The organism is Aeromonas sp. CU5 (assembly GCF_002586745.1).
Classification (GTDB): domain Bacteria; phylum Pseudomonadota; class Gammaproteobacteria; order Enterobacterales; family Aeromonadaceae; genus Aeromonas; species Aeromonas sobria.
The window spans coordinates 2,644,710-2,702,199 of the sequence record NZ_CP023817.1 but is presented as its reverse complement, the minus strand read 5'-3'; the positions used below and the strand labels follow the sequence as shown (position 1 = coordinate 2,702,199).

46 protein-coding genes, 1 tRNA gene and 2 pseudogenes (2 of these 49 only partly in view) are annotated in these 57,490 nt (G+C 60.1%); 22 read left to right on the top strand and 27 right to left on the bottom strand.

Annotated features, from left to right (window positions below; all coding sequences use genetic code 11):
- Window positions 1-645, top strand: the 3' portion of a protein-coding gene (gene tyrS, locus CK911_RS11815) for a tyrosine--tRNA ligase (protein WP_042020460.1). The gene continues 555 nt to the left of window position 1, outside the view; 645 of the gene's 1,200 nt are visible here — the last part of the coding sequence; its start codon lies beyond the left edge, outside the window; its stop codon occupies window positions 643-645.
- A gap of 51 nt (window positions 646-696) precedes the next feature.
- Here the strand turns inward: tyrS and CK911_RS11810 are convergent, their stop codons facing one another.
- Window positions 697-1,623 carry a LysR substrate-binding domain-containing protein gene (locus tag CK911_RS11810; protein WP_098970149.1) on the bottom strand — a complete coding sequence of 309 codons (927 nt, stop codon included), beginning with the start codon at window positions 1,621-1,623 and terminating at the stop codon, window positions 697-699.
- A gap of 108 nt (window positions 1,624-1,731) precedes the next feature.
- Here CK911_RS11810 and budA point away from each other — a divergent pair, with 108 nt between their 5' ends.
- Window positions 1,732-2,526 carry an acetolactate decarboxylase gene (budA, locus tag CK911_RS11805; protein ID WP_098970148.1) on the top strand — a complete coding sequence of 265 codons (795 nt, stop codon included), beginning with the start codon at window positions 1,732-1,734 and terminating at the stop codon, window positions 2,524-2,526.
- 18 nt (window positions 2,527-2,544) lie between these two features.
- A complete protein-coding gene (gene alsS, locus CK911_RS11800) occupies window positions 2,545-4,227 on the top strand; it encodes an acetolactate synthase AlsS (RefSeq protein ID WP_098970147.1) in 1,683 nt (560 codons plus the stop codon).
- Window positions 4,228-4,317: 90 nt separating this feature from the next.
- On the opposite strand, the gene CK911_RS11795 is transcribed toward alsS, so the two are convergent.
- Together CK911_RS11795 and CK911_RS11790 are read right to left on the bottom strand one after the other, a co-directional pair.
- A complete protein-coding gene (locus CK911_RS11795) occupies window positions 4,318-5,730 on the bottom strand; it encodes an MATE family efflux transporter (protein WP_098970146.1) in 1,413 nt (470 codons plus the stop codon).
- 73 nt (window positions 5,731-5,803) lie between these two features.
- Window positions 5,804-6,742, bottom strand: a complete 939-nt coding sequence (locus CK911_RS11790) for a LysR family transcriptional regulator (protein WP_098970145.1) — start codon at window positions 6,740-6,742, stop codon at window positions 5,804-5,806.
- 500 nt (window positions 6,743-7,242) lie between these two features.
- Between CK911_RS11790 and CK911_RS11785 the strand changes: the two genes are divergently transcribed.
- On the top strand, window positions 7,243-8,535 hold the full coding sequence (locus CK911_RS11785; protein WP_068978773.1) for an HAAAP family serine/threonine permease: 1,293 nt from the start codon (window positions 7,243-7,245) through the stop codon (window positions 8,533-8,535).
- 67 nt (window positions 8,536-8,602) lie between these two features.
- Here CK911_RS11785 and CK911_RS11780 read toward each other — a convergent pair whose 3' ends face one another.
- Window positions 8,603-9,643: an MBL fold metallo-hydrolase gene (locus CK911_RS11780; RefSeq protein ID WP_098970142.1), complete on the bottom strand. Its 1,041-nt coding sequence runs from the start codon at window positions 9,641-9,643 to the stop codon at window positions 8,603-8,605.
- Between the two features lie 156 nt (window positions 9,644-9,799).
- On the opposite strand from CK911_RS11780, the gene CK911_RS11775 reads away from it, so the two are divergent.
- The 6 genes from CK911_RS11775 to pdxY all read left to right on the top strand — a co-directional run bounded on the left by CK911_RS11775 (window position 9,800) and on the right by pdxY (window position 19,289).
- Window positions 9,800-10,699 (top strand): LysR family transcriptional regulator, encoded by a 900-nt coding sequence (locus tag CK911_RS11775; protein WP_098970140.1) that lies wholly within the window; start codon window positions 9,800-9,802, stop codon window positions 10,697-10,699.
- Between the two features lie 101 nt (window positions 10,700-10,800).
- The gene (gene yjeH / locus CK911_RS11770; RefSeq protein ID WP_098970137.1) at window positions 10,801-12,081 is read left to right on the top strand and encodes an L-methionine/branched-chain amino acid transporter; all 1,281 of its coding nucleotides are present in this window, start codon (window positions 10,801-10,803) and stop codon (window positions 12,079-12,081) included.
- Between the two features lie 393 nt (window positions 12,082-12,474).
- Window positions 12,475-14,028 carry a lysine decarboxylation/transport transcriptional activator CadC gene (gene cadC / locus CK911_RS11765; protein WP_098970135.1) on the top strand — a complete coding sequence of 518 codons (1,554 nt, stop codon included), beginning with the start codon at window positions 12,475-12,477 and terminating at the stop codon, window positions 14,026-14,028.
- Window positions 14,029-14,775: 747 nt separating this feature from the next.
- Window positions 14,776-16,110 (top strand): cadaverine/lysine antiporter, encoded by a 1,335-nt coding sequence (gene cadB, locus CK911_RS11760; RefSeq protein WP_042020473.1) that lies wholly within the window; start codon window positions 14,776-14,778, stop codon window positions 16,108-16,110.
- A gap of 76 nt (window positions 16,111-16,186) precedes the next feature.
- Entirely contained in the window at window positions 16,187-18,319 is a 2,133-nt protein-coding gene (locus CK911_RS11755; RefSeq protein WP_098970133.1) for a lysine decarboxylase CadA, read from the top strand.
- A gap of 109 nt (window positions 18,320-18,428) precedes the next feature.
- Entirely contained in the window at window positions 18,429-19,289 is an 861-nt protein-coding gene (gene pdxY, locus CK911_RS11750) for a pyridoxal kinase PdxY (protein WP_098970131.1), read from the top strand.
- 74 nt (window positions 19,290-19,363) lie between these two features.
- Here pdxY and CK911_RS11745 read toward each other — a convergent pair whose 3' ends face one another.
- Window positions 19,364-19,813 carry a PliI family lysozyme inhibitor of I-type lysozyme gene (locus CK911_RS11745; RefSeq protein ID WP_098970129.1) on the bottom strand — a complete coding sequence of 150 codons (450 nt, stop codon included), beginning with the start codon at window positions 19,811-19,813 and terminating at the stop codon, window positions 19,364-19,366.
- A 59-nt stretch (window positions 19,814-19,872) separates the two neighbouring features.
- Window positions 19,873-21,906: a M13 family metallopeptidase gene (locus CK911_RS11740; RefSeq protein WP_172954012.1), complete on the bottom strand. Its 2,034-nt coding sequence runs from the start codon at window positions 21,904-21,906 to the stop codon at window positions 19,873-19,875.
- Window positions 21,907-22,112: 206 nt separating this feature from the next.
- Here CK911_RS11740 and tilS point away from each other — a divergent pair, with 206 nt between their 5' ends.
- Complete coding sequence (tilS, locus tag CK911_RS11735; protein WP_098970125.1) at window positions 22,113-23,471, top strand: tRNA lysidine(34) synthetase TilS; 1,359 nt, start codon at window positions 22,113-22,115, stop codon at window positions 23,469-23,471.
- 89 nt (window positions 23,472-23,560) lie between these two features.
- Here tilS and CK911_RS11730 read toward each other — a convergent pair whose 3' ends face one another.
- Window positions 23,561-24,463 carry a GGDEF domain-containing protein gene (locus tag CK911_RS11730; protein ID WP_042020479.1) on the bottom strand — a complete coding sequence of 301 codons (903 nt, stop codon included), beginning with the start codon at window positions 24,461-24,463 and terminating at the stop codon, window positions 23,561-23,563.
- Window positions 24,464-24,586: 123 nt separating this feature from the next.
- On the opposite strand from CK911_RS11730, the gene CK911_RS11725 reads away from it, so the two are divergent.
- The gene (locus tag CK911_RS11725; protein WP_172954011.1) at window positions 24,587-26,539 is read left to right on the top strand and encodes a monovalent cation:proton antiporter family protein; all 1,953 of its coding nucleotides are present in this window, start codon (window positions 24,587-24,589) and stop codon (window positions 26,537-26,539) included.
- 27 nt (window positions 26,540-26,566) lie between these two features.
- On the opposite strand, the gene CK911_RS11720 is transcribed toward CK911_RS11725, so the two are convergent.
- The 4 genes from CK911_RS11720 to CK911_RS11705 all read right to left on the bottom strand — a co-directional run bounded on the left by CK911_RS11720 (window position 26,567) and on the right by CK911_RS11705 (window position 30,247).
- Entirely contained in the window at window positions 26,567-27,712 is a 1,146-nt protein-coding gene (locus tag CK911_RS11720) for a patatin-like phospholipase family protein (RefSeq protein WP_098970122.1), read from the bottom strand.
- Window positions 27,713-27,825: 113 nt separating this feature from the next.
- A complete protein-coding gene (locus CK911_RS11715; RefSeq protein WP_098970120.1) occupies window positions 27,826-28,704 on the bottom strand; it encodes an alpha/beta hydrolase in 879 nt (292 codons plus the stop codon).
- 82 nt (window positions 28,705-28,786) lie between these two features.
- A complete protein-coding gene (locus tag CK911_RS11710; protein WP_098970118.1) occupies window positions 28,787-29,383 on the bottom strand; it encodes a TetR/AcrR family transcriptional regulator in 597 nt (198 codons plus the stop codon).
- A gap of 219 nt (window positions 29,384-29,602) precedes the next feature.
- A complete protein-coding gene (locus CK911_RS11705; RefSeq protein ID WP_098970116.1) occupies window positions 29,603-30,247 on the bottom strand; it encodes a response regulator transcription factor in 645 nt (214 codons plus the stop codon).
- 170 nt (window positions 30,248-30,417) lie between these two features.
- Here CK911_RS11705 and CK911_RS11700 point away from each other — a divergent pair, with 170 nt between their 5' ends.
- Window positions 30,418-31,044, top strand: a complete 627-nt coding sequence (locus tag CK911_RS11700) for a glutathione S-transferase (protein ID WP_098970113.1) — start codon at window positions 30,418-30,420, stop codon at window positions 31,042-31,044.
- Window positions 31,045-31,122: 78 nt separating this feature from the next.
- On the opposite strand, the gene CK911_RS11695 is transcribed toward CK911_RS11700, so the two are convergent.
- The 5 genes from CK911_RS11695 to CK911_RS11675 all read right to left on the bottom strand — a co-directional run bounded on the left by CK911_RS11695 (window position 31,123) and on the right by CK911_RS11675 (window position 36,604).
- On the bottom strand, window positions 31,123-33,234 hold the full coding sequence (locus CK911_RS11695; RefSeq protein ID WP_098970111.1) for an alpha-amylase: 2,112 nt from the start codon (window positions 33,232-33,234) through the stop codon (window positions 31,123-31,125).
- Between the two features lie 215 nt (window positions 33,235-33,449).
- Window positions 33,450-34,616: a hypothetical protein gene (locus CK911_RS11690; RefSeq protein WP_098970109.1), complete on the bottom strand. Its 1,167-nt coding sequence runs from the start codon at window positions 34,614-34,616 to the stop codon at window positions 33,450-33,452.
- A complete protein-coding gene (locus CK911_RS11685) occupies window positions 34,616-34,987 on the bottom strand; it encodes a GtrA family protein (protein WP_098970106.1) in 372 nt (123 codons plus the stop codon). The genes CK911_RS11690 and CK911_RS11685 overlap by 1 nt, the downstream gene beginning before the upstream one ends.
- Complete coding sequence (locus tag CK911_RS11680) at window positions 34,984-36,003, bottom strand: glycosyltransferase family 2 protein (protein ID WP_098970104.1); 1,020 nt, start codon at window positions 36,001-36,003, stop codon at window positions 34,984-34,986. Before CK911_RS11680 ends, CK911_RS11685 begins: the two co-directional genes overlap by 4 nt.
- Before the next feature lie 55 nt (window positions 36,004-36,058).
- The gene (locus tag CK911_RS11675; protein ID WP_068978754.1) at window positions 36,059-36,604 is read right to left on the bottom strand and encodes a hypothetical protein; all 546 of its coding nucleotides are present in this window, start codon (window positions 36,602-36,604) and stop codon (window positions 36,059-36,061) included.
- Between the two features lie 323 nt (window positions 36,605-36,927).
- Between CK911_RS11675 and CK911_RS11670 the strand changes: the two genes are divergently transcribed.
- From CK911_RS11670 to CK911_RS11660, 3 genes are all read left to right on the top strand, one after another.
- Window positions 36,928-37,692, top strand: coding sequence for an ABC transporter substrate-binding protein (locus CK911_RS11670; protein ID WP_098970102.1), 765 nt, complete (start codon window positions 36,928-36,930; stop codon window positions 37,690-37,692).
- A gap of 80 nt (window positions 37,693-37,772) precedes the next feature.
- Entirely contained in the window at window positions 37,773-39,257 is a 1,485-nt protein-coding gene (locus tag CK911_RS11665) for a murein L,D-transpeptidase (RefSeq protein WP_098970100.1), read from the top strand.
- Between the two features lie 164 nt (window positions 39,258-39,421).
- Window positions 39,422-39,967 carry a DUF882 domain-containing protein gene (locus CK911_RS11660; protein WP_042020774.1) on the top strand — a complete coding sequence of 182 codons (546 nt, stop codon included), beginning with the start codon at window positions 39,422-39,424 and terminating at the stop codon, window positions 39,965-39,967.
- Between the two features lie 124 nt (window positions 39,968-40,091).
- Here CK911_RS11660 and CK911_RS11655 read toward each other — a convergent pair whose 3' ends face one another.
- Genes CK911_RS11655 through CK911_RS11645 form a run of 3 tightly spaced genes read right to left on the bottom strand, consistent with a single transcriptional unit; the run spans window position 40,092 to window position 43,997 of the window.
- Window positions 40,092-42,095 carry a DUF3488 and transglutaminase-like domain-containing protein gene (locus tag CK911_RS11655; protein ID WP_098970098.1) on the bottom strand — a complete coding sequence of 668 codons (2,004 nt, stop codon included), beginning with the start codon at window positions 42,093-42,095 and terminating at the stop codon, window positions 40,092-40,094.
- Window positions 42,082-43,077: a DUF58 domain-containing protein gene (locus CK911_RS11650; protein WP_098970096.1), complete on the bottom strand. Its 996-nt coding sequence runs from the start codon at window positions 43,075-43,077 to the stop codon at window positions 42,082-42,084. The genes CK911_RS11655 and CK911_RS11650 overlap by 14 nt, the downstream gene beginning before the upstream one ends.
- A complete protein-coding gene (locus CK911_RS11645) occupies window positions 43,077-43,997 on the bottom strand; it encodes a MoxR family ATPase (protein ID WP_098970094.1) in 921 nt (306 codons plus the stop codon). Before CK911_RS11645 ends, CK911_RS11650 begins: the two co-directional genes overlap by 1 nt.
- A gap of 224 nt (window positions 43,998-44,221) precedes the next feature.
- On the opposite strand from CK911_RS11645, the pseudogene ampC reads away from it, so the two are divergent.
- The 6 genes and pseudogenes from ampC (at window position 44,222) to yidZ (CK911_RS11610) (ending at window position 50,809) form a co-directional block, all read left to right on the top strand.
- Window positions 44,222-45,369: pseudogene (ampC, locus tag CK911_RS11640) on the top strand (FOX/MOX family class C beta-lactamase).
- 299 nt (window positions 45,370-45,668) lie between these two features.
- A complete protein-coding gene (locus tag CK911_RS11635; protein ID WP_098970091.1) occupies window positions 45,669-46,841 on the top strand; it encodes an MFS transporter in 1,173 nt (390 codons plus the stop codon).
- An 18-nt stretch (window positions 46,842-46,859) separates the two neighbouring features.
- Complete coding sequence (gene yidZ / locus CK911_RS11630) at window positions 46,860-47,822, top strand: HTH-type transcriptional regulator YidZ (RefSeq protein WP_042020521.1); 963 nt, start codon at window positions 46,860-46,862, stop codon at window positions 47,820-47,822.
- Between the two features lie 535 nt (window positions 47,823-48,357).
- Window positions 48,358-48,642 (top strand): Bor family protein, encoded by a 285-nt coding sequence (locus CK911_RS11625; protein ID WP_253860420.1) that lies wholly within the window; start codon window positions 48,358-48,360, stop codon window positions 48,640-48,642.
- 19 nt (window positions 48,643-48,661) lie between these two features.
- Window positions 48,662-49,627 (top strand): hypothetical protein, encoded by a 966-nt coding sequence (locus tag CK911_RS11620; RefSeq protein WP_172954010.1) that lies wholly within the window; start codon window positions 48,662-48,664, stop codon window positions 49,625-49,627.
- A 213-nt stretch (window positions 49,628-49,840) separates the two neighbouring features.
- Window positions 49,841-50,809, top strand: coding sequence for an HTH-type transcriptional regulator YidZ (gene yidZ / locus CK911_RS11610; RefSeq protein ID WP_098970086.1), 969 nt, complete (start codon window positions 49,841-49,843; stop codon window positions 50,807-50,809).
- 244 nt (window positions 50,810-51,053) lie between these two features.
- On the opposite strand, the gene ychF is transcribed toward yidZ (CK911_RS11610), so the two are convergent.
- From ychF to lolB, 8 genes and pseudogenes are all read right to left on the bottom strand, one after another.
- A complete protein-coding gene (gene ychF, locus CK911_RS11605; protein ID WP_042020530.1) occupies window positions 51,054-52,145 on the bottom strand; it encodes a redox-regulated ATPase YchF in 1,092 nt (363 codons plus the stop codon).
- A gap of 115 nt (window positions 52,146-52,260) precedes the next feature.
- Window positions 52,261-52,347: pseudogene (locus tag CK911_RS21210) on the bottom strand (aminoacyl-tRNA hydrolase); the annotation flags it as partial.
- 33 nt (window positions 52,348-52,380) lie between these two features.
- Window positions 52,381-52,977 carry an aminoacyl-tRNA hydrolase gene (gene pth / locus CK911_RS11600; RefSeq protein WP_098970084.1) on the bottom strand — a complete coding sequence of 199 codons (597 nt, stop codon included), beginning with the start codon at window positions 52,975-52,977 and terminating at the stop codon, window positions 52,381-52,383.
- A gap of 200 nt (window positions 52,978-53,177) precedes the next feature.
- Window positions 53,178-55,166 carry a bifunctional UDP-sugar hydrolase/5'-nucleotidase gene (locus tag CK911_RS11595; RefSeq protein WP_098970081.1) on the bottom strand — a complete coding sequence of 663 codons (1,989 nt, stop codon included), beginning with the start codon at window positions 55,164-55,166 and terminating at the stop codon, window positions 53,178-53,180.
- Window positions 55,167-55,282: 116 nt separating this feature from the next.
- Window positions 55,283-56,230, bottom strand: coding sequence for a ribose-phosphate pyrophosphokinase (locus CK911_RS11590; RefSeq protein WP_042020535.1), 948 nt, complete (start codon window positions 56,228-56,230; stop codon window positions 55,283-55,285).
- A gap of 115 nt (window positions 56,231-56,345) precedes the next feature.
- Window positions 56,346-56,420, bottom strand: a tRNA-Gln gene (locus tag CK911_RS11585).
- A gap of 1 nt (window position 56,421) precedes the next feature.
- On the bottom strand, window positions 56,422-57,270 hold the full coding sequence (gene ispE / locus CK911_RS11580; protein WP_157774556.1) for a 4-(cytidine 5'-diphospho)-2-C-methyl-D-erythritol kinase: 849 nt from the start codon (window positions 57,268-57,270) through the stop codon (window positions 56,422-56,424).
- Window positions 57,270-57,490, bottom strand: the end of a protein-coding gene (lolB, locus tag CK911_RS11575) for a lipoprotein insertase outer membrane protein LolB (RefSeq protein ID WP_172954009.1). It continues 358 nt past the right edge of the window; only the last 221 of its 579 coding nucleotides appear in the window; its start codon lies off the right edge, out of view; the stop codon is at window positions 57,270-57,272. Before lolB ends, ispE begins: the two co-directional genes overlap by 1 nt.

Genomic DNA, 57,490 nt, shown 5'->3' with positions numbered 1-57,490 from the left:
CTGGGCGGTACCGATCAGAAGTTCAACCTGCTGATGGGCCGCGAGCTGCAAAAAGATGCCGGCATGGCCGCCCAGTGCGTGCTGATGATGCCGCTGCTGGTGGGTCTGGATGGCGTCAAGAAGATGTCCAAGTCCGCTGCCAACTACATTGGCGTACACGATGCCCCGGGCGAGATGTTCGGCAAGATCATGTCCATCACCGACGTGCTGATGTGGAACTACTACGAGCTGCTCTCCTTCCGCCCGCTGGCTGAAATCGAAGAGTTCAAGGCAGGCATCGCCGCTGGCACCCTCAACCCTCGCGACGTGAAGATCTGGCTGGCCAAAGAGATCATCACCCGCTACCACGACGCAGCGGCAGCCGAAGCGGCCCACGAAGATTTCACCCAGCGCTTCTCCAAGAACGCCATGCCGGACGAAATGCCGGAAGTCGAGCTGGCGCTGGAAGGGGAAGGGCTGGCTATTGCCAACTTGCTCAAGGATGCCGATCTGGTGGCCACCACCTCCGAAGCACTGCGGATGATCAAGCAGGGCGCGGTCAAGGTTGACGGCGAGAAGCTGGAAGATGGCAAGGCACTGGTTGGTGCCGGTACTGCCGTCTATCAGGTTGGCAAACGCAAGTTTGCCCGGATTACTGTCAAATAAGCAGTACCGTCAAGTAAACAGTACCGCCAGGCAAGTCGGCCATCAGGCCGGTTAAAGCTTGTTTAACAGGGCCTCCTTCGGGAGGCCTTGTTGTATCTGGGCGACACGGATCTGGGAGATAAAGTGCCGGAGGACGGCGCTGCCGGGATGCGGCCGTGTCGCCAGACTGATGCTGGTCATCATGCCGTTGCCTGCAATGGGGTGATAACTGACCCCGAGCGGGCGCAGCGCCGCCACCGAGCGTGGCACCAGAGTCACCCCAAAGCCCGCCTGCACCATGCCGACGGTGGAGATCACCAGCGGGCATTCGGGCCCCAGTATCGGCTCGAATCCGGCCTCCCGGCAGAGGGCCACGATGCCGTCATAGAGCCCGGGCCCGATGGCATGGGGGAACAGAATGAAACTCTCGTCCTTCAGGCTGGCCAGTGGCAAGGGGCCCGGTCTGGCCTTGGGATGGCTGGTCGGCAGCGCAATCAGCAGCGGCTCCTGATCGATAAGGTGATGGGTAAACCCCTCGCTGCCACGGCAGGGCAGCCGCAAGATGGCGGCATCCAGTCGATCGTTGCGCAGCGCCTCCACCAGCGCTGGCATGGTGTCCTCCTGCGGACTGAGGGCCACCTCGGGGTAGCGCTCCCGATAGTCGTGCAGCAGGGTCAGTACCGCGGGGTGGAGCACGGTTGAACCGGCAAAGCCGATCCGCAGCGCCCCCTGCTCGCCCCGGGCAATCCGCTTTACCTTCTGTTTCGCCCCATCGGCCAGCGCCAGGATCTGCGCCGCATCCCGATAGAGGCTCTCACCCGCCTCGGTCAGCTCGATACTGCGGGTCAAACGGCGCAGCAGCGGGGTGCCGAGGGTCTCCTCCAGCTTGCGGATCTGCTGGCTCAGCGGCGGTTGGGCCATGTTGAGTGATTCGGCGGCGCGGGTGAAATTCTGCTTTTCAACAACGGCCATGAAGTAGCGGAGCGTACGAAGTTCCATATCGATTGAGTCTCAAAGTCATGGGGTCAGCGTATTGGTGTTGAAATGTGAACCAAGTCACCATTGGATCCGAACGCTAACAGGATTCACGGTGGAGGTGAAACCCGAATGGAACATATTGCAACATCTGACAGTGCCGGGTGCAGCTGTGCCCTCGAAGTGAGCCAGCAGTTTTCCCGCTGGCGCAGGCAGCATGACGGTGGCGAGATCTACCAGAGTTCCCTGATGAGCGCCCTGCTGGCGGGGGTCTACGAAGGGGAGACCACCATGAGCGAGCTATTGCGCCACGGTGACTTTGGCCTTGGCACCTTCAACCACCTCGATGGCGAGCTGATCGCCTTCGAGCGCCAGATCCACCAGCTGCGCTCCGATGGCTCGGCCCGTCCCGCCCGCGCCGATCAGAAGACCCCCTTCGCGGTGATGACCCATTTTCGCCCCTGTCTGGAGCGCCGCTTCGACCATCCCCTGAGCCGCGACGAGATCCACCAGTGGGTGGATCGGCTGGTGGGCTCCGACAACGTCTTTGTCGCCCTGCGCCTCGACGGCCAGTTTGAAACAGCCAAGGTACGCACCGTGCCGCGTCAGGAGCCCCCCTATCGCCCGATGCTGGAAGCCATCGAACAGCAACCGCTGTTCCGCTTTGCCGCGGTGGCGGGCACCCTGGTGGGCTTTCGCTGCCCGCCGTTCGTGCAGGGGGTCAATGTGGCGGGATTTCACGAGCACATGATCACCGCTGATCGCCAGGGGGGCGGCCATCTGCTCGACTACACCATGGCCCACGGCACCCTGCGACTCTCGGTGGTGCGTCACCTCAATCTGGCCCTGCCAGCGGATCCGGCTTTTCGTCAGGCCGATCTCAATCCGGCCGATCTCGATCGCGCCATTCAGGCCGCCGAAGGCTGATACACAAGGAGCAATATCATGGAAAACAGACAGTGGAAGTGTGGTGCCGAGCTGGTGGTGCGCCATCTGGAGGCGCAAGGGGTCAAGCAGGTGTTCGGGATCCCGGGTGCCAAGATTGACCGGGTGTTCGATGCGCTGGTGGACTCCCCCATCAAGACCATAGTGGTCCGCCACGAGGCGAACGCCGCCTTTATGGCCGCTGCCGTGGGGCGCCTCACCGGCAAGGCGGGGGTGGTGCTGGTCACCTCGGGCCCCGGTTGCTCGAACCTGATCACCGGGCTGGCGACCGCCACCTCGGAAGGGGACCCCATGGTGGCGCTGGGCGGTGCGGTGCGCCGCGCCGACGGCCTCAAGCTCACTCACCAGAGCATGGATACGGTCAACCTCTGCCGTCCGGTCACCAAGTTCAGCGCCCAGGTCAACAGCGGGGCGGCAATCTCGGAAGTGATGGCCAACGCCTTTCGCGCCGCCGAGCTGGGACGGCCGGGGGCGGCGTTCGTCAGCTTGCCGATGGACATCATCAACAAGCCGGTGCAGGGAAGTGTGCTGGTGCCCCATGAGGTGCCGGAGCCGGGCTGTGCCGATGAACAGAATATGGAGCAGGCATTGACCCTGCTGCGCAACGCCCAGAATCCGGTGGTGCTGCTCGGCCTGATGGCGAGCCGGCCTTCGACCGCCGAGGCGGTGCGCGCCTTCCTCGACAAGGCGCGGCTGCCGGTGACCGGTACCTATCAGGCCGCCGGGGTGGTGGACAGCTGCCACTTCGATGACTTTGCCGGGCGGGTGGGGCTCTTTAACAACCAGCCGGGGGATCAGCTGCTGGCGGGGGCCGATCTGGTGATATGCATCGGCTACAGCCCCATCGAGTACGACCCCGAGCTGTGGAATGGCGACCGGGAGCGGCGCATCCTCCATATCGACGTGCTGCCTGCCGATATCGACAGCAGCTACTGCCCGACCGCCGAGCTGGTGGGGTCGATCCGCGCCAACCTGTTGCAGCTGACCCGCATCATGGGCAATCCGAAAATCCGTCCCCCCGAGGTGGATCGGCTGCTGCAAGGGGTTCGCCAGCAGCGGTTGCGACTGGCGATGCGGGCCGACGATCTGCACGGCAATCCGGTTCACCCCTTGCGCATCGTGCGCGAGCTGCAGGATCTGGTGCGCGATGACATGACCCTCTGCGTCGACATGGGCAGCTTCCATATCTGGATTGCCCGCTACCTCTACAGTTTCCGCGCCCGTCAGGTGCTTATCTCCAACGGTCAGCAGACCATGGGAGTGGCGCTGCCGTGGGCCATCGGTGCGGCGCTGGTGCGGCCGGGGGAGAAGGTGATCTCGGTATCGGGGGATGGCAGCTTTATGCAGTCGAGCATGGAGCTGGAGACGGCGGTGCGGCTCAAGAGCAATATCGTCCACATCATCTGGGTCGATAACGGCTACAACATGGTAGCGATGCAGGAGCAGCAGAAGTATTGCCGCACCTCCGGCGTCTCCTTTGGCCCTATCGATTTCAAACGCTATGCCGAATCGTTCGGGGCGGCCGGTTTCGCGGTGCGCTCGGCTGACGAGCTGCGCGCCACCCTGCGGGCTGCGCTGGCGGTGGAAGGGCCAGCGGTGGTGGCGATCCCGGTGGATTATTCCGACAACCCTGGGCTGATGGCCCAGCTCAGGCCAGAAGTATTGGCATCAGTGCTGGCCTGAGTAGATAAGCGCAGGCAGACAGGTCGGCCCACATAGCAAAAACCGGCATCAGGGATGCCGGTTTTTTATTGCTACGCGGGATTGGCGGCCTTAACGGGCCAGCTGGACGGCGGCGCGCGCACGGGCCGGTTGCGGGTGGCGCCTGGCTTTTGGCGCGCAGGCCACTTTCAGGCGCAGCCACTCGCGCCACAGCAGCCAGCAGAGCGGCAGGGTCAGCAGCAGCACGGTGGCGGGCTGGGCCATCAACACCCCATCACGGCCCCACAGTTGCGGCAGCAGGAAAATAAGCGGCAGCAGCAGCAGGGTTTTAGCGAGGGAGATGACCAGCGCTTGCCGAGTACGGGCCATGGATTGCAGCAGCACTATGCCAAATACGATGACCCCCTCCAGTGGAATGGCGCCGAGGTTAAGGGTCAGGCTGCTGATGGCGGCGGCCAGCAGTTCGGGATCGTTATTGCCGGTATAGAGCATGGCGACCTGTCTTGGCAGCAGTTGGATGGTGAGCCACACCAGCATGCCGTAGATAAAGGTGATCTTGAGCCCCATCTCCATCAGGAATTTGAGGTCGCGGTGGCGCTTGGCCCCTGCCGCCTTGCTGATCAGCGGTTGAATGCCGAAGGCCAGCCCTTGCAGGATGACGATAAAGACCGCTTCGGTGTAACCGGCCACGGTAAAGCCCGCCAGATCCTTCACATTGCCGTACACCATCAGCTGGCTGTTGTGCAGCATCAGCAACAGGCCGAGGTTGAACTGGGCGATCAGGCTTGGCAGCCCGGTAAAGAGCAGGTTCGGCATGGCCGGGAGGTTGGGCACCAGATCCCGCCATGCGAGTTGCAGCCGTGCCCAGGGGGTAAAGAAGTAGCCAAGGCCGATCAGGCTAACGATACCTTCTGCCATCAGGGTGGCCTGGGCGGTGCCGATCAATCCCAGCCCCAGCCGACCCACCATGATGTAGTTGAGGATGATGTTGAGCACGGCGCCGCTGCTCACCAGCACCATCGCCAGCTTCGGGCGGCCATCGTTGCGCAGCAGATAGGGCACCGCCAGATTGCTGGCCAGCAGCAGGGTACCGCCGCCAATCCAGGTGAGGTAGTCGCTCGCCTGTTTCCAGGTGTCGGTGCCCTGCTCGATCCCCAGTCCCAGCAAGATATCGGTGTGGGTGTAATAGAGCAGCGCGGGTGCAAGCACCCCGAGTCCTGCCAGCAGCCAGAGGGCATTGACCAGCGCCTGACGGGCCAGCTTGTCGTTTTTCGCCCCTTGCTGGAAGGAGATGGCGGTAGCCGCCCCCATGCTGATCATGGCGGCCAGACCGATCAGCACCATGATGACCGGATAGACCAGATTGATCCCGGCGAGGCCAGCGGCACCAACGTAGTGGCCGACGAAGATGCCATCGATGAGGTAGTAGGCCCCCGAGACCAGCATGGCAAGAATGGAGGGGAGGGCGTAAGCCCAGAAGCGGCGGGTCATGGCCCGTTGCCGCAGTGTTAAATAGGCAGACATATCTGTTCTCTTGGGGAGCTCAATTATCGAACAGCTAGTCTAGATTAATACTTATTTGGTGATAATCATGGTTTCACTTGATGAATTGCTGAGTATTACTCACTAATCCGGGGTTTTGGTAGTGAGCCTTGAGCATGTCGATCAGGATGCGCAGGCCGCTGCCCAGCTGGTGCCGACTGGGATAGAAGAGGTAGAAACCGGCAAAGATGGGGCACCAGGGCTCCAGCACGGTGAGCAGTTTCCCCTCTGCCACCTTTTGGCTCACCTCCTCTTCCAGACAGTAGGCCAGCCCAAGCCCCGCCTCGGCGGCACCCAGATAGAGGGCCGGGGTGCTGGTGGTGAGTGGCCCGGTCACCTCGATCTCCAGCATGTTGCCATCGGCGGCAAAGGCCCAGCGATAGTGATGGTGCGGGGTGAGGCGATAGCCGATGCAGGCGTGGCGACTCAGCTCGCTCGGGTGCTGCGGTGCGCCATGTTCCGCCAGATAGGCGGGGGAGCCCACCACCAGATAGCGCTGGGGCGAGCCGAGGGGGATGCCGATCATCTCTTTGGGCAGCAGATCGCCATAAAAGAGCGCCGCATCATACCCATCTTCAATCAGCCGGGGCATCAGCTCCTGCTCCACCACCTCCACCTGCATTCTGGGATAGCGGCGCAGATAGTCGATAAGCACCGGTGCCAGCAGGCTGTCGATGGCACCGCGCGGGGCGCAGAGCTTGATCCGGCCCACCGGCTCGTCGCTGTTGCGAGCCAGCTCGCTGAGCGCCTCTTCCAGAGTGTTAAGGGTTGGCAACAACTGCTTGAGCAGCCGCTGGCCCGCGTCGGTCGGCACCACGGCGCGGGTGCTGCGGTTGAGTAGACGGACACCTAATCTGGCCTCCAGTCCCTTCAGGCTGTGGCTAATGGCGGAGGCGGAGACCCCGAGTTCGAGGGCGGCCTTGCTGAAGCTGCGGTGGCGGGCGACGGCGGCGAATACCGCCAGTTCGGCGAGATCGGTACGGGTAATGGTCATCATCAATCAACAAAAAGGCGTGAGCCACAAGGGTACGCCAAGGCTGTGCTGCACACAATCCGCGCGCAATGAGTGGTTTGTTGCAAAAATGTAGCCGCTCGCAGGCCATTGATTCCAGTGAAACTAAGTTGAATTGTTAAAAAAAACTCACAACAAGGCATTCGCAATGTGATCTTGGTCGTCCGAAAGGCGACACGAATCAAACTTTGGTTGATTAATTCAAAAAAACGCTGTGATTAATAGGGGTATTTAATTAGAGTCAACCCATCAAGAGTGGTGCACGTTAAGCAGTTGTTAAGCGAGACGGGCACTGACCCTCAGGGTCAAAATTTCGCACTGTTGTTTGTTGCGGTCTTGTTGTCACAAGGAGTGATGGCCAGGTTGCCGGGGTGCGAGAGGTTAATGAGAGGGATGAACAGCAGGCGTTCCAGGGAGATGGAACCGGGCCGAGAGCCCGAACAAACAAGAATCCCATTTTTCCTAGATGACAGGAACAACGTATGTCTGACATGAATATTGCAGCTGATGGTCGTTTAGCCAGCAACACTTCCCGCGGCATCAACAAGGCCGATGTGGTCTGGATGCTGGGTCTGTACGGTACCGCGATCGGTGCCGGTGTGCTCTTCCTGCCAATCAACGCCGGTGTAGGTGGTCTGTGGCCGCTGGTTGCCATGTTGATCCTGGCCCTGCCGCTGACTTTCTTCGCTCACCGTGGTCTGGCCCGCTTCGTGCTGTCCGGCTCTACCCGTGATGGCGACATCACTGAAGTAGTAGAAGAGCACTTCGGCAAGACCGCAGGCAAGTTCATCACCCTGCTCTACTTCTTTGCCATCTACCCGATCGTACTGATGTATTCGGTTGCTATCACCAACACCGTCGAGAGCGTGATTGTTCACCAGCTGGGCATGTCTGCACCTCCCCGTGCCGTCCTGTCACTGGCGCTGATCCTCGGTCTGATGGCGGTTGTTCGTCTGGGCGGCCAGGTTATCGTCAAAGCGATGAGCGTGCTGGTATTCCCGTTCGTGATCACCCTGATGGGCCTGGCGTTCTACCTGATCCCGCACTGGAACGGTACCATCATCACTGAAGCTCCAGCGCTGGCTGACGCCTTCAACGGTGACTTCCTCAAGACCCTGTGGCTGGCTATCCCGGTAATGGTGTTCTCCTTCAACCACTCCCCGATCATCTCCTCCTTCGCGGTGGACAACAAAGGTCGTTACGGTGAAGGTGCCGAGAAGAAGTGCAGCAACATCCTGCTGGGCGCCCACGTCATGATGGTCATGACCGTTATGTTCTTCGTATTCAGCTGCGTACTGAGCCTCTCCCCGGCTGACCTGGCTGCTGCCAAAGAACAGAACATCTCCATCCTGTCCTACCTGGCCAACCACTTCGACAACCCGGTTATCGCCACTGTGGCTCCGTTGATTGCCATGGTTGCCATCAGCAAATCCTTCCTGGGTCACTACCTGGGTGCGCAAGAAGGCATGAACGGCCTGATGGCCAAGGCGCTGCGCGAGAAGGGCAAGAATGTTGACATCAAGCAGCTGAACAAAGTGACTGCGGTGTTCATGATTCTGACCACCTGGGCTATCGCCACCATCAACCCGAGCATCCTCGGCATGATTGAAGACCTGGGCGGCCCGATCATCGCAATGCTGCTGTTCCTGATGCCGATGTACGCCATCACCAAGGTTCCGGCCATGCGCAAATACGCTGGCAACATCAGCAACGGCTTTGTGACCCTGATTGGCCTGATCGCCATGTCCGGTATCATCTACAAGCTGATTGCCTGATAACTCCGGTTACCGAGTTGAATGAAGAAGCCGCCTCGCAAGAGGCGGCTTTTTTTATGGCCGGGATTCAGGGCTGGGCGTTGTCGATGTTCTCCGACTGCCAGAGGGCATAGCCCTTGCCGGAGGCCGTAGTGGGCAGATCAATTTGCATCAGGTCGTTGCCGATGACGAACGGCCCCGTGTAGCGGGCACGCAGATCCTGCGCCAAATCTTTCACCGAGATCTGGCCGTTGAGGCCGATATGGCTGAACACCGTCAGCGCCGGTTTGGCTTCGTTCATCACTCTTGCCGCCTGCTCGGGGGAGGCGAGGTGACCGGCGATCGCTTTGTAACCGGGGTTGGCCTTCATCCGGGCGGCAGAGGTCATGGAGACGCAGTGCACCAGCAGATCGGCCCCTTTGGCCTGCTTCACCACCTCCGGGCTGTAGCGGGTATCGCCGGAGAGCACCACGCTGTGGCCGTGGTAGTCGATGCGATAGCCGAGCGACGGCTTGATGTTGACCCCGTGATCGTTGTCAAAGGCGGTTACCTTGACTCCGTCCTGGTCGTAGACCACCCCGGCGGTGACCTCGTGGCTGTTGATCTCCACCCCGTCCAGCGGCGTTCCCTCATCCTTGACCCGGGTGGCGATGTCGGTGGCGTAGGCCTGTTGCAAGCCACGGGCGAGGGCTGTGGTGCCCTTGGGGCCGTAAAGTGCCATCGGCGCGTGGCGTTGGCCATAGGCCGGTTGTAGCCAGCCGGTCAGCCAGAGATCCGCCAGCCCGTTGGTGTGGTCTGAGTGAAAGTGGGTGAGGAAGAAGGCGTTGACCCGGCCGATGGGGATATGCAGCTGCCACAGGCGAGTGGTGGAGTTGCGGCCAAAATCGAACACCAGCTTCTGGTTGCCCGCCTCGACCAGGGTGCTGTAACCGCCGCGACTGATCTGGGGCACCGGGGTGCCGGTGCCGAGCAGGCTGACCCGGAAGATATCGGGCTGGGCCTGGGTTGCGGTTAGGGGGGCGGCGACGGGGGCATTCTGTTGTGTATTGATAAAGCGGCTCTCGGCAGCCTGGCTGGTGCCGGTGGCAAGCAGACCGACCAGTAGTGCGGCCAGATAGGTACTTTTCATGGGGATTTATCCTGTGGGGAGAGGTACTGCATCACTCTATTGGTAACTAAAGGATGGATAAATTGGCTAAAATCCATTTCTTACTAAACTGGTAGTTGTGAATCAGGGGCCCGACAGTGGGTCGCATTGCCCTGAAAAGCGGGCAAAGGAGGGGTTTTGGACCGATTGACCAGCATGCGCATCTTCACCCGGGTGGTGGAGCTGGGTTCATATAGCGCGGTGGCAAGTGAGCAGGGGATCAGCGCCCAGATGGTGGGCAAACATATGCTGGGGCTGGAGCAGTGGCTGGGGGGGAAGCTGTTTCACAAGACCACCCGCCAGCAGACCCTCACCGAGCTGGGTCAGCTCTTTTTGGCCCGCTGCCAGCGGGTGCTGGAGGAGCTGGCGCTGACCGAATCGCTCACTCAGAACCTGCTGGCCGAGCCCGCCGGTCGGCTGCGCATCGCCGCCCCCCTCAGCTTTGGCCACCACCGGCTGGTGCCGCTGCTGCCCGCCTTCCTTGAACGTTACCCCAAGCTGGATCTGGATCTGCAACTCACTCCCCGCTGGGTCGATCTGGTGGAGGAGGGATTCGATGCCGCAATCCGCACCCTGCGCCCGCAGGATGAGGCGCTGATTGCCCGTCCGTTGTTGACCCAGCACTACCACCTCTGCGCCGCCCCCGACTACCTAGCCCGGCACGGCGTGCCCCGCCAGCCAGCCGATCTCGCTCACCACCAGTGCCTGCACGGCAACTGGGGTGAGCACGAACGCTGGCAGTTTGTCGGCGAGGATGGTCAAAACGAAGAGGTGCGGGTGGCCTCGCGCCTGCGCATCAACCACTGGCCAGCCTTGTTAATGGCGGCACTGGCTGGCGCTGGCATCACCTTGCAGCCCGCCGAACAGGTGCAAGGCCATATCGCAGCGGGGCGTCTGCTCCCGCTGCTTGGCCACTATCAGCCCCCTGCCAAGACCCTCTACTTTATCTATCCGGCGGCGCGCCGGCAGGTGCTCAAGATCACCCTGTTGGGGGATTTTCTGGCCGAGTCCCTGCAAGCTAAGCCCGAGCCTGAATAAAAGGCTGCATATTTTCGCCACCGCGCTTAACCATCGTACTTAACAAAGGGGCGTGGCAGGCCTAACATGGCGGGATGTTTTTTTAGTCAGGACAAAAGGATATGTCTGCGTTGAAAAAGGATCTCGGGCTCTGGCAGGGGATGGGGCTGCTTGCCACCTCGCTGCTCGGTACCGGGATCTTCGTGGTGCCGGCGACCGCCGCCTCGTTGGCGGGTGGGGCGTCGCTGTGGGCCTGGCTGTTGCTGATTGCGCTGGTGCTGCCCATCGCCTTTACCTTCGCCCGCCTCGGCCGCCGTTATCCTCATGCGGGCGGTGCGCCGCACCTGATTGGCCTCGCTTTTGGCAACGGCGCCGAGCGCTTCTCTGCCTTTCTCTTTCTGGCGGTGCTGCCGGTGGGCCTGCCCGCTGCGTTGATGATCGCCGCCGGTTTCTGGCACGCCCTGTTCGAGATGGGGGAGTGGGCCCTGTGGGGTATCCAGCTGCTCACCCTGCTCGGGGTATTTCTGCTGGGGCTGCGGGGGGCGCGATCCTCCGGCAACCTGCAACTGCTGATCGCGCTCGCCATTCTGGGGCTCACCCTGCTTATCTGGTTCAAGGGGGAGGTGAGCTGGCGCGATGCAGCGCGGCCCTTGCCGAGCGCGGACGAGTGGCCTGCCATGGCCACCGCGCTGGCGGTGATGTTCTGGTGTTTCGTCGGGCTCGAGGCCTTCGCCCATATGGGGGAGGAGTTCAAGCGGCCGGAGCGGGACTACCCCATCGCCCTGCTCGGCGGAGTGCTGTTGGCGGGGCTTATCTACTGGGTGCACTCGCTGGTGGTGCTCAAATATGGTCTCTACGGCGATGAGGCGAAAAACGCCACCGCCATCCCCTCCCTGCTGGCGCTGCTGTTTGGTCCCACCGCCAAGTGGCTGGTGGCGGTGCTCGGCTACCTCTCCTGTTTTGCCAGCATCAACATCTACCTGCAGGGCTTTGCCCGGCTGATCTGGAGCATGGCGCGAGAAGGCAAGCTGCCTCCCTCGCTGGCGCAGCTCACTGCTCGCGGCGCGCCGCTGCGGGCGCTCACTCTGGTGCTCGCCATCTGCCTGCTCTGCATCACCCTGATCATCTGGCTGCGACTGCCGCTGGATGAGCTGATCCGCTACGCCAACGGCAACTTCGTGCTGGTCTACCTGCTCTGTATGGCGGCGGGCTGGCGCCTGCTCGGCGGGGTCGGCAAGGGGCTGGCGGGGGTGAGTGTGTTGCTCTGCGCCCTGGTGCTGGTGGCCCTCGCCACTCAGGTGCTCTATGCGGTGGTGCTGAGTCTTGGCTACGGCTGCTTCTCGTTGTGGCGGCGTTATCTGCGCCGCAGTCGTCAGCAGGATGCGTTCCCGGTGGCGAAGTAACGTCTCCCCGATTGCCGGAAAAATGAGAAAGCCCTGATGTTCAGGGCTTTTTTGATTCCGACATATGGGATGTTCATATGAATACTAGCTGGCACGCTATTTGCCGAAAAGTGCGGGGTCGGATCAACTCAACGGCGATTTATAGCCAAAAAAAGTGGGATCCAGCTCCCGTTTTGCTTAAAGTGCTCCTTTCCGATCCCGATGGTCGGAATGCCCGCAAGGATGCCCTTCTGACGTAAACAGGATGGCCTGGCCAGACAGACTCACAGCGATATTCACTGTTCCGGTTCCCTTTTCTGCCGCTTCCCTGCTGGCAGCGCCCTGTTCCGTTCAGTCAGTCCGGGTTTTGCGTCACTCTCATCGTGCATTGTCACCATCTGCAGCGAGTGAATCATGAGCGAATCGGTTTTTGAGATCCACGACTGGACCCTGAGCGTTGACGACAACATGCTGTGTCGCCCCGACCGCGAGGTCTACCTCGAACCCAGACTGGTCAATCTGTTGCGGTTTCTGGCCCACAATGCCGGTACCGTGTTTGGCCGCGATGCCCTGATCAACGAGGTGTGGGATGGCGCCGAGGTGACCGATCAGGTGGTGACCCAGTCCATCTTCGAACTGCGCAAGATCCTCAAAGATGGTCGCACCGATGCGACCGACTATATCGTCACCGTGCCCAAGCGCGGCTACAAGCTGGTGGCGCCGGTGCGGCCGCAGCAGGTGGTTGCTGTGGTGATGGCGGATGAGCAGCCCGCGCCTGCGGTCAATACCGCTATCTCCGACAACCCGACTCTCTCTGACCTGAGCCCGCCCGCGGCTGATCAGGATGATGATGCACTGCCCAATGTCGCCCCTTTTCCCGCCGGGCCCCTGACCCGCGCCATCTCCACCCATGCCAAGGATGCTCGCAGCCGTTGGAAGATGGTGAGTTTCGATATCTTCGTTGCCATCGTGTTGATCGCCATTGTCAGCATGCTCAGCTACCAGCACACCAGTCCCCAGGTGCACGCCATGCTGGATCCCAATCTGCTGGTGTTCCGTTTCCACTCCGGCATGGATGACAACAACGAGAACGTGCGTCTGGCCGATGGCATCACCCGCGCTCTGATGGGGGAGGTGGCGGTGGCCACGCCGCTGCGGGTGCAGTATGGCGCCACCAACCTGATGGGGGGCATCATGCCCGGCAAGGAGCTGAGCGTGCGGGTCACCCGCCAGCCCCGGGGCACCTATCTCGATCTGGAGTACCGCAATATCAACACCAACCGGGTGCTGTTCAGCCATCAATACCAGCTCAGCCGCCACAATGTGCACGGGGTGTTGCAGGCGAGCAGTCAGGATCTGCTGCGCGCCCTCGACCAGCCGGATGCCGAGCCGGGGATGGGTTGGCCCACCGACGATGCCTCGCTGATGGCACTGATGGAGGCCCACTACTACACCAACAGCCGGGATCCGGTGGCCCTCAAGCGGGGCATCGATCTGCTGGAGCAGGCGCTGATTGCCCATCCTGATCAGCCGCTGCTGCTGGCGGAGCGCTATCTGGCTGGCGAGGCGCTGGCGACCCTGGCGGGCAAATCCGAGAGCGAGCGGCTGCAGGGGATCGGCACCCATCTTGCCAGCGTGGTGCAAAACAGCGGCGCCCTGCCTGCCAGGGTGTGGGAGGCTTTGACCCTGCAGGCGATCCTCAACAGCCAGCAACAGCAGGCCGACTATCTGCTGGAGCAGGCGGCGAGTCGTGGCCGCTCGGTGCTCTACTACATACTGCAGGGCAAGCTGGCGGAGCTGGGCGGTCGCCCCGAGGCGGCGGGGGATGCCTACAGTCAGGCCTTCCTGATGGAGGCGACCGAGCAGACCTATCTGCTCTGCCAGCAGCTCGGTTTCTACAGCAATATGGAGAGCCTCACTCCGGCCCTGTTCAATGCGCTGGGCCAGAGCAAGGTGAAGCTCTTCTAACACTGCGGCTCTTGTTTTCCCTCGGCCAGCCCCGTTGCTGGCTCCATCCACAGGCTGCCTTCTGGCGGCCTGTGTTGTTTCTGCCTGTATCAATCCTGCTGCCTGCCATTGGGATGGCCGTTTTGGTGCTGCCCGATTTATCTCCTGCTATTCCACCACTATCCCCATTTGCCTTATCGCGGCATTTGCTGCATTCGCGCTTGACCGGCTTTGTGCCACGCGACTGCCCGTGCCGTCATCCCATAGTTGGCGGCGGGATAAGATGTCCGTCACTGCTCACTGCTCACTGCTTACCAGTTATCGCCACTTAGCTTTGCCTCTTCATCTGGATGGCGATGAGACGAGCGGAGGGTCAAACAGGAGGTGAGCGGCCACTCAGGGCAATGGCCCGCAGGGCGTTCGGATGGCTACAAGGGGAGTGGGCGCAATGGGAGCCTCGTTATCCCGGGTTTATCTGGCCAAAAATATCAAGGCGGCGAGATAAAGGGGTTATCAAGGGGCAAAAACGGGTTGGCCGGATATCAAGGTTTTATCAAGGTGGCGGCGCGCCTTGATTTCAAGCTACTGTTTTTAAATGGTTTTTATAGAAAGCGATGAGGCGATGAAAAAAGTTGCCTCATATTTTTATCCGTTAGCTGGTCTTTATGTTTTACGGGGATGAGAGGCCTAGTCTGTGCCCATTCGTTGGCGGGGCGTTCCGCCAAATGTGTATGTGACGACCCGACCTTTTATAGAACCGGAGATCTTATGTCCCTCGATACGAGCAAGAAGATTGGCCTTATCGCCTGTACAGGTGTGGTGGCCGGCAACATGATGGGGAGTGGCATCGCGCTGCTGCCTTCGGCACTGGCCACCATCGGCTCCATCTCTGTCTTTAGCTGGGCAATCTGTCTGGTAGGCGCCATGGGCCTCGCTTTCGTCTTCGCCCGCCTTGCTACCAAGAACCCGCAAGAGGGTGGCCCCATTGCTTACGCTGGCGAGATCTCTCCGGTGTTCGGTTTCCAGACCGGTGTGCTCTATTACCACGCCAACTGGATCGGTAACCTGGCCATCGCCATTACCGGCGTCTCCTACCTCTCGGTGTTCTTCCCCATTCTCAACAGCCCGATCCCTGCCGCCGCAGCCACCATCGCTGCCGTATGGATCTTCACCTTCGTCAACCTGCTTGGCGGTAGTTGGGTGAGCCGACTCTGTACTCTGGGTCTGGTGCTGATCCTGCTGCCAGTTGTCGGTACTGCGGTGATGGGTTGGGGCCATTTTGATACCAGCGTCTACAGCCAGAACTGGAACACTACCAGCGGCAGTGACCTGCATGCGGTCATCAGCGCCGTGCTGATCTGCCTCTGGTCTTTCGTGGGTGTCGAGTCTGCCGCCGTCTCCTCCGGCATGGTGAAGAACCCCAAGCGCACCGTACCGCTCGCCACCATGCTGGGTACCGGTATCGCGGGTGTTATCTACATCCTCTCTACCCAAGTGATCAGCGGCATGTTCCCGGCCGGTGAAGTGGCTGCCTCCGGCGCCCCGTTTGCCATGGCCTCTTCCGCCATCTTCGGTAGCTGGTCTGCGCCGTTTGTCTCTGCCTTCACCGCGCTGGCCTGCTTCACCTCGCTGGGCTCCTGGATGATGCTGGTGGGCGAGGCGGGCAAGCGTGCCGCCAACGATGGCAACTTCCCGAAAATCTACGGCGAACTGGACAAGAACGGCGTCGCCAAGAAGGGTCTGATCCTCGGCTCCCTGAAGATGACTGCCCTGATGATCGGCCTGACCGCCTTCACCTCCCAGTCCGCTCACGCTGCAGATCTCTTCAACGTGCTGACCACAGATGCGGTGCTGCTGACCATGCTGCCCTACTTCTACTCCAGCATTAACCTCATTCGCTTCGAGGGCATGACCTCCCGCAGTATCGGCACCATGATCTTCTCCGGCGTTGCCTGTGTCTTCTGTCTGGTGGCCCTGATGGGCGCCCAGGGTTCCAACCTCACTGCCACCTTCGTGGTGTCGCTCATCATCCTGATGTTCTACGCCAAAAAACAGGGGCTGCGTCAGCACGACGCCCTGCTCAAAGAGCAAGCCAGCCACTAATTCCATTTTCCTTTTCCGAGCGCTCTTCACTCACCATCCCTGATGGAGAGCGCCCCTCTACGTGTGGAGCATCAAGATGAATATCATTGCCATCCTCAACCACCTGGGCGTGTTCTTTAAAGAAGAACCCATTCGCCAGCTGCAAGCCTCCCTCGAACGCAAGGGTTTCGAGGTTGTTTATCCGGTCGATGTGGCCGATCTGCTGAAACTGATCGAGAAGAACCCCCGCGTCTGCGGCGCCATCTTCGACTGGGACAAATACTCCCTGGGCCTGTGCAAGGAGATCCACGATCGCAACGAGAAGCTGCCGATCTTCGCCTTTGCCAACGACCAGTCCACTCTGGATATTCACCTGACCGACCTGCGTCTGAACGTGCACTTCTTCGAGTACCGTCTCGGCATGGCCGACGACATCGCCCTCAAGATGGGTCAGGCCACTCAGGAGTATCAGGACGCCATCCTGCCGCCGTTCACCAAGGCGCTGTTCAAGTACGTGGAAGAGGGTAAATACACCTTCTGTACCCCGGGTCACATGGGCGGTACCGCCTTCCAGATGAGCCCGGCCGGCAGTATCTTCTATGACTTCTACGGCCCGAACGCGTTCAAGGCTGACGTCTCCATCTCCATGCCGGAGCTGGGCTCCCTGCTGGATCACTCAGGTCCGCACAAGGAAGCCGAAGAGTACATCGCCCGTACCTTCAACGCTGATCGCTCCTATATCGTCACCAACGGCACCTCCACCGCCAACAAGATCGTCGGCATGTTCTCCGCCCCGGCAGGCAGCACTGTGCTGGTTGACCGCAACTGCCACAAGTCGCTCACTCACCTGATGATGATGAACGACGTGACCCCGATCTACTTCCGTCCGACCCGCAACGCCTACGGCATTCTGGGCGGTATCCCGCAGAGCGAATTCAGCCGCGAGACCATAGCGGCCAAGGTCGCCGCCACCCCGGGTGCCCAGGCACCGCGTTACGCGGTGATCACCAACTCTACCTATGATGGCCTGCTCTACAACACCGGCTTCATCAAGCAGAGTCTGGATACCCCGTACATTCACTTCGACAGTGCCTGGGTGCCTTACACCAACTTCAGCCCGATCTATGAGGGCAAGTGCGGCATGAGCGGCGAAGCCATGCCGGGCAAGGTGTTCTACGAAACCCAGTCCACCCACAAGCTGCTGGCAGCCTTCTCCCAGGCCTCGATGATCCACATCAAGGGTGACGTGGAGGAAGAGACCTTCAACGAAGCCTTCATGATGCACACCTCCACCTCGCCGCAGTACGGCATAGTGGCCTCTACCGAAATCTCCGCCGCCATGATGCGGGGCAACACCGGCAAGCGTCTGATCAAGGACTCCATCGATCGCGCCGTCTCCTTCCGCAAAGAGATCAAGCGTCTGCGTGATCAGAGCGAAGGCTGGTTCTTCGACGTATGGCAGCCGGACAACATCGACACCGTCGAGTGCTGGAAGCTGGATCCGAAAGATGACTGGCACGGTTTCAACGGCATCGACGATGACCACATGTACCTCGACCCCATCAAGGTCACCCTGCTGACTCCGGGTATGGGTCGTGATGGCAAGCTGCTGGAGAAGGGGATCCCTGCCTCACTGGTCTCCAAGTTCCTGGACGAGCGGGGCATAGTGGTGGAGAAGACCGGTCCTTACAACATGCTGTTCCTGTTCTCTATCGGTATCGATCAGTCCAAGGCGATGCAGCTGCTGCGTGCCCTGACCGAGTTCAAGCGTGGTTATGATCTGAACCTGACCATCAAGAACATTCTGCCGAGCCTCTATCGGGAAGACCCGAGCTTCTACGAAGGGATGCGCATTCAGGCGCTGGCCCATAGCATCCACGATCTGACCTGCAAATACCGTCTGCCGGAGCTGATGTTCAAGGCATTTGACGTGCTGCCGGAGATGAAGATGACCCCGCATGCCGCATGGCAGCAAGAGCTGGCGGGCAATCTGGAAGAGGTGCCGTTGCGTGACATGGTTGACCGCATCAGCGCCAACATGATACTGCCGTACCCGCCGGGAGTACCCTTGGTACTGCCGGGCGAGATGGTGACCAAGGATTCTCTGCCGGTGCTCGAGTTCCTCGAGATGCTGTGCGAGATCGGTGCCCACTACCCGGGCTTCGAGACCGATATCCACGGCCTCTATCGTCAGGCCGATGGCAGCTACACCGTCAAGGTGCTGTGTTAATCGACGGTGACAACCATCGAAAGTGACAATCATCGAAAGTCACAACAACGGGCCGCAAGGCCCGTTTTTCCCTCCGGAATTCCTGTTCTTATTGCGTGAGTCGCCAACCATGAAGCGAGTGCTCTCCATTCAATCCCACGTAGTCTTTGGCTGTGCCGGCAACAGCGCCGCCGTTTTTCCCATGCGTCGCCTCGGGATCGAGGTGTGGCCGATGAACACGGTGCAGTTCTCCAACCACACCCAATACCGCGAAGGCTGGCAGGGGATGGTGATGCCCGGCGGCCATATCCGTCAGTTGGTAAACGGCCTGGCGGAGATCGGCGTGCTGGCCGAGTGCGATGCGATCTTGAGCGGCTACTTCGGTTCGGCCGAACAGGGGGAGGAGATCCTGGCGGCGGTGGCCAGACTCAAGGCGCTCAATCCGGCCGCCCTCTATTTTTGTGACCCCGTGATGGGTCACCCGGACAAGGGGTGCATAGTGGCACCCGGCGTCGCCGATTTTCTGAAACACCGGGCACTGGCCTGTGCCGATATGCTGGCCCCCAATCTGCTGGAGCTGGAACAGCTCACCGGCCGCGATATCCGCAATGTGCCGGAGGCCATCGAGGCGTGCCAGCAGCTGCGGGCACAAGGGGTCAAGCTGGTAATGGTCAAGCATCTGGGCAAGGCTGGATTCGCCATGGATCGCTTCGAGATGCTGCTGGTGTGCGAGGAGGGGGCTTTTCACCTCTCCCGTCCGCTCTACCCTTTTGCCCGCCATCCTATCGGGGTGGGGGATCTGCTAAGCGCCACCATGCTGGCCAATCTGCTGGCCGGTTGCACCCCGGTGGCGGCGTTCGAGCTTACCAACGCCAGCGTTGATGCAGTGCTGGCTCGCACCTGGCTGGCGGGGGCCTACGAGTTGCAACTGGTGGCGGCCCAGCACGAGATGGCGCTGCCGCAGGTCTCCATCCGGGCGACCCGTCTCTGAGCTGTTACGCCAACGGTAAAAACAACAAAGCCCTGATAATCAGGGCTTTTTACGTTTCAGATTCGGGGAGAGACTCAGTCCTGTGGGCTCTTGAGCGCCTTGATCACATCCTCTTTCGGTTCCAGCTCCTTGACCTGATTGAAGATCTCCAGCTCCCCTTGCGGAGTGACGGTGTAGGCATCGGCATCCTGATAGCTGCCGCTGCCAGCGCTCTCGATGATGACCACCAGCTCGGGCTGCTTGTCGCCATTCAAATCGACCAGTTTCAGCTCCCGGATAAAGCCGTTGCGGGCCATCACCTTGCCATCCTGAAACTCATCCAGTGGAAATTGGGCATTCTGACCCGAATAGAGCCGCACGTCATAGCTGCCGATGGAGGCGGGTTCACCGGCCCCCTGCGCTACCCGGATCACCTGCCCGGATGGGAGGGTCAGCTGCTTGCTAAATCCCTCTTCGGCTTGTGTTTGTGCTTGTGCCGCCAGCGGCAGGGCCAGCAGCCCTGCGATCATCAATGCTCTGTTCATCTTGCAACCTCTTGCTGTCTGTTGAGCGCGGGCTACCACGGGAGCCCGCCGTGATGCTGTTACCAGATCTTCACCCGCTTCTGGGGTGGCAGATAGAGCTTCTCCCCCGGCTGGATATTGAATGCCTCATAGAAGGCGGGAATGTTCGGCACCACCCCGTTGACCCGGTACTCGGGGGGCGAGTGGGGGTCGGAGCGCAGCAGCATCTGCATCAGTTCGGGGCGATACATCCCCTTCCACACCTGAGCCCAGCCGAGGAAGAAGCGTTGTTCGCCGGTAAAGCCATCCAGCACCGGCGCCTCCTTGCCATCCAGCGACAGCTCGTAGGCCTTGTGGGCGATGGTGAGACCGCCCAGATCGCCGATGTTCTCCCCCAGGGTGAACTGGCCGTTGACGAACTGGCCGTTGATGGGCTCGAAGCGGTTGTACTGGGCCACCAGACGGCTGGTTCGGAAGCGGAACTCCTTGAGATCCTGCGGTGTCCACCAGTCGCGCATCATGCCGTCACCGTCGGATTTGGCCCCCTGATCATCAAAACCGTGGCCCATCTCGTGGCCAATGACCCCGCCGATGGCGCCGTAGTTGACCGCATCATCCGCCGTCATGTCGAAGAAGGGGGGCTGCAAAATGGCCGCTGGGAAGACGATCTCGTTGTTGCTCGGGTTGTAGTAGGCGTTCACCGTTTGCGGCGACATGTGCCACTCGTCCCGGTCGACCGGCTTGCCGAGGCGCGCCAGACTATCTGCGTATTCAAAGGCTTGCGAGCGTTGCAGGTTGCCCACCAGATCATCCGGTTTGATGGTGATGGCGCTGTAATCCTTCCACTTGTCGGGGTAGCCGATCTTGGGGCGGAACTTGGCCAGCTTCTCGAGGGCCTGGGTCTTGGTCTCGGGCGACATCCAGTCGAGCTCCTTGATGCTCTGACCGTAGGCGGTGCGCAGGTTCTCCACCAGCTGCTCCATCCGCTCCTTGGCCGCTGGCGGGAAGTAGCGGGCCACATAGAGCTGGCCGACCGCTTCACCCAGATGATCGTTCAGCACCCCCAGTGCCCGCTCCCAGCTGGCGCGCTGCTTGGGCGTGCCGCTCAGGGTGGTGCCGTAGAAGGCGAAGTTGGCCCGGTCGGTCTCGCTGTCGAGATAGGGGGCGTAGTCGGTCAGCAGTTGCCACTTGAGGTAGGCCTGCCAGTCGGCGATGGGGGTCTGTGCCATCACCTGATCCAGCGCGCTCAGATAGGTCGGCTGACCGATGATGAGATCCGGCTGGGCAGCGATGCCCGCCGCGTTCAGATAGGCCTGCCAGTCGAGATGAGGGGCGAGCCGTGCAAGTTCGCTGGCGGGGCGCTTGTTGTAGTTCTTCTCCCGATCCCGCAGCGCGACGTTGTCCCACTGGATGGTGGCGAGCCGGGTTTCGAGGGCCAGAATCCGCTTGGCCTTGCCGCTCGGGTCAGACTCCCCGAGGCGGCTTAGCATGGCGGCGATATGCAGCTGGTACTTCTGGCGCATCCCCTGACTGTCGGGATCCTGCTTGAGGTAGTAGTCCCGATCCGGCAGCCCCAATCCCCCTTGATAGAGGTGGACGGCATAGCGGTCGGGGGATTTGGCATCGGCGTCGATCCAGATGCCGAACGGCGCGCCGCCGCCCATGCGGCCTGATTGGGCAAAGGCGCGGGCCAGTGCGGCCTGATCACCGATCCGGTCGATATCGGCCAGCGCCGGTGCTAGCGGGGTGAGCCCCTTGGCATCGCGACCTGCCTGATCCAGATAGCTGGCGTAGAGATCGCGGATCTGCTGGGTCGGCGTACCTGTGGCGGCATCCTGCTTGGCCAGCCCCTCGACCAGCACCCGCACATCGGCGAGGGATTTATCCCGCAGCATGTAGAAGGCGCCATCGGCGGGGCGATCATCGGGGATCTTGGCGGTGGCCAGCCACTTGCCATTGACGTAGCGGAAGAAGTCATCGCCGGGTTTGACCTGGGTATCCATATTGGCCAGCGCCAGCCCGGAGTGTTTGGGGGATTCTTGCGGTGCCTGACTGCAGCCAGCCAGTAGGGCCAGTCCAATCAGGCCGGCCAGTAAGCTTTTCTTATTGTTCATCTTGTTTGATTCCAATTCGGGTTGTTTGCTTCCCAGCCCATCCTCATTGCTCCGACATGCGGTTCGAACGCTTTGCCTGTCGGTTCGTTTGCTTGGCGGCCTGCCTGCTTGGTGCTGAGGGGGAGCGAGCCTCACTCTAGCAGCAGGGGGGCAGCTTGATAAGCCTGACTCTGCTAAGATTCGGCCGGTCTGTTTTGGGGAAGCCTATGATTTCTCATCTTTATTCTCGCTTTAGTCTGACTATGCCTAAGCCGGAAGGTTCCGCCGGTTTGCTGGTGGCCTTTAGCGGTGGTCTCGACTCTACCCTGCTGCTGGTGCTGGCGGCGCAGTATGCCCGCGAGCACGGCCTTGTGCTGCGCGCCCTGCACGTGCACCACGGCCTCAGCCCCCATGCCGATGAGTGGGTCGCTCACTGTGAAGCCGTGTGTCAGCAATTGGCGGTGGCGCTGCTGGTCGAGCGGGTGACCCTTGCCCGCGACAATGGCGAGAGTCTGGAGGCGCAGGCCCGCACCGCCCGTTACCAGCGGCTGACGGCCCGGATGCGGGCGGGGGAGTGGCTGCTCACCGCCCACCATCAGGACGATCAGCTGGAGACCCTGCTGCTGGCCCTCAAGCGCGGTGCCGGTCTGCGTGGTCTGGCGGGGATCCTGCCAAGCCAGCCCTTTGCCGGTGGCCTGTTGCTGCGCCCGCTGCTCGATGTCAGTCGCGCCGAGCTGGCTGAGGCGGCGGCCACTCTTCCCTTTGGCTGGGTGGAGGATGAGAGCAATCAGGACGTGAGCTATGACCGCAACTTTCTGCGCCAGACGCTTATCCCCCAGCTCAAGGCGCGCTGGCCCGCCATGGCCCAGACCGCGGCGCGCAGCATGGCCCTGTGCGCCGAGCAGGAGGCGCTGCTGGACGAGCTGGCCGAGAGTGACTGGCAGCTGGCGGGCGAGGGGGAGGCGCTCCATATCGGCCCGCTGCTCGACCTTTCTCCTACCCGGCGCAACAACCTGCTGCGCTACTGGATCCGCCGTCAGGGGGGCGAGATGCCATCCCGTGAGCAGCTTGCCCGGCTCTGGCAGGAAGTGGCGCTGGCGCGCGGCGATGCCAATCCCCAGCTCAACTGGGGGCGCCAGAGCTGCCGCCGTTTTCATGAGCGGCTCTATCTGGTGAGCCCTGACCTGCAACCCTGTCATCAGGTGTTGCCGCTGATTGTGGGTGAGCCGCTGACCCTGCCAGAGGGGCTGGGCGAGCTGGTGGTGCGCATGGCGGAGCGCGGCGAGGGGCAGTTGCGTGCCCCCCGGCCGGATGAGCCGCTCTCGGTGCGTTTTCAGGTGGCGCCCGGGATCCCCCTCAAACCGGTGGGGCGAAGCGGTAGTCGGCGGATGAAGAAGCTGCTGCAGGAGTATGGCGTTCCCTCGTGGCAGCGGGGGCGTATCCCCATCCTCTACTATGGCGAGCAGGTGGCGGCGGTGGTGGGGCTCTTTGTCTGCGACGGCTTTATGGCGCAGGGGGCCGGGCTGGTTTGCCGCTGGCAGGAGCGCGGTGCCGCCCCGGTTCTGCCCGAGCGGGATCTCCCCTGACTTGATATCGGTGTGAGCGGTGGTTAGCCCCAAAAAAAGAAGCTCCGGTCACATGATGCACATGTGCCGGAGCAAAGAAGAGTTCGGGATTATTCCTGATGACTGGCCTTGCCGGCTTTTTTGCGGGCGTAGAGGTGGCTGTCTGCCGCCTCGTAGAGGCTTTGTACACTGATGCCCGATTGCCAGCTGGCGGCGCCAAGGCTGCATCCGACCGAGAAGGTGCTGAGCTCCTTGTTGGTCATCAACATATGCTGCAATCGCAGCCAGACCGGGCGCCACGCCTCAGGGTCGGCCGGTTGCAGCAGCAGGGCAAACTCGTCCCCCCCGAGCCGGAAGGCTTGATCCGTACTGCGGATACACCCCTTGAGCAGCTGGGCGAAGCGGCTCAGTACCAGATCCCCCACCGGATGACCCCAGGTGTCATTGATCTGCTTGAAGCGATCGAGATCCAGCAGTACCAGCACCAGACCGTAGGGCTCGCGGCTGTGTTGCTCGATGGCACGGCCGATGGCTTCGTCAAAGTAGGATCGGTTGCCAAGGCCGGTCAGGTGATCGAGCCGTACCAGTTGATCCAGTTTTTCCAGCCGCAGGTAGAGGGGCAACAGCAGACAGAGCAGTTGATGATATTGCGTCAGTACCCGTTGCTGGCTGCCGCTGAGCGGATGCTCCAGCTCGTAGTGGAGTTGACCCAGCAGCTGGCTGTGCTGACCGCGCAGCTCGAACGGATAGTTGTGCAGGTTGAGGGTGGCCAGCGGCGGGTGCTGGATCAGCACATGGGGCTGGCCACAGTCGAGGTAAAGACCATGGATCCTGACAATTTTTGCCGCACGATCGGCAAAAGTTGTCAGCAAACCGCCAAGATCGCTCTGCCCCAACAACTGCTCCAGCAACTGGTTGCGTTCCACGCTGGGCAGCGGTGTGAGCCGCTCCATCTGGCGAACCCACTGCTCGATGCCATGACTAAAGCCATTAAGTGACGATGTATTTTCCATGGTCTTTCACCTGTGTATCTAACGACTTTCCTACTCGTCGCTTGCAATTGGCATGCCCAATATATCTTTCCTTCCGCCCACATCGGCTGACTAGACTTAAGTCGATAAAAAGGAGAGGAAAATTTGTACACAGACCTGCTGATCCTGCTGTTTACCGCCGTCTTGCTGGTGGCAACTTTCCGGCGCCTCGGGCTGCCGGTGATCCTCGCCTACCTGATTGCCGGCGTATTGCTCGGCCCTCACGGGTTGGCGGTGATCACCGGTCAGTCGATCATGCAGACCATTGCCGAGCTCGGGATCGTCTTTCTGATGTTCTCGCTGGGGCTGGAGTTCTCCCTCCCGAAATTGCTGGCGATGCGGCGACTGGTGCTGGGGGTCGGGGTGCTGCAGGTGCTGCTCACCTCGCTGCTCTTTTTCGCACTGGCCTGGTGGTGGGGACTGGGTCTGGCGCAGTCGCTGGTGGTTGCGGGGACGCTGGCGCTCTCCTCCACGGCGGTGGTGATCAAACAGCTCGGTGAGCAGAAACAGCTCCATACCCGCCGCGCCCAGTTGGGGGTGAGCGTGCTGCTGTTTCAGGATCTGGCTGTGGTGCCCCTGCTGGTGATGATCCCTATTCTGGCCCAACCGGATGTGCAGGGCAGCGCCCTTGCCGCCGAGATCGCCTGGGCCACCCTCAAGGGGTTGTTTGCCTTGCTCACCCTGCTGGCGGTGGGCAAGTGGTTGCTGCCGCTGCTGTTTCACGAGGTGGCGCGGGCCCGCTCCGACGAGCTGTTTGTGCTGAGCGCCCTGCTGGTGGCCCTGCTTGCCGCTTTCATGACTCACTCGCTCGGGCTGTCGATGGCGCTGGGGGCATTTCTGGCGGGGATGATGCTGGGGGAGTCCCACTACCGTCATCAGTTGGAGGTGGACATCAAGCCCTTTCGCGACGTGCTGATGGGGCTCTTCTTTATCACCATCGGCATGGCCATGGATTGGGAGCTGGTGGCGCGGGCATGGTGGCAGGTGCTGGTCTGCGTGGTGCTGCTGGTGCTGTGTAAATCCCTGCTGGTGCTGCTGGCCGGGCGGCTGATGGGGGAGCGCAAGCGCGACAGCATGGCCGCTGGTATCATGCTGAGTCAGGTGGGGGAGTTTGGCTTCGTGCTGCTGGCGTTGGCGCTCCACCATGGCCTGCTGGATCAGCAGCTGGTCTCCCTGCTGATCGGCATCGGCATCATCTCCATCGCCATGACCCCCTGGCTGGTGACCCAGGCTCACTCGCTGGCCCGCAGTCTCACCGATCCGGCGCTGCTGACCCGCTCCGAGGTGGCCCAGTCGGGCCTGAGCAAGAACCAGCATGTCATCATCGCCGGCTTTGGCCGGGCCGGGCAGACCTGTGCCCGCTTCCTCAAGATCGAGGAGATCCCCTTTCTGGCCCTCGACCTCGACCCCGAACGGGTGAGCGAGGCCAAACTGGCGGGGGAGCAGGTGGCCTTCGGCGATGCCAGCCGCCGCGATATTCTGCTGGCCGCTGGGCTGTTGCGGGCACGGCTGGTGATCATCACCTTCGATGACCGCAAGCGGGTGGAGGCGATGCTGGCACTGATCCGCGAATTGGCGGGGGAGCTCAAGGTGCTGGTGCGCACCCGGGATGACAGCTTTCTGGAGCAGTACAAGCAGGCGGGGGCATTTGAGGTGATCCCCGAATCTCAGGAGGGGGCCCTGATGCTGGTCTCCCACCTGCTGCTTAACTGCGATATCCCAATCGGTCGGGTGATCCGGCGGATGGAGCTGGAGCGCAGCAGCCAGTATCGCTTCCTGCACGGCTTCTACTGGGGGGATCAGAGCGCCAGCAATCTGGAGGCGGATCAGCTGCTCGAACGTCTCCACCCGCTGTTGCTGCACGATCAGGCGTGGGCGGTGGGGCGGGAGGTGCGGGAGTTGCCGCTTGATGAGGTGCGGATCAAGGAGGTGCAGCGCGGGGATCAGAGCCTGGAGCCCAGACCCGAGCTGGTGTTGGCGGCCGGTGACCGGCTGATCCTGTTTGGTACCGTGGTGGCGATGGAGCAGGCGGAGCAGCGTCTGCTGGAGGGGCACTGAGTCCCCTCGCACTCATCGACCATCCGTTTACTCCCCCTCGTTTGGCTGCCCTTCGATATCGAGGAAGGCGGCGACCCGCTCCCGCTCCCTGAGGGTGTCCTGATAGCCCAGCTTGATCAGCTGCTGGCAGTAACCCGGATAGAACATCAGAAAGCTGGCCAGACTGCTGGTCTCATCCCCTTTCACGCCCAACACTCGCAACAGGCGGCGCAACTGCAGCGGCAGCTTGTGCAGATAGGTCAGCGCTATGGTGTCGAGATCCTGGCTCGGTTTCAGCACGCAGGTCTCCACCCGTTTCAGCTGCAGGCGGTTGCGCTCCCGTTCCGGGATAAGGTCCAGGGTCTGGTTGATGCGCCACAGCCGCTCCAGATCGGAGTTGAGGGTGTCGGTAAAGACCGTATCGAGCAGATGGCTGGCGATATTGGAACTGGTGAGGTGGCCGTGATGATGGGTGGGCGCCGAGTGCTCAGGCGGATCGAGGGTGATCAGCAGGATCCGCTCCGCCCCCAGATGGATGGCAGGGCTTAACGGGCTCAGCTGGTGGATGGAGCCGTCGCCGTAGAACTTCTCGCCGATCCGGGTGGCCGGAAAGACGAAGGGCAGCGCCGAGGAGGCGAGCAGATGCTCCGATGTAAGCACGGTGCGTACCCCACGCCGTCTGGCCCGCTCCCACGGATGGTGCTCGGCCCGCCCCTGAAAGAAGGTGGTGGAGAGGCCATCATCGTAATCCGACGCCGTGATGGCCAGCGCCTCCAGACTGCCGTAGAGGATGTTGTCATCGATGCGGTGATAGTCGATGAGCTGATCCAGCAGGCGGCGCAGGGGGGCGTTATCAAAGAGCTGAAAAGCGTGGTTGGTGTGGGGATTGATAAGCCCCGCCGACCCCTCGTACATCAGCCGCCACAGCAGCTGACCGGGGTGAAAATCGAAGATGTGGTGCGTCTCGAAGCGGCGCCAGACCCACTCCAGCTTGCGCACCCCCAGATGAAAGCAGGAGGCGTAGCAGGCCAGCGCGGTGACATTGATGGCCCCCGCCGAGGTGCCGCACAGGATGGGAAAAGGGATGCCAAGATTGCGGGGGTAGAGCTCCGCAATCGCCTTGAGGGCGCCGACCTGATAGGCGGCGCGAGCACCGCCACCGGTGAGCAACAACGCTGTATTGGGTCTGGCCATATGCTGGCGCCTTATTGTTGGCCCGAGAGGGGCGTTCCCACTGACAAGTTAACTATAAGGCGCTGTATCAAATATAAAAATGGGCGCTCGCCCGTTTTTTTCATGGCTCCCTGTCAAAGGGCCCGGTGAGGATTTTCCGGCCGTGCCAGTTGATTGAACGCAGCAAAGACCGGGGCGCTGGCGAGGATGCGACCGTGGCCCAGTCCCCGGGTGCTCACCAGCCGGGTATGGCCATCCTGGCTGGCCCGCAGGGAGTCGTCATGAGGGGCAAATCTGTCCTCCTCGTCGTGCACGATCATCACCGCACCGCTGCGGCTGGCGAGCCGCCCCAGCGGATCGACCGTGCTCAAGGGGTGCTGGTACTCCTGCTCAATATCCTTGACCACCGCATCGAACAGCCGGATGGAGTAGCCGGATCGCGCCACCATGCCGTAGAGCTGGGGCACATAGTCGAGTACCGGCGAAATCAACAGCAGCGGCAGGGTATCAATACCCGGCTGACGGCTGGAGAGGGTGACGGCGCCCCCCATGCTGTGGGCGATGACCCCGTGCAGGGGGCCCACTTCGCTGGCCAACTGGGTCGTTAGCTCGTCGAAGGCGCGCACGAAGCGGGGCAGGTGGCCGGTATTGCCTGCGCTCTGGCCGTGGGCCGGATGATCGTAGGCAATGGCGGTGAAACCCTGCGCGGCGATATGGCTCATCAGCAGATAAAACTGGCTGGCGCTGCCGGACCAGCCGTGCATCAGCAGCCACAGCGGCCCCTGACCGAGCCGATAGCTCATCAGCATCCCTTCGCTGGTATGGACGGCCTGCGTCACCAAACCGGCTGGTTCGCTGCCATCCCGCTGGTTGCGCTGGGGGGTGAGCAGCAACTTGCTGGCGGTGCGCTTGGCATGGGTGGGGGCGAATCTGTGGTGCAACCGGGTGCCGATCCCCAGCAGCCATTTGCTCGGGCTGAAGCGGCGGGTGTTGAAGTAGATCTTGCTGCTCATGGTCATCCTGTGGTTTTTATGTGCGAACGGTCGTGCTTTTTTATTAGTTTTTAAAAATTCGTGTTGAACGGATGCTAAAACATCAGCGCCAGCTACTCAGCAGAACGTCCACCTCGGGCCAGAAGTGGTGGGCCGAATCCTGACACAGTTCGAGGTCGTTGAACACCTGATCCGCCAGATAGAGGCCATAGAGGCGGTAAACGGCGCGCCAGGGATCCATCTCCTGTCGCCACTCGCCTGTGGCCTGACCCTGCACCACCTGACGGGCCAGATAGTCGAGCCAGAAACGCACCAGTTGACGGGCAGCTTGCTGCACCTGGCTCGTTTGCTCATGGCCATCCTGCGCCGAGGTCCAGGCGTCGAGGAACATGCAGCGTCCGGCGAAGCAGTGGTTCCACGCCTGCCAGGCGCGCAGCAGGGCGATCAGCTTGTCATGCTGGCTCTGGTGCTCCTGCTGGCGTACCGGCTGGATCACCCGCAGCCGAAACACCTCGGCGGCGTACTCCAGCACGGCGATCTGCAGATTGTCGCGGGATTGAAAGTGGGCAAACAGGCCGCTTTTCGACATCTCGCAGGCGCTGGCCAGCGAGCCTATGGTCAGGCTCTCGAGCCCTTGCTGGCTCGCCTGCTCAAAGGCGGTCTGCAAAATGGTTTCCCGGGTCAGGCGCCCCTTGCTCATCACGTTCTCCTCGTTGGCGCTGGCAGAATAAAGTACGATCGTGCTAATTGTCGAGCAACAAATAGCCAGTGTGGCTGGCTATCTCATCTTGCATGTGTCGCCGCGTGCGGGTCTCAGCTCTCCCTGATATCGAGTTGCTGCAGGGCGATAACCGCCTGAGTGCGGTTCTTGACCCCAAGCTTGCGGAAGGTTGTGGTGATATGGGCCTGATTGGAGGGCTCAGCTCTCCCTGATATCGAGCTGTTGCAGGGCGATAACCGCCTGAGTGCGGTTCTTGACCCCGAGCTTGCGGAAGATGGCGGTGATATGCGCCTTGATGGTGGCCTCTGAGACGTTGAGCTCCCAGGCGATCTGCTTGTTGAGGCTGCCGTCGCGCAGCATGATCAGCACCTTGTACTGCTGGGGGGTGAGGCTGGCCAGCTTGCTAGCGAAATCGGGGCCATCTTCCGATTCGGGATGGAGCGAGATGCCTTCCGGCACCCAGTTATCCCCCCCGATCACCGTATTGAGGGCGTTGACCAGCTCCTTCATCGGTACCGACTTGGGAATAAAGCCGAGCGCCCCGAGCCGCAACACCTGCTGGATGATGGCCGCATCTTCCGAGGCGGAAACCACCACTATGGGCAGGTCGGGATATTGGCCACGCAGGTGGGCCAGCCCCTCGAAGCCATTGGCTCCCGGCATCTTGAGATCGAGCAGCAGCAGGTCAACTTCGGGGTGCTCCCCCAGCAGGCTGATCAGGCTGTCGATGGAGTCCGCTTCCAGCAGTTGAGCGTCGTTGATGGCCATGTGCACCGCTTGGTAGAGGGCGCCCCGAAACAGGGGGTGGTCATCTGCGATGACGATGGTAAATTGGCTGTCCATATTTCGGTTAATGGCTCACATTGTTGCTAACTGATTGTTTTGAAAAATCAAACTAGCATCGCTCACCAAGGGGGTCAAACCCGCCGGTGCGCAAATGTGAAGCGACCATCGGATGTGTTGCCATCAGGGCAGACAGGCTGGTCGCAGGCAACTCATGCAGGAGGCAACAGATGGGATCCTTGGTATTGGCGGTGGGCACAGGCTCCACCTGGGCGATGCGGGCGGCACTGGTGCTCGCCATGAGCGGGCTGACGTGGCAGGAGCAGGTGTTCGATCTGGAGGATGCCAAGTCGCTGGCGCGACTCAATCGGCTGGCACCGGCCGGTCTGGTGCCCTGGCTGGAGCATGACGGGGGGCGGGTCCACGACTCGCTGGCCATCGCCGAATATATTCACGAACTCTGTCCCGACCGCCAGCTCTATCCTGTTTCGCTGGCCGAGCGGGCGCTGGCTCGCAGTCTCTGCGCCGAGTTGCACGCGGGATTTCGCCAGATCCGTTCTCTGCTTCCTTTCTTCCTTGGTGCGCCAACCCGTATCGATCCTCCGGTAGAGGCGGTCGGCGAGCTGGCCCGTTTGCAGGAGATCTGGTCGCAGGCGCGGGGCCCCTTCTACTTTGGCGAGGCGGGTATTATCGACGCCTTCTATGCCGTGATGGCCTATCGGCTGGCCAGCTACGGCATCGTGCTGCCCGGTCAGGCCGGAACCTATCAGCAGGCGTTGCTGGCCTGGCCCCTGTGGCAAGAGATGTTGGTCAAGGCGCGGTTGCAGTGGCCGGTGGCGGCGCGCCAGTCACAGTGAGCCGTGGCAGATGGATAAACGAGAGAGGGGAGCCGCCAGTGGCTCCCCTCTCTGTTGCTGGTGAAGGTGGCTTCGGGGTTACTGCTGCCGACCGGCAAAGACCACCACCACCTTGTCATCCCCCTTCTCCCGCACGAAGGCGTAGGGGGCATCCGAGAGTTTCTGGTGGCTGCCTGCCGCAATGGCCGGATGGGCGGCGCGGAACTGGCCCAGTTGCTGCCAGTGCTTGACCAGCTCAGCCTTGTCTCCGCTGGCCAGCTCCTGCCAGTTCATATCGGAGCGCAACGCCTGATCGAACACCCCGCCATCCTTGGCCAGCCCGCGGCCAGACTCGTCGCCGTAGTAGAGCTGGATGCCCCCCGGCAGCAGCATAAAGCTGTTGGCGACCCGGCGCTGCAGCGGCACATCCTGATAGTCGCCAAAGAACAGCTTGGTGTCGTGGGAGCTGATGTAGCTCAGCACGTTGAACTCGGGATCCTGATTGATGCGGCTGGCGTAGCTGGCATAGGTGGGCTCGGCGCCCGCCATGCACTGGGCCTGGGGCAGGGCGAACTCGCGCTGATAGTCGAAGTTGATCAGCGAATCGAAGCCGTTCTGATACCAGAAATCCTTGGCGACCCCGTGATCCCACACCTCGCCCACCATGTAGAAGGGCAGATCGTCGAGGGCCTTGTCCGGGTTGGCGGCCTTCCACTCCTTGAGCGCAGTGGTGCCCGCCTGCTTGAGCTTGGCCCACACCTCGGGCTCCAGATGTTTGACGGTGTCGGCCCGAAAACCGTCGATGCCAAAGCGGCGCACCCAGTCGGTGTGCCAGGCGATCAGGTAGTCGCTCACCGTGGCGTCGGGCAGCACCTTGGCCTTGGTATCTTTTTTCGCCGCCAGCAGCGGCGGCAACCCTACCGGTTTGGTCGATTCGGTGAGGAAGTCCGGCAGCCCCGCCACCGAGCCGGTCACATCGTCGGTGCCGGGCTGCGGGTAGCCGGGCAGACCGGCGCGCACCCAGTCACCGCTCCACCACTTGTTCCACGCTGGCGATTGATAGTCGATGAACTGGTTGTAGCCATGCCAGTTGAGGCCGCCGCTCGGGCGCCACTGGTTCCAGGTGGTCGGCAGTTTTCCGCTGTTCTGGGTCAGCTCGGTGAGCCCCAGATCCTGCAGGTCGGCGAGGGTAGCGTAACCGGCGTGGTTCATCACCACGTCGAGGATGATCCGCATGCCGCGCTTGTGGGCTTCGTCCACTAGCGTCTTCAGGCTCTCTTCATCGCCGTAGTTGGGGTCAATCTTGGTGAAGTCGAGCGCCCAGTAGCCGTGGTAAGCGTAGAAGGGGAAGTTGCCCTGCTCGCCGCCGCCAATGAAACCGTGCACCTGCTCCACCATGGGGGTGATCCAGATGGCGTTCATGCCCAGTGACTTGATGTAGTCGAGCTTCTCGGTCAGCCCCTTGAAGTCGCCGCCGTGCCAGGTGGCCACCTCGTCCTGACTATCCTTCTGGCGGCCGAAGCTGTGGTCGTTGGTGGGATCGCCATTGTGGAAGCGGTCGGTCAGCAGGAAATAGAGGCTCGCCTGATCCCAGCTGAATGACGCTGGCTTGGCTGTCTTGACCGGTTCGAGCAGCAGCAGGCCGCCGCTCTCTTTGCTCGGGGTCAGGGTCAGTTTGCCCTGTTTGACCACCGCCTCTTGTTTCGAGTAGGCATCTCGCAGTCGGGTGCCGTCGGGCCAAACCCCTTTCAGGGATACCGTGACCGAGCCGCCATCCCAGCTGATGCAGGGCTCATCTGGCGGCTGGCGTTTGAATTCGCTCTTTTTGGTTGCCCGCAGCACCTTGAGGCTGGGGGTATCCGGGTTGAAGGTGAACTGATACTCCCCCGCCAGCATCACTCGCAGGTTAAAGCTCTGCCCTTTGCTGCATGTGTCCATCGGCTGGGCGGTGCCGAAGGGAAGCGGTTTGCTCTCGCTCGGGCCAAAGCTGGTACCACAACTGTTGCCTGCGTCGCTGATGCGGATCTGGTGGCTCCCCTTGGCAAGGGGATGGGTCAGCTCCACCGTGCCCTTGTCCAGCGCGATCGGAGTCGCTACCGGCTGGCCATTCACATAGAGGTGAACCTCGGGGGCGGCCATCGCCTGTTGGGTGAACAGCGGGGCGGCCAGCAGGGCAAGCCAGAGAGAGGATAAGTTGGGAGCGCGACGCATAAGCCATTCCTTGAGCAGGGCAGTTCGGACAAGGGCCCATTCTAGGAGGAGCACAGAGAGCCTTGGATCGGCAAAATGCCGATTTGTGACATCAGTTCAAATGGTTACGTTTTCAAGCCGTGGAAAGTGTGACGGGGACGGGAGTGAGATAAATCTTCGGATAAAAAATGCCGGTCAGGTGACCGGCATTTGAGGTTCGAAGCATCGCCGTAAAATCAGACGGTGAAGAACTTGAAGTTGACGAAGGCCACCGCGATGAAGGAGGCAACCATGCCGCTGAGGCAGAGTACTGCAGGGCGGATGGCGGGCCAGCGATGGGTCAGCAGAATGATGGCCAGCAGGGTCGGGTAGAGCCCGAACATGTAGCGCGGCATGGCGTTGAGGCCGGTCATCAGCGGAATGGTGCAGCAGATAAACATCAGGGTCGCTTCCGCCCAGCGCTTCTGGCTGAACAGGTAGCCGTTCAGACACCAGCCGAAGATCACCATGATGGAGAGGTAAGCCTTGCGGCCGCCCAGCTCGAATCCGCTCAGCCACCAGTCCAGCGGGCTGTCCATGTAGCGACCCCAGGCCACCTGAATGTGCTTGAACGCCATCGCATCACCGGTCAGGTGATAGAGGTAGACCATGTAGGCGAACAGGCCGAACGGGATCATCCAGAGGGTGAATACCACCTTGAAGGCCCGCTCGGTGAAGCGGAAAAACTCCCGCCAGCCGTAAGCCTGCAGCGCCAGGATCAGCACCGGGAAGACCATCATCACTCCCAGGTTACGGGTGCCGGAGATACAGACCCCCAGCAGAGCAACCATCAGCCACTGCTCCCGATAGGCGAACAGGAACATCCCCAGCATCAGCGCCATAAAGGTCGATTCGGTATAACCGGAGACGAAGTAGGCGGAGAAGGGGGAGAAGGCGAGCAGCCAGACGCCAAAGCGGGCTGTCTCGTCACCGAGCTTGAGCTGACGCAGCACCAGCAACATCAGCGCCAAACCGGCGAAGAAAGAGGCGTTGGCCACAATGATGAGGCCGATCAGGCTCTCGACATTGAACAGGTTGGAGATGGCACCGGAGACCATCGGATAGAGCGGCATAAAGGCCCAGTTGGCCGCATTGCCCTTGCTCAGCCAGCGCGGGTAGAGGTCGTAGCCGTTTTCGATGATGCGCTGGAACCAAACGCAGTCGAACTGGCAATAGGCCTGCAGCGGGCCGATATCGGGGGAGCCATAGAGCTGGACACCGAAGTAGCCCATGCCATAAAGCGCCACCCGACTCAGCAAGAAGGCGGCGATGATCATCAACCAGTCACGGCCGCTGATGCGCAGTGACGGGCGATAGGGGAGGGCAGCCCCGGTTAACGGGGCGGTATTGGTCATATCATTCATCAGGCAAAAACCCAGACGCGAGAGAGAACGTAAGTGAGGACGGTAACGGTCAGGGTGGCGATGACCACCGGCAGCAGACCGGAGAGCCCGGCAAACAGCAGGCCGCTCAGGATCAGGTTACGTACCGCCAGCGAGAAGAGAGCGACCAGCAGAAACTTGCTGGCGGCTCCCTGCTTCTGGAAGGTGATGTAGCGGTGACCAAAGAAGGAGAACCAGAACGCGATGGCAAAGGCCAAGGTCGTTACCAGATGCTCCGACATGGCCGGCCAGGTATGAAACAGTGCGATGGAGGTGCCAAGGTCGACGAGGGTAGCTCCCCCGCCGACAAAACCGAAACGTACCAGCCGCCAGAATTCCTCGCGGGAGATCATTGAGGCGCTTGCTCCTGCTGTTCTTGCTGCTCTTTTACATCATCCGGCTTTTTATTGGCATCCCGTTTGGCGTACTCGCCATAGACACCTTCGATGAGGTAGACGGGACGCTGCTTCACTTCCACGAACATGCGGCCGATGTACTCGCCTATGATGCCCAGCGACAACAGCTGGATACCACCGAGGAACAGCACCACTGACATCAGGGAGGCGTAACCGGGTACGTCGATGCCGAAGAAGAGCACCTGAGTGATGATTTTCAGTATGTACAGGAAGGCAACCAGCGAGACGCTTACCCCCACATAGCTCCAGACTCGCAGCGGCCAGCTGGAGAAGCTGAGCAGACCATCGAGGGCGAAGTTCCACAGTTTCCAGTAGTTGAACTTGGTTTCACCGGCGTGACGGGCAGGGCGCTCGTAGGGGACGCCAACGGCACGGAAACCGGCCCAGGCGAACAGACCCTTCATGAAGCGGTTACGCTCGGGCAGTTGCTTGATTGCCTCGACCACGCGGCGATCGATCAGGCGGAAGTCACCGGCGTTCTCCGGCAGCTTGGTGCTGGTGGAGAGGGCGTTGAAGAAACGGTAGAAACCACCGGCAGTCAGGCGTTTCATCGGGGTATCGGCGCTGCGATCGACCCGGATGCCATAGACGGTGTCATAGTCACCGGTTTGCCACAGTTTGACAAATTCTAGGATCAGGGCGGGCGGGTCTTGCAGATCCACGTCCATCGGCACGATGGCGTCCCCTTTGGCCTGATGCAGGCCAGCGGTCATCGCCGCCTCTTTGCCAAAGTTGCGAGCCAGGTTGACCAGGGTGATGCGCGGGTCGCGGGCAATGGCTTGCTCGACTACTTCACGGGTGCGGTCACGGCTACCATCGTTGACGAATACAATTTCAAGCTGGTCTTTCAGCGGGGCCAGTTCATTGTCTATCGCGTTGATGAAGGCATCGATACTCTCTTCCTCGTTATAAACGGGAACGACCAGAGAGAGTCGAAAATCTGGATGCGACATAAGAACGTCCTTATTAGAGATAGTTGTTTTTATAAAATGGTATTCGGCGCAAGGATCACTGGGCAACAGTCAAACGTACCGACTCCACGTTGATTGGAGTAGGTGCCGATAGTGCCAGAAAGTTGGGGTGTTTGGGGTCTGCGGTAAGAGAGTCACCGGGCAGGCTGAGACGGATCTCGTTGATACCCGCTTTGGCCATTTTAATCGTGGTGGTGAAGTCGTGACCCAAGGCCACCTTCAGCAGGGCGCCAGCCTCCGGGCTGTTGATGCGGGCGTGTACCGTCAGTTGATCAGGATTGGCTGACTGTTTTGGCAGCACAAAATAGAGACCGCCTTGACCGGTGAGCAGGGTGCCTGCATCGCTTGGCTTTTTGGCCCAGCCTTCGCTGGAGAGGAAGCGGCTCGGCTTGGTCAGATTGAGCTCGTTGCCTGGCTGATAGGTCATGCTGGAGTTGTGTTCCCAGAAGCGGGTTTTGCCTTCCAGATAATAGAGTTTGTAGGCCAGGCTCACGTTGGGGTGAGCAGCCAGATAGAGGGTGTAAAGATAAAAACCGCTTAACGCCATAATGGCAGTCAAAAAACCGAACTTTTTGTACGTCATATCACTCTCTACGCCTGACAGAATTGGTAGGCCGATGTCGCGCATATGCTAATCCAATTGCAAAAAAAGCATAGTGGATCACAAAAAAAAATTTGGTCACATATTAACCCCTCTTTGTCCTTGTGCCAAATAGTGCTGTTTTTCCCAATATACAGAGTTGGCGAGGCGTCAGTGACCGGAATCCGTGGCGATCATACAAGCAGATTGACAAGCATCACCGTTTTGCTGTGCCATTTTTTAGCGCATGCCATAGTTATGTGCCCTCTATCGCCATTTTACTGGAGCCGTTTTATGATGGCCCACCTTTTCGTCAAGGACGACATATGAAGTGGATCTCTTACTGCCTGTTATGCGGGTTATGGGCGCCAATGGCCTTTGCCAAGGTACTTTGTCCCGAGCCCATTCAGGTCGGTTACGATAATTGGCCTCCTTACCATTATCACGAGGCCGACTCACCGCAACAGGTGCGCGGTTATGCCGTCGAAGTGCTGACGGCCGTGCTCTCCTCCATGGACTGCAAGGTCAACTATGTGGAGCTGCCCTGGAAGCGGGTACTCCATGAGATGGAGTACGGCGAGATAGACATGGCGATGGAGGCGAACATCAATGATGAGCGTGCCCGTTACGCCTGGTTTTCAGACGCTTACAACCCCGGGCGGACCCTGTTATGGGTCCGTAAGGACAGCAACTACTCAGAGCCGGATCTGGCGAGCTGGCTGGCCAAGGGTTATACCCTCGGGATCACCAAAGAGTACTTTTATGGTGATGAGGTGATGGCGCTGCTTGGCCGTTATGCCAGCCAGGTGAGTGAGGTGAGTGACAAGCAGAATTACGACAAGTTGGCCCGGGGGCGCATTGATGGCTTTCTCGGTGACATGTTGGCGACACCCAGTGGGCTGAAAAAGGAAGGCCGGAGTGGCCAATTCGCCTATCACCCCATGGTGGTGTATGAATCGCCGAGTTTTTTTATGCTGAGCAAACGCAGTGTGTCGCAGCAGTTCTTGCAACAATTTAATCAGGCGTTAACCGCGTTTAAGGGAACAGATGCATACGACATTATCTGGCAACGTTATGGCCCCGGGCGCTAGCAAAGTGATGGCTGTTCACGCATGATGAGCGGCCTGATATTCAGGCCTGACTAAATGAATAAACCGTTTTTGAGGTGTCCATGGGGATGAAGTATTGGCTGGCCCTTGCCAATCTGGTGTGGCTGGGATGTTGGCCTGCCGGGGTAGTTCATGCGGCAGAATCACAGATGGTGGTGGCGGCCAGTGAACCCCGGCATGACTGGTATCAGGGCAGTCAGGCTGAACTGGTTCGTATCGAGTTGGAGCAACAGCTGCAAGAGGCTGTGTTAGCCCAGCTGCACCCCGATTTCTTCACCTTGTGGAAGCGGCTGCAGGCTGCCCCTGCCACCAAGCGTGGCGCCATCTATGACGATATTTTTGCCAAGCTGAGCCGTTTTCAGCATGCCTGGCGGGGGATGGATCTGGTCTCTCGCGAGCAGATGAAGACCCTCAAATTCGATTTGAACCGCCCAGTGGTCAGCAAGCCCAGCGATGATGACTTGCTCACCCAGGTAAAATCCCTGCGTCCCCAGGTGGCGGAATATGAGGCGGTGCGGGCCAAAGTGCACAAGCTGCTGGCGATGCCGATGGCCAGCAAGTGGCCGACGCTGGAGATGCCGACCCTGCGAACCGGAGATAGCTCAGCCGTACTGGGTCAGCTTCGCGCCATGCTCAACGAGCTGGGTGACAGCGCGCCGAGCCATGGTGATCTGATTTACGATGGCGATACCGAGCAGGCCATCAAACAGTTTCAGCGTCGTCATGGCCTGACTGCTGACGGCATCATCGGCCGCCAGACCCGCTCCTGGCTCAATACCGGCCCGCAAGTGCGTGCCAGCTTGCTGCTGCGCAACCTGTGGCGTCGCGATCTGGTGGATCAGTTTGCCGGTGGCCGCTATGTGCTTGTCAACATTCCCGATTACCGCCTGAGTGTGGTGCAGGCGGGCAGTGAGATATTTACCAGCAGGGTCATCGTCGGCAAGGAGCAGCGGGCGACCCCTATACTGGCCAGCGAGATCCGCTCTATCGTGCTCAACCCCTCCTGGCATGTGCCGCGCTCCATCCTGAGCAAGGACATTCTGCCCAAGCTGGGCCGTGATCCCGCCTACCTCAATCGCGAGCAGTTCGAGGTGATCGACAGTGAAGGCAATCCGGTGCAGTTTACCGAAGAGGGGTGGCATCAGGCGCTGGCTGCCGGTTTCCCCTATCGCCTGCGGCAAAAACCGGGTGACCACAATGCCCTGGGGCGCTACAAGTTCTACCTGCCCAACAATGATGCCATCTATCTGCACTCTACCCCGCGCAAGGCGCTGTTCGAGCAGGGCGCGCGTGCCTTCAGTTCGGGCTGCATCCGGGTGGAACATGCGGACGATCTGGCCGAACTGTTGCTGGCGGATTCCCGCTATCAGCCGGACAAGGTGGCCAATATCCTCAAGGAGAGCCAGACCAAATGGTTGCCGCTCACCACTCCGATCCCGGTGTTTACCGTCTACTGGAGCAGCTGGATCGACGAAAATGGTCGCCAGCAACTGCGCAATGACATCTACGGATTTGATCGAGTCAGCTTCCAGAGCCGCTTGTTGTGATCCCTGCCACAGAGTGAGAAGCCCGGCCTGTGCCGGGCTTTTCTATGGGCAATGGAGGTTTGACATGGGCCCCTGCCGGAAGGTAGTTTCAAGCGCCCGTATCAAATTCATCCTGTGATCTCATTTAACTTTTTTCGCTTGAAACTGCGATGGACGAGCCCCTTATGCTGGAACAAGAGATAAGTCGACGCCGCCTGTTGCTGGGAGCCGGTTGCCTGCTGGGCAGCTCGCTGATCTCCTTCCCTGCGCTGGCAAGCCGCAGTACCTCCGGGCGTGAACTCAGTTTCTTCAATCTCAATACCGGCGAGCGGGTGCGCGCCAGTTATTGGGAGAACGGCCACTATCTGAGCGATGGATTGGCCGAACTCAACCACATCTTCCGCGATTACCGGCGCAATGAAGTGTTCAACATCGACAAGAAGCTGTTTGATCAGCTGTTCCTGTTGCAGCACAAACTGGGTCGGCGCAGCGAGATCCAGCTTATCTCCGGCTATCGTGCACCTGCTACCAATCGCCAGAAGCGCCACAAGAGCCGCGGCGTGGCCAAGCACAGCTATCACACCTTGGGTCAGGCGGTAGATGTGCGGATCCCCGGTGTACAGCTGGCCCATCTACGCAAAGCTGCCCTCAATCTCAAGGTGGGCGGTGTCGGTTACTATCCCCATGACAACTTTGTGCATCTCGATACCGGTCCTGTTCGCAGCTGGTAACGGGGTTTGACGGGGTTTGGCATGCTTGTCAGGCAGCAGGTGAACCGAGCGAAATAAGTCGCTTGGGGAGAGGCTCCATCACTTCGGATTTAGTCAACAACGCCGTAATGGGGACGTAGCCTCTTTATTTATTTTGATCCCAGCAGTGACAAATCCGGTGCAGTCGCCGCTTTAACTGGCGCCAGCTGCGCCGTTGTTGCCGTTCGCTGAGGGGGGCATAACGCCAGCGGCGATAGAGCCAGGCGGCCTGCAACAAGGGGTGGGCAAGGTCGGGACGCAGCCGCGCCAGTCGCTCGCACCATGCCCCCATGCTCTCGGCGGGCTCTGGGGGATAGCCGCTGCGTTTGCTCCGTTTGAGCAAGGGTTGCCAGATGCGCCGCTCTGGCGGCAGGCGGGCGGGCAACAGCAGGGGCAGGCTCACCAGCAGGGCGACCAGCATCAGGCTGGCGAGGATCAACCAGGGTGTGTGCCCCGCCAGTGCAGGCCAGCGCAGGCTGATTTGCTGCCAAAGCTGACCGGCATCGTGGCCGATCACCCAGCGACTCCACTGGTAGTCGATATTGTTGCCCCACCAGCGCAGTTGGTTAAGTAGCGCCCAGTTGCGATAACGCTGCAAAGCGAGCGGGTCGGCGGCGGTAAACTCGTCGCTCAAAGCCTCCCTCACGCCGCCCTCAATGCGCTCCGGCGCCACCGCCGCGGTGGGATCTACTCGCCGCCACTCTCCCCCTTCATCGAGATACTCCACCCAGGCGTGAGCATCGAACTGGTGTACCGCCAGATAGTTGCCACTGGGATTCCACTCGCCGCCGAGATAACCAGTGACCAGCCGTGCCGGAATGCCCGCTGCGCGTAGCACGAAAGCGGTCGCCATGGCGTAGTGACCGCAAAAGCCCTGCCTGGTATCGAACAGGAACCCATCCACCCCGTCACTGCCAAGTCGTGGCGTGGTCAGGGTGTAGTAATAGGATTGGCTGCGAAACTGTTCGAGCAGGGCGGCGACCAGCGCGCTGCGATCCGGATAGCGTGCCGCAAGCTCTTGGCCATAGGCTCGCGCTCTTGGGTTGCCCCCGCCAGGCAGTTGCAGGTTGCGCTGAGCGGCTTGGCGGTCATCCTCGGGCTGCGCTTCGCTTTGGCCGATGCGATAGCGGATCGCCACCTCGCCGCTCCCCTGCCGATAGAGGGTGTCGAGAGGGGTGAGCAGCACCGGGCCCGCCAGCAGGCGTGGTTCACTGAGGGCAAAGGCCCAGCGGTGACGCTGGGGCTCGGCAATCACCTCGTAGCTTCCGGTTGGCAACGGGCTATCTGCCAGTTGATTGTTTGTCTGTGAAGATGACGCCAGAAGGGTGAGGCCGGTCTGCACCGGCACCGTCCGTTGCCACGCCTTGACCTCGGGGCTCAGCAGCCAGCGCTGGCCATCGAAAACCTCCTGCCGCATCACCGGAAAGTAGCGTTCGCGGGCAGGGGGCGGGCCATCGGCAAAGGTGACGCGAAACGCCAGTTCGGAGGAGTTGACCAGTTCGCTGATATCGCCGGGGGCAACCTTTTCCGAGAGCCCCGACAGGGCGCGGCTGCTGGTGGGCATCTGCCAGAGGGGCGGGAGCCTTGGCAGCAGCAAAAAAAGAGTGATGAGCAGTGGAAGCGCCAGCAGCAGGGCGCCGCCCGCACTGCGCCACGGCCGTTTCTGCTCGGGGGCGATGGCGGCCACCAGCGCGGTCACCGCCAGCCAGAGCGCCACTGCCATCCCGGCCGTCCAGCCGATGCTTTGTCGCTGCACCAGCGCCAGCGCGATGAGAAAGAAGGCGAGCAGCAGCACCTGCTCGATATCCCGCTCGCGCCGCACCTCGATCATCTTCAGGCTATAGCCAAGCCAGAGCAGATTGATAAGGGCAGGCAGGGTGCCCAATGTGCGCCACTGCAGCCCCAGCAACACCACGGTAGTGATCGCCAGCAACGCCAACCAGCGGGCAGGAAGGGGCGGCCAGCCGCGCCACAGCATCATGGCACGGACGGCGAGGGTGATAGCGCCTACCGCCACCACCCAGAGCTGCAACTGGGGCCAGAGCGCCGCGACCAGCAGAAGCTGTTGCAGGGCGATGAGCGGCAGCAGGCGGCGGTTATCGAGCTGCATCCGGTGTACTCTCCGGTGGCTTGGCATCGAATCGGGCCAGAGCCAGCAGGCAGCGCTGCATAAAGGTGGCGCCGCTATCGGGCCCCAGCGTCTGGTTGGCCAGCGTCAGGGTGAAGGGGATGCCCCGCTTGCCATAATCGGCGCACCACCAGGCCAGGGCTGACAGTCGCTGCTCAAGATCCGTGCCTGTGACGCCTTGCAGGCTGAGGTGAGTGTCATCTTGTTCGGGTTCCTGGAACTGCTTGACCAGCAGGCCGCGCCCCTGAGCGAACTGCTTCCAGGCAATCCGGCCGAAGGGTTCCCCGACCTGGTGTGCCCTCAACATATCAAAATCGCCGAGGGGGGCCGGACCAGCTTGCCCCCGGGTACCTTTCTGCCCTGATGGCGAACCGCCCCGCAGTAGCCCATAAAGAGGCTTGGGCGAGAGCCAGGCTTCCAGTTGCAGATCCAGCAGCGACCAGCAGCGAAACAGACCGAGTGGGTAGCGGCTCTCTACCCGAAGGCGGCCCAGTGGCAAGCGGCCGCGTTGTATTCCCCGCACCGGCAGGGTCAGGCTCTGGGGTGTCGAGTTTGCCTGCGCCAGCCAGAGCGAGCCTTCATTGAGGGCAAAGTACAGCGCCTGACACGGGCGCACGCTTCGTACCGTCACCTGGATGGGGACCTGGCTGCCCGCCTCCCCCAGCACGGTCGAACCTCCCAGCAGTTCCAGCCCCAGCAAGTTGCGATGGGTAAGCCACATGGCGGCCATGAAGAGGCTGCCGAGGCAATAAGAGACCAGCAGCACCAGGTTGTTCTGGTAGTTGGTACCAAGCAGGTAGATGGCGATCATCACCAGCAGATAGAGCAGCCCCATGCGGGTGGGCAGGATAAACAGGCTGCGCGGCCCCAGTGTCATCTGGCGGGCGGGGGGGATGCGGCGGGTCAGCCAGCGCTGCTGCCACTGCTCCCTCAAGCGGCGCCAGCCCAGCAGGGGGCGTTTCATCAAGGATTGTCCGGACTGACGCTGGCCAGCAGGCGCTGGCTCAGGGGGCTGGCCTCACCCCGCTGTACCCCGAAGCTGCCTCTGAGCCTGTGTTCTGCCACGTAGGGGAAGACGGCCTGCACATCCTCCACAGTGACGAAACGGCGCCCCGCCACCAATGACCAGGCCCGACTCACAGCCAGCAAGGTCTGGGCTGCACGGGGGGAGAGGGGTTGTGGCAACTCCCCTGCAAAGCGGCTCTGCTGCACCAGCGCCAGCAGGTAATCGAGGGTGGCATCGGAAACATGGATAGCATCCCCTTCTGCCTGCAGGGCCGCCAGCCCGGCGCCATCCAGCATGGCGGGCAATGGGCCACTCGGCTGGTGGCCCCGCAGCAGCTGGCGCTCCGCCTCTCGCGGCGGAAAGCCCAGCGAGAGCCGCACCGCGAAGCGATCGAGTTGGGACTCCGGCAGCGGATAGGTGCCCGCCTGATCCGCCGGATTCTGGGTGGCGATGACGAAAAATGGATCGGGGAGTGGATGAGTGTGGCCCTCGATGCTCACCTTGCCCTCGGCCATGGCCTCCAGCAGGGCACTTTGCACCTTGGGGCTGGCACGGTTGATCTCGTCCGCCAGCAGCACCTGGGTAAAGACGGGGCCGGGGTGAAAACGAAACTGCTGCTGGTGGGTGTCAAAGATCTGCAGCCCCAGCAGGTCGGCGGGGAGCAGATCGGCGGTGAACTGTACTCGTCGGCAATCCAGCCCCAGCACCTGTGCCAGCGCGTGGGCCAGGGTGGTCTTGCCCATGCCGGGCAGATCCTCGATCAGCAGATGACCGCGCGCCAGCAGCGTCACCAGCGCGATTTTCAGTTGCAGCGGCTTGCCCAGAATGACTTGCTCCAGTGCCGCCAGCAGCCTTGCTATCTGTTCTTGTGCTTTCACTCGTGCTTCCCCCTGTGTCTGATTGCCCCTACAGCTTATACGTCAGCGATGTAGGAGGGGGCAGCGAAAGGGCAAGCCATTGAGCCGGGTCATTTTTGGGGCGACTTCACACAGACTTCACTCTGGTTCACTGTGGGCACATGGAGCTCATCTATGCTGACGCACGGATTGACTGTGCCAGCCATGGGGTTGGCGTTACCTACATTCATCATGAGACTCATAAAATGGAAAAAGCTACAACCCGGTCGCTGCTGGTACTGAGTACCCTGCTGCTCTCCCCCTTATCCCATGCAAAAGAAGCCGAGCCCCTGACGGCCGTGGTGGATGGCGCCATCCAGCCTTTGCTCAAGGAGCACAGGGTTCCGGGCATGGCGGTCGCCGTGCTCAAAGAAGGCAAGGCGTACTACTTCAACTACGGGGTGGCGGATCGGGAGAGCGGTGCTCGCGTCAGCGAGCAGACCCTGTTCGAAATTGGTTCGGTCAGCAAGACACTGACCGCGACCCTTGGCGCCTATGCCGCGGTCAAGGGTGGTTTTCAGCTGGAGGACAAGGCGAGCCAGCATGCGCCCTGGCTGAAAGGCTCTGCCTTCGACGGCATCACCATGGCCGAACTCGCCACCTACAGTGCGGGCGGTCTGCCGTTGCAATTCCCCGACGAGGTGGATTCCACCGACAAGATGCGTGCCTACTATCGCCAGTGGACGCCAGCCTACCCGGCGGGTACCCATCGCCAGTATTCCAACCCCAGCATAGGTCTGTTTGGTCACCTAGCCGCGAATAGTCTGGGCCAGCCGTTTGAGCAACTGATGAGCCAGACCCTGCTGCCCAAGCTGGGTTTGCATCACACCTATATCCAGGTGCCGGAGTCGGCCATGGCGAATTATGCCTACGGCTATTCGAAGGAAGACAAGCCCGTCAGGGTCAATCCGGGCGTGCTGGCGGCCGAGGCCTATGGCATCAAGACTGGCTCTGCGGATCTGCTGAAGTTTGTCGAGGCGAACATGGGGTATCAGGGAGATGCCGTGGTAAAAAGCGCGATCGCGCTGACCCACACAGGTTTCTACTCTGTGGGGGAAATGACCCAGGGACTGGGCTGGGAGAGTTACGCCTATCCGGTGACCGAGCAGACATTGCTGGCGGGCAACTCATCGGCGGTGATTTACAATGCCAACCCGGTCAAATCAGTTGCCAAGTCCCAAGAGATGGGGGGGCGCGACTCTACAACAAGACGGGCTCGACCGGCGGCTTTGGCGCCTATGTGGCGTTCGTGCCGGCCAAGGGAATAGGCATCGTCATGCTGGCCAACCGCAACTATCCCAACGAGGCCAGGGTCAAGGCGGCTCACGCCATCCTGAGCCAGCTGGCCGAGTGACAGTGCGGTTGTTCTGATTGAGATGAGTACGCCGGGATTGCCCGGCGTACTTATTTGCGTTGTCCACAGCAGTTGTCCATAGGCTCATTGCTTAAACGGCACGCAGCTCAATACGATATTTCCTGATTGGAATGTACCGATCGCCATCTCTTCACTAGGTGCGGGCGGTGGGCGCCCATATAGTTGCCCTCATTGCGATGCGCTGCGTTGCTACCTTTGTCACCACCTTGGCCCCGCCACTGTTCGCCTGTTGCTGCCATCTGGCCGATGCTGGCGGGCCAATCTGTAATGGAGCATCCATGCGTATTTTCCTGTTGTGCAGTTTTCTGATGATCATCCTCTATCCGGTCGGGATCGATCTCTATCTGGTGGCGGTGCCCCAGATTGCCGATGCCCTGCAGGCGAGCGAGGCGCAGATCCACACCGCCTTCTCCATTTATCTGTTCGGCATGGCGGCCACCGTGCTGCTGGGCGGGATGATTGCCGATCGCTACGGGCGGCGCTGGGTGGTGCTCGGGGGCGCGCTGATCTTTGTTCTTGCCTCGTTGGTGGCAGGCAATGCGGAGGGGATCAAGCAGTTCTATTTCGGCCGTTTCTGGCAAGGGGTCGGGGCGGGGGCGCTCTATATCATGACCTTTACCGTGCTGCGGGATGTGTTGAGTCAGGAGCGGTTGGCGATGGCGCTCTCGATGATTAACGGGGTCATCTGCGTGATCCCGGTGCTGGCGCCGGTGCTCGGTTACCTCATCCTGTCGCATTTTGACTGGCGCGGGATCTTCATCGTGATGGCGCTGGTGGCGACCGTCAGCGGTCTGGTCAACCTGTTGCTGCTCAAGGAGACCCGCCCGACCCGGCAACCGGGCAGTGGCGCGGCGCTGCCATTTGCCCTGCTGCGCTCGCCGCGCTTTATGCTGCTCTCCTTGCTGACCAGTGCCAGCGTGACCTCTATTCTGGTCTATGTCAGCGTTTCGCCACTGATCCTGATGAAGGAGTTTGGCTTCACCACCGAGCAGTACTCCATCGTGATGATGGTGATGGCCGGAGTGAGCATGTCCACCTCCTTCCTGACGCCGCTACTGCTGCGCTGGCTTGGTAAGCACAAGGTGCTGGCCGTATCCCATCTGGCTTATCTGCTGGCTGCGTGTTTTCTGCTCGGGTGCTGGCAGTTGGGGGGTAATATCCACCTGCTGTTGCCGGGATTTGCGCTGGTCTGTGTCGGGTTCTCCTGTGGCTTCGGGGTGGCGATGGGGGAGGCACTCGATGGTTGCCAGCACAATGTGGCGTTCGCCAGCGCGGTGCTCTGCATCATGCAGATCAGCCTCTCCGGCCTCTATATCTGGCTGCTGGGTCAACTTGGCTTTGCCCCGACCGAGATGCTGATCTACGCCCTGTTGCTGGCACTGCTCAGTTACCTGGCTGTCAAAGGGCTGGTACCATGGCTCGCGCTTCGTGAAGCGCGGTCGCGGGGATAACGAACGATGAGAGGGGATATGCGCAATCTGGGTGAACTCGATTTGAACCTGTTGGTGGTTTTCAAGCACCTGATGCAGGCGCGCAGTGTGGCTGGGGCGGCCAAAAAGCTCTGTGTCACCCCGTCGGCGGTGAGCAAGTCTCTGGCCAAGTTGCGGGAGTGGTTTGACGATCCGCTGTTTGTGCGGGTACGGCAAGGATTGCAGCCCACCAACCTCTCCCTGACGCTGGAGGAGGAGCTGAAGGTCTGGTTCCAGCTCACCGACAGCATCACCTCGCTCAATAGCGACGCGATCCCCGACGGAGCCCGCTTCACGCTGGTGATGGAGTCCCCCTTCTACATCAGTTTTCTGAGCGATCTGCCGATGACCATCTACCAGAAGTACCCCAACTCGGTGGTCAGGATGCTGGGGTGGGATCACCACTCTCTCAACGACATCGTCAACGGTGATGCGGATCTCGGCTTCTGCGCCCGCGAGACCCATGGCCGCTCTCAGGCCAAGGTCAATCGGTTGCCCTACTACATCGATCACGAGGTGCTGTTCACCGATCGTCCGGTGGTTTTTCTGCGCAAGGATCACCCCTTGCTCCAGCAGAAATGGTCGCTGGAGAACTTTCTGGCCTGCCCCCAGATCAGCATGGTGTGGGAAGCGAACGATACCTGGGCCCTCGACAGTTTGCTGGAGGACGAGGGGCTGAAGCGGGAGGTGCCCATCATGGTCTCCAGCTTCGAGCAGGCGTTGCATATTGCCTCCCAGTCGAGCCATGAGCTGATTGCGGTGGCTCCTTCCTACTGCGGTGGTTATGCCAGTCGGCATCACGGCAATCTGATCGCCATGCCGCTGCCGCTGCCGGAGAAGCTCTATGCCCAGCTGGAGATCGCCTTCATCCTGCTGTGGCACAAACGGCACAATCAGGATGCCAAGGTGATGTGGCTGCGCAACGAGATCCGGCGACTCTACAACGACGAATCGCCACGCTAATGTTGCCATGACGGTGCCCATTGATCAGCCGGAGCCATCTGCTCCGGCTTTTTTATGTCCCGATTTATGTCCTGAAACAACAGGTTGCTGCGGGCATGAGTGGTGCTGACAATATTGCATTTAGTGGCGACAACAAACGATTAACGAACATTCTAAAATGGAAGGTGCCAACTTCTGGTTTTGCTATAGACGTCACACTCTCAGCTGTTAGATACTGCCATTTATAATAAAAGCTGCGATGTGCTATCGGGAAATATCCGTGCCTGTCAGTGGTCACTCACAAATAATATAAAGTTATCGGCTTGTGTTAACATTATCACCCTGTATTTACATCTGGATGTATCGCCAGGGGATGTCTATTGTTCATCGAACACTTATGAAATAAATCATTACAACTTTCTCATGGTTTTATGCCATTGGGTGTCTATTCTTGCTGTTAATATATTTCCGTTAAAGCTAGATATTGTGGACTAACGAAACTGGAAAGGTTGTTTAAATTATTAATCACAAAACTATAACGGCCATTGTTTTGACCGTGTTGCTCTGTGGTTGCGCGAAAAACAGTGTGCATTCTGATGGTTCCCAGGCATTTGCACTTAACAAAGGTGCGATTGTCAGTTCGAAAGAAATTACCAGCCACTTTTTCTTTTCCGATATCGACTTCGGCATCAACGATACGATTGATGCGGCCGCGATCTGTCACGGTATCGAGAATGTCGTACGGATAGAGACCAAAGTCGGCTTTTGGGACTCCCTGTTTACCAGCCTGAGTTTCGGTATTTATGCACCTCGCACAGCGCAAATAGACTGTGCTGCATGACAAGTAAAGGAGATAGCGTGTGACTCAATTGAAAAGTATTTTATTGGCGACTGCCGGTATGGCGGCGCTTTATGGCTGTGGTGGTGGATCTGATGAAACAACCGTTGTAAAAGCCAGTGAACCGGTTAAACCCCTTGCACTGGAACATGTGACTATACCTAATGCAACACTTTATAAGGCTGATTATATACAAACCAACGGGGCGATAGACCTGACTGGTTTGGCATTGAAATATCAAAAAATTGATGGGATAGATGTTACTCGCTGGAGTGCATGGGTCAATAATGGTGTGATGGCCACCAAATGGTGGGTAGAGCAGAGTCGTGATGAAATATTAAAAGACAATCCTAATTCAGTACAGCTCACAAGTATCAGTCGTCAAATGAACCGGCCAATGGCAGATGGTCGTGTCCCTGCAGAGCTTGTCATCAAGCGGGTAGATGTTTCTTATAATGATATTGTTCACAACACACCGCAGATAAAGGTGAGCAATCCTAACATTTCCTCGAAACTTAATACTGAGCTTGATTTCGTTAGTGCTGGCACCTCAATGTATCCAAAATGGTCTGGTAAAATATCCTTAACGGAGTTGAAAACCCGCGCCATAAATACGGATAACTGGCATGACAATAAGGGGTATAGCACGGATATGCTGGGCGATGTGGAGACAACCCGCAATGGTGACAAGGTGACGGTCACGATGACGTTTCCGGCTGCCGGATGTACCCTGGTGGGGGATGCAACTTCATCGGGTAAAACAAATTTCGACAAGCTGATTTTTACCGGTTTTGACAAGTGTCGGTTTGACCTCGCGAAAGGGGTAAACTGGACTGCCCCCGATCTTTTTAACAACGAAGGATTGGCCAAGGGAAGAAATGGGACTGTGGCTTATGGCGCGACTCTTAAAAATGATAGCGGAGCAGAGATGCTGCTTATCGGCTTCCCTGAACTGGATGGTGTCGTGTTGGTGATGAACAAGAGATAGGCGAGCATTCGATAATCTGTTTTTGGCCGTATGTGGTTGAGTAGTGCATGGTTGCGGTGTCGCAGAGAGAAAACAGGCTAGCTACTCTGATGGTGCTTTGGGGCTGGTTTTCGGTGGATAATTTTGCACACAGGCCGGTCGATCAGCGTGCGAAGGTCATCGTTCGCAGTCCGAAAGGCACCTTCACGGTGAGGGCCTTTGACGAGAGGAAGTATGCGAACACTGGGTGAGCTCGATTTGAACCTGCTGGTGGTATTCAAATACCTGATGGCGGAGCGTAGTGTGGCGGGCGCGGCGAAACAGCTCAGTGTGACCCCTTCCACTGTGAGCAAGGCGTTGGCCAAGCTGCGGGACTGGTTTGCCGACCCGCTCTTTGTGAGAGGGCGCAAGGGGTTAATGCCGACCAACCTCGCTCTGGCGCTGGCCGGTGAGCTGGAAGCCTGGTTCCAGCTCACCGGCAGCATCGCCTCGCTCAATAGTGAGGCGATCCCCGATGGGGCCCGCTTCAATCTGGTGATGCAATCTCCCTTCTACAACAGCCTGCTGAGTGATTTGCCTGTCACCATCCATGAGAAGTATCCCAACTCGGTGGTCAAGATGCAGGGGTGGAATCACCACTCCCTCACGGATCTCGTGAATGGCGATGCGGATCTCGGCGTCTGTGTCCGCGAGCGTTATGACCGTTCTCTGGCCAAGATCAGCAATCTGCCCTATTACATCGATCACGAAGTGCTGTTCCACGACTTGCCGGTGGTGTTCTTGCGCAAGGATCACCCGCTGCTGCAGCAGTGGACACTGGAGAACTTTCTGGCTTGCTCCCACTGCAGCGTGGTGCTGGAGGTCAAGGAGACCTGGAGCCTGGATATGCTGCTGGAGGATGAGGGGTTGCAGCGCAAGGTGCCCATCATGGTATCCAGCTTCGAGCAGGCGCTGAATGTTGCTTCCCAATCTACCCATGAGCTGATTGCGGTCGCCCCCTCCTACTGCGCCGGGTTTGCGGCCAAATATCACCCCAATCTGGTGACCATGCCGCTGCCACTGCCGGAGAAGCTCTATAAACAGCTGGAGGTCACCTTCATCTTGCTGTGGCACAAACGCCACAATCAGGATGCCAAGGTGATGTGGTTGCTCAATGAGATAAGGCTGCTCTATCACCGCGAGTCGCGACCTTCAGCCAGATAGCGGGAGCCGGAGCAAGATGCTCCGGTTTTTTTATGATGAACTGTGCGGGAGTGGTGGTGGCACCGTGGATCGAGCCGTGCTGAGAAGAGGTTACCCGTTTATTTCACTGCCAAATCATGACTGTGGCATGCGCGAAAAGAAAAAGCCCATCTGTTTCCAGACGGGCTTTTTCAGCAATGTGTCACACCGACCACAACGCCGGATAGACCCTGTTTAACCGATTGTTTAAAAAGGGCTAAAGCACTTATACGTTGAACAGGAAGTTCATGATATCGCCATCTTTGACGATGTACTCTTTCCCTTCTGCACGCATCTTGCCCGCTTCTTTGGCGCCTTGCTCACCCTTGTAGGTAATGAAGTCGTCAAAGGCGATGGTTTGGGCGCGAATAAAGCCTTTTTCAAAGTCAGTGTGGATCTTGCCTGCCGCTTGCGGGGCGGTGGCGCCGACCGGGATGGTCCAGGCGCGAACCTCTTTAACACCGGCGGTGAAGTAGGTTTGCAGGTTGAGCAGCTCGTAACCGGAGCGGATCACCCGGTTCAGGCCCGGCTCTTCGATGCCAAGGTCTGCCATGAACTCGGCGCGATCGTCGTCGTCCAGCTCGGCGATGTCTGATTCGATGGAGCAGCAAACCACGACCACTACAGCATTCTCGGCGGCGGCGATTTCACGCACCTTGTCGAGGTAGGGGTTGTTGTCGAAACCATCTTCCGCCACGTTGGCGATGTACATGGTTGGCTTGAGGGTCAGGAAGTTGAACTGGCTGATTGCGCCCAGCTCTTCCTTGTCCAGCTTCAAGCCACGGATCATCTGGCCATCTTCCAGTGCAACGCGGATCTTCTCCAGCACTTCCACTTCCAGCTTGGCATCCTTGTCGCCACCTTTGGCGCGCTTGGATTGGCGGTGGATGGCGCGCTCGCAGGCGTCCAGATCCGACAGGGCCAGCTCGGTGTTGATCACTTCGATATCGTCAGCAGGGGAGACCTTGCCGGCAACGTGAATGATGTTCTCGTCGTCGAAGCAGCGCACCACGTGGCCGATCGCTTCGGTTTCACGGATGTTGGCCAGGAACTGGTTGCCCAGACCTTCACCCTTGGATGCGCCAGCAACCAGGCCTGCGATGTCGACAAATTCCATGGTGGTCGGCACAACGCGCTGCGGATTGATGATGGCAGCCAGCTGATCGAGGCGGGGATCCGGCATCGGGACCACACCGGTGTTCGGCTCGATGGTGCAGAACGGGAAGTTGGCGGCTTCGATACCGGCCTTGGTCAGCGCGTTGAACAGGGTGGATTTGCCTACATTGGGCAGGCCCACGATACCGCATTTAAAACCCATGGATTGTTACCTTATTGATGGATGCTGTTGGGGGCCGCCCACAGGCGGCCCATGTCATGCTTGTTCTGGTCGTTGCTCATGCACCGGCACAATGCCCGTACAGGGTCAAACCGACTTAACCTTTTTCAGCCTTGAAGCTGTGCAGCCGGTTCATGGCCTTGGTCATATCTTGTTTGAACAGGATGTCGGTGGCGTACATGGACATTCATCCCGCGCGTCATCGATCACCGCTTGTTCAGACTTTTTCGGCCTTGAAGCTGTGTAAGCGATTCATGGCCTTGGTCATATCTTGTTTGAACAGGATATCGGTGGCGCGCAGAGATTCGTCCAGCGCGGCGTCGATCAGGTTCTGTTCACTGCCGGGGGCCTTGGTCAGCACAAAGCCTGCCACCAGCTCTTTGCTGCCGGGATGGCCGATCCCGAGGCGCAGCCGGAAGAAGTTATTGTTGTTGCCCATTTTGGCGATGATGTCTTTGAGGCCGTTATGGCCGCCGTGACCACCGCCCTGTTTGAACTTGGCGATGCCCGGCGGCAGGTCAAGTTCATCGTGGGCAACCAGCATTGCTTCTGGCTCAATCTGATAAAAGCGCGCCAGAGCAGCGACCGCTTTGCCAGAGAGGTTCATATAGGTGTTCGGGATTAGCAGACGCACATCCTGCCCCTCGACCTGAATGCGGGCAGTATGGCCAAAGAACTTGGGTTCTTCACGCAGGCTGACATTGTGCCAGCGGGCCAGTTGCTCCACATACCAGGCGCCCGCATTGTGGCGGGTCTTGGCATATTCCGGGCCGGGGTTACCCAGTCCGACGATCAGTTTGATTTCGCTTGTCACGCTTGATGTCTTCACTCGCAGCTGCCATGGGTACACTACCCAGAGCAATAGGACGCAATATTCTAGCCGCCGAGTGACGATCACTCAACCAATGCTCATGTTCTGGCGGGATTTGAGCCACTCAGGCAGCTAACGGTCAGCTAGCAATCAATAAACAGGCCTCATGCAAGAGGCCTGTTGCAGGTAACGGATAGGCCGATTTACTTGGCTCGCAGCAGGGTGACTGTCTCTTCATCCAGTGCGGTCAGGGTGGGGCGAGCCTCGCGCACATACTCCACAAAGGAAGCGGCATCGGTGCCGCAATCCACGCCGCTGGCCTTGCAGTCGAGGGCCTGGCCCGGGGCATAGACGGCGCTGAGCAGTTCGCCGTTTTGTGCCACTTTCAGCACCGGGAAGGCGGTCAGCTTGCCGTTGACGCTGGCGATATCGACCCGCTCGCTCTGGTTGCGCTGGGCATTGGCCAGTGCCTGCCAGCCATCGTTGCCGTTGGCGCTGTAGGCGTTCATCACCACCCGATAGCGCTGGTTATCCAGCAGATCTTGCCACTCGCCGCTTGCGGTCTTGCGCTGCAACTGGCTCAGGGTGCCTGCTTTGCCTGCGTCGGTTTCCTGGAAGGTGTAGCGCAGGTTGCCACCGTAGGGGAACTTGCCAGCATGGGCGCTGGCGGGCAGGGTGGCAGTGATGGTTTCGCTCAGTAGGGCGCGCACTTCGGCGCCGGTCAGGGTCAGCACCGAGAGCTGGTTTTTGAACGGCAGCAGGGTGAGGGCACTATCCCCCTCGCGCCATTCGCCAGCAGGCAGTTCGGCGCGCACCCCGCCCACCGCCAGCAGGGCGAAGTCCACTGGGCCACCGGTCAGGGCTTGCACTGCTGGCGTATTGGCCCAGTAGAACTCCCCTTCGGCGACCAGCGGCGCCACATCGGAGCCGTGGCTGTCGCTGCCGTTGTCGCCGGGGCGCCGGGCATTTTGCAGCTGTGCGGGGATGGTGCCGATCACCGGGCCGTAGGCTTTCTCCAGCGCCGGTTTGTAGTGGCTGTCGATGATGCCGCGCAGGCGCGGATCCTCATCCACGGTTACCAGATTGGGTTGGTTGTCGACAAACTTGCTCGCCTCTTTGCTGCGGGTTTGGTCGAGCGCTTGCTTGCGGGCCGGATCGGCGAAGAAGTCGCGGCTGGCCAGCAGGCTGTTGTGGCCCTGGCAGTCGGTCAGCTGGCCTTGGCTGTCAAAGGTCACCTGCGCCAGACCGATGGCTTGGGCGTAAGAGCCTGCCTGCACCACGCAGGTCTTGCCAATGCCGTCTGGGTTGGTCACCAGCTTGGCGTAGTCGCCGGTCTTGCCCCAGCCAATATTGCGAAAATCGCCGAGCAGGCTGTGGGAGTGGCCGCCGACGATGGCATCGATGCCATTTACCTTGGCTGCCAGCGCCAGATCCCGCTCGTTGCCGATGTGGGTCAGGGCAACGATCTGGTTGATCCCTTTGGCCTGCAGCAGATCGACTGTGGCCTGAGCCGAGGTGACCTCTTTGCCAAAGCGCAGCTTGCCAACGTTGGGGGCGATATTACCCATGTCTTCCAGCACCAGACCGATGATAGCGACCAGCTGTTTGCCTTGCGGCAGCTTGTCGAGATCGATGACCGGGCTCTTCTGGTTGCCGTCAAAGGCATAGACCACGAAGGGCTTGAGGTTGTCTGCCTTGCTCAGGGCAGGATCGGCCTTGGTGTCGAGGTTGGCAGCCAGCACCGGGAAGTTGACCCCCTCAATGAAGCGGGCCAGCTTCTGGTTGTCCAGATCGAACTCGTGGTTGCCCAGCGCCATGGCATCCAGGCCAAACTGACTCAGCAGATCGGCATTGGCCATCCCTTCGTTGAGCTTGAAGTAGCCGCTGCCCTGCCAGGCGTCGCCACCGTGCAGCAGCAGTATGGGCTGGTTCTTGGCCAGTGCCTCGGCCTGATAAACCTTTGCCATGGTCAGCAGCCGGGGGTAGCCGCCAAAACGGGTGTAGAGGGTGTCCGTTTCCTCCTGCTGGCCAAAGATCTGCCCGGTTAGATCGGCATTGACCGGATCAAACTGGGAGTGGGTATCGTTCATGTGGGCCAGGGTCAGCACGAAGGGTTGACTCTCTTTCGCTGGCTGACAGGCAAACAGGGCGCTGGTGAGGGTCGCGAGCAGGAGGGGACGCAAGCAATTCATGGGTAAATCCTTAAGCCTGCCGGGGGCAGGGTCGTACCAGATAGCAAAGGGGTGGAAAGAGAGGGTTCAGAAAGACGAAAACCGCCAGCAGGCGGTTTTCGTTATTGCTGAATCTATCAATGCTCAAACATGGCAGAGATGGACTCTTCGTTACTGATGCGGCGAATGGCTTCGGCCAGCACGGTTGAGAGAGTCAGCTGTTTGACTTTACCAATCGCTTTCATCTCCGCGGTGAGCGGGATGGAGTCGGTGATGATCAGTTCATCGATCACCGAGTTCTTGATGTTCTCGACGGCAGTGCCAGAGAAGACCGGGTGAGTCGCATAAGCGAATACACGCTTGGCGCCACGCTCTTTCAGGGCTTCTGCGGCTTTGCACAGGGTGCCGCCGGTGTCGATCATGTCATCAACGATGACGCAGTCGCGGCCAGCAACATCACCGATCAGGTGCATGACCTGAGAGACGTTCGGGCGGGGACGACGCTTGTCGATGATGGCGATGTCGGTATCGTCCAGCAGCTTGGCGATGGCGCGGGCACGCACTACGCCGCCGATGTCTGGCGAGACGACAACTGGAGACTCGAGGTTCTTGGACTTCATGTCTTCCAGCAGTACCGGACTACCGAACACGTTGTCGACCGGAACGTCAAAGAAGCCCTGGATCTGCTCGGCATGCAGGTCAACGGTCAGCACGCGATCCACACCCACGCTGGAGAGGAAGTCAGCGACAACCTTGGCGGTGATAGGTACACGAGCGGAGCGGACGCGGCGGTCCTGACGGGCATAACCAAAGTAGGGGATAACGGCTGTGATACGGCCAGCTGAAGCACGACGCAGTGCATCCACCATAACGATCAATTCCATCAAATTGTCGTTGGTCGGGGCACAGGTGGATTGAATGATGAAGATATCGCCACCACGTACATTCTCATTGATCTGTACGCTGATCTCGCCGTCGCTAAAGCGACCTACGGCAGCATTGCCGAGTTTGATAAACAGGCGATCTGCGATCTTCTGGGCTAGTTCCGGCGTTGCGTTACCAGCAAACAGCTTCATGTCAGGCACGGTTTGAAACCTCGGGGTTGCATCCAGTATGTGGGGGAGTCTGAAATCAGACCCATATCGTTTTGGGGCAAACGATTTATCAAGATAACGAGCAAGGATATTATGGCTCTGGATTTGGCTGGGGTACTAGGATTCGAACCTAGGAATGGCGAGATCAAAACCCGCTGCCTTACCGCTTGGCGATACCCCAATCATTTGAACTGTTGCAATGTCCAGAAGAGAGGTGATATGTTCTCGCCTTTCGCGACAAACCCATCTAGCCCCTTCGGCACCTTGGCAAACACTTCCCGAGCAGTCACTTCGTCTTCAAATTGAGCAAAGACGCAGGCTCCTGTGCCCGTCATTCTCGACGGCGCGTATTCTAGCAACCAGCCGAGCGCATTGGCAACCTCGGGGTGGCGCTTTTTCACCAGTGATTCGCAATCGTTTTTCCACTCACCTGCCAGCAAGTTGTCCAGCGCCATTTTCGGAGTGGCTCTGGGCAGGTCCGGATCCTGAAATACCGCCGCCGTGGCCACATGGCAATCGGGTTTGAGTACCAGATACCAGGCGCTTGGTAATTCGACCGGTTGCAGCCGCTCGCCCACCCCTTCGGCAAAGGCGGCCCGACCACGGACAAACACCGGCACATCGGCCCCCAGCTGCACGCCGAGCTGTGCCAGTTCATCTTCGCTCAAACCGGCTTGCCAGAGCTGGTTAAGCGCCACTAGCGTGGTCGCTGCATCGGACGATCCGCCGCCAATTCCGCCCCCCATGGGCAGCACTTTCTCCAACCGGATATGGGCCCCCTGCGGGCTCGGCAGTTTTGCCTGCAGCAGGCGCGCCGCCCGGATGATCAGATTCTGCTCATCCGGTACCCCGGGAATGGCCGGGCTCAGGGTGAGTGTGTCGCTGCCGGAAATCACCTCGAACTCGAGCCAGTCGTTGTGATTGAGGAAGATAAACAGGGTTTGCAGCTCGTGATAGCCATCGGCGCGACGGCCATTGACGTGTAAAAACAGGTTGAGTTTGGCCGGTGCCGGCCAGCGTGTAGAAGCCATTAACGTGCAAGAGTCCATTGGTTGATCTGAAGCTTGAGGCGGCTGTTCTGGCCGGTCATGGTCAGTTGGTGGGGCAGGCGGTAGCCATCTTGATCCCGATAATCGCCATAGACGATCTGCCACTGGCCGTCACGGACACTGGCCAGACTGCTGTCGGGGTTGAGTGCAAACTCCGCCTGACCCGGCAGCCCCTTGATCCACTCCGGCAATCCGGCGACCG

What these genes read in the sequence shown, in the direction of transcription:
- CK911_RS11810 (WP_098970149.1), bottom strand. Translation starts at nt 1,623, where the DNA reads ATGGAACTTCGTACGCTCCGCTACTTCATGGCCGTTGTTGAAAAGCAG.
- budA (WP_098970148.1), top strand. Translation starts at nt 1,732, where the DNA reads ATGGAACATATTGCAACATCTGACAGTGCCGGGTGCAGCTGTGCCCTC.
- alsS (WP_098970147.1), top strand. Translation starts at nt 2,545, where the DNA reads ATGGAAAACAGACAGTGGAAGTGTGGTGCCGAGCTGGTGGTGCGCCAT.
- CK911_RS11795 (WP_098970146.1), bottom strand. Translation starts at nt 5,730, where the DNA reads ATGTCTGCCTATTTAACACTGCGGCAACGGGCCATGACCCGCCGCTTC.
- CK911_RS11790 (WP_098970145.1), bottom strand. Translation starts at nt 6,742, where the DNA reads ATGACCATTACCCGTACCGATCTCGCCGAACTGGCGGTATTCGCCGCC.
- CK911_RS11785 (WP_068978773.1), top strand. Translation starts at nt 7,243, where the DNA reads ATGTCTGACATGAATATTGCAGCTGATGGTCGTTTAGCCAGCAACACT.
- CK911_RS11780 (WP_098970142.1), bottom strand. Translation starts at nt 9,643, where the DNA reads ATGAAAAGTACCTATCTGGCCGCACTACTGGTCGGTCTGCTTGCCACC.
- yjeH (WP_098970137.1), top strand. Translation starts at nt 10,801, where the DNA reads ATGTCTGCGTTGAAAAAGGATCTCGGGCTCTGGCAGGGGATGGGGCTG.
- cadC (WP_098970135.1), top strand. Translation starts at nt 12,475, where the DNA reads ATGAGCGAATCGGTTTTTGAGATCCACGACTGGACCCTGAGCGTTGAC.
- cadB (WP_042020473.1), top strand. Translation starts at nt 14,776, where the DNA reads ATGTCCCTCGATACGAGCAAGAAGATTGGCCTTATCGCCTGTACAGGT.
- CK911_RS11755 (WP_098970133.1), top strand. Translation starts at nt 16,187, where the DNA reads ATGAATATCATTGCCATCCTCAACCACCTGGGCGTGTTCTTTAAAGAA.
- pdxY (WP_098970131.1), top strand. Translation starts at nt 18,429, where the DNA reads ATGAAGCGAGTGCTCTCCATTCAATCCCACGTAGTCTTTGGCTGTGCC.
- CK911_RS11745 (WP_098970129.1), bottom strand. Translation starts at nt 19,813, where the DNA reads ATGAACAGAGCATTGATGATCGCAGGGCTGCTGGCCCTGCCGCTGGCG.
- CK911_RS11740 (WP_172954012.1), bottom strand. Translation starts at nt 21,906, where the DNA reads ATGAACAATAAGAAAAGCTTACTGGCCGGCCTGATTGGACTGGCCCTA.
- tilS (WP_098970125.1), top strand. Translation starts at nt 22,113, where the DNA reads ATGATTTCTCATCTTTATTCTCGCTTTAGTCTGACTATGCCTAAGCCG.
- CK911_RS11730 (WP_042020479.1), bottom strand. Translation starts at nt 24,463, where the DNA reads ATGGAAAATACATCGTCACTTAATGGCTTTAGTCATGGCATCGAGCAG.
- CK911_RS11720 (WP_098970122.1), bottom strand. Translation starts at nt 27,712, where the DNA reads ATGGCCAGACCCAATACAGCGTTGTTGCTCACCGGTGGCGGTGCTCGC.
- CK911_RS11715 (WP_098970120.1), bottom strand. Translation starts at nt 28,704, where the DNA reads ATGAGCAGCAAGATCTACTTCAACACCCGCCGCTTCAGCCCGAGCAAA.
- CK911_RS11710 (WP_098970118.1), bottom strand. Translation starts at nt 29,383, where the DNA reads ATGAGCAAGGGGCGCCTGACCCGGGAAACCATTTTGCAGACCGCCTTT.
- CK911_RS11705 (WP_098970116.1), bottom strand. Translation starts at nt 30,247, where the DNA reads ATGGACAGCCAATTTACCATCGTCATCGCAGATGACCACCCCCTGTTT.
- CK911_RS11700 (WP_098970113.1), top strand. Translation starts at nt 30,418, where the DNA reads ATGGGATCCTTGGTATTGGCGGTGGGCACAGGCTCCACCTGGGCGATG.
- CK911_RS11695 (WP_098970111.1), bottom strand. Translation starts at nt 33,234, where the DNA reads ATGCGTCGCGCTCCCAACTTATCCTCTCTCTGGCTTGCCCTGCTGGCC.
- CK911_RS11690 (WP_098970109.1), bottom strand. Translation starts at nt 34,616, where the DNA reads ATGAATGATATGACCAATACCGCCCCGTTAACCGGGGCTGCCCTCCCC.
- CK911_RS11685 (WP_098970106.1), bottom strand. Translation starts at nt 34,987, where the DNA reads ATGATCTCCCGCGAGGAATTCTGGCGGCTGGTACGTTTCGGTTTTGTC.
- CK911_RS11680 (WP_098970104.1), bottom strand. Translation starts at nt 36,003, where the DNA reads ATGTCGCATCCAGATTTTCGACTCTCTCTGGTCGTTCCCGTTTATAAC.
- CK911_RS11675 (WP_068978754.1), bottom strand. Translation starts at nt 36,604, where the DNA reads ATGACGTACAAAAAGTTCGGTTTTTTGACTGCCATTATGGCGTTAAGC.
- CK911_RS11670 (WP_098970102.1), top strand. Translation starts at nt 36,928, where the DNA reads ATGAAGTGGATCTCTTACTGCCTGTTATGCGGGTTATGGGCGCCAATG.
- CK911_RS11665 (WP_098970100.1), top strand. Translation starts at nt 37,773, where the DNA reads ATGGGGATGAAGTATTGGCTGGCCCTTGCCAATCTGGTGTGGCTGGGA.
- CK911_RS11660 (WP_042020774.1), top strand. Translation starts at nt 39,422, where the DNA reads ATGCTGGAACAAGAGATAAGTCGACGCCGCCTGTTGCTGGGAGCCGGT.
- CK911_RS11655 (WP_098970098.1), bottom strand. Translation starts at nt 42,095, where the DNA reads ATGCAGCTCGATAACCGCCGCCTGCTGCCGCTCATCGCCCTGCAACAG.
- CK911_RS11650 (WP_098970096.1), bottom strand. Translation starts at nt 43,077, where the DNA reads ATGAAACGCCCCCTGCTGGGCTGGCGCCGCTTGAGGGAGCAGTGGCAG.
- CK911_RS11635 (WP_098970091.1), top strand. Translation starts at nt 45,669, where the DNA reads ATGCGTATTTTCCTGTTGTGCAGTTTTCTGATGATCATCCTCTATCCG.
- yidZ (WP_042020521.1), top strand. Translation starts at nt 46,860, where the DNA reads ATGCGCAATCTGGGTGAACTCGATTTGAACCTGTTGGTGGTTTTCAAG.
- yidZ (WP_098970086.1), top strand. Translation starts at nt 49,841, where the DNA reads ATGCGAACACTGGGTGAGCTCGATTTGAACCTGCTGGTGGTATTCAAA.
- ychF (WP_042020530.1), bottom strand. Translation starts at nt 52,145, where the DNA reads ATGGGTTTTAAATGCGGTATCGTGGGCCTGCCCAATGTAGGCAAATCC.
- CK911_RS11595 (WP_098970081.1), bottom strand. Translation starts at nt 55,166, where the DNA reads ATGAATTGCTTGCGTCCCCTCCTGCTCGCGACCCTCACCAGCGCCCTG.
- ispE (WP_157774556.1), bottom strand. Translation starts at nt 57,270, where the DNA reads ATGGCTTCTACACGCTGGCCGGCACCGGCCAAACTCAACCTGTTTTTA.